The 57,671-nt window shown below is 45.7% G+C and carries 55 protein-coding genes and 1 other RNA gene (2 of these 56 running past the window's edge); 50 read left to right on the top strand and 6 right to left on the bottom strand.

All coding sequences use genetic code 11. From position 1 onward, the window contains the following. The 20 genes from floA to rnpB all read left to right on the top strand — a co-directional run. Nucleotides 1-119, top strand: partial view of a flotillin-like protein FloA gene (gene floA / locus J2X75_RS13145; RefSeq protein WP_150364953.1) — the 3' end only. The gene continues 892 nt to the left of window position 1, outside the view; only the last 119 of its 1,011 coding nucleotides appear in the window; its start codon lies off the left edge, out of view; its stop codon occupies nucleotides 117-119. Between the two features lie 13 nt (nucleotides 120-132). Continuing rightward, on the top strand, nucleotides 133-732 hold the full coding sequence (locus tag J2X75_RS13140; protein WP_150364954.1) for a hypothetical protein: 600 nt from the start codon (nucleotides 133-135) through the stop codon (nucleotides 730-732). A 181-nt stretch (nucleotides 733-913) separates the two neighbouring features. After that, on the top strand, nucleotides 914-1,207 hold the full coding sequence (gene yqfC / locus J2X75_RS13135; protein WP_017687241.1) for a sporulation protein YqfC: 294 nt from the start codon (nucleotides 914-916) through the stop codon (nucleotides 1,205-1,207). Then, nucleotides 1,204-2,397 (top strand): sporulation protein YqfD, encoded by a 1,194-nt coding sequence (yqfD, locus tag J2X75_RS13130; RefSeq protein ID WP_310337099.1) that lies wholly within the window; start codon nucleotides 1,204-1,206, stop codon nucleotides 2,395-2,397. Before yqfC ends, yqfD begins: the two co-directional genes overlap by 4 nt. A gap of 6 nt (nucleotides 2,398-2,403) precedes the next feature. After that, the gene (locus tag J2X75_RS13125) at nucleotides 2,404-3,375 is read left to right on the top strand and encodes a PhoH family protein (RefSeq protein ID WP_017687243.1); all 972 of its coding nucleotides are present in this window, start codon (nucleotides 2,404-2,406) and stop codon (nucleotides 3,373-3,375) included. A gap of 16 nt (nucleotides 3,376-3,391) precedes the next feature. Further along, on the top strand, nucleotides 3,392-5,641 hold the full coding sequence (locus J2X75_RS13120) for an HD family phosphohydrolase (protein ID WP_036674803.1): 2,250 nt from the start codon (nucleotides 3,392-3,394) through the stop codon (nucleotides 5,639-5,641). Between the two features lie 29 nt (nucleotides 5,642-5,670). Continuing rightward, nucleotides 5,671-6,168 carry an rRNA maturation RNase YbeY gene (gene ybeY, locus J2X75_RS13115; RefSeq protein ID WP_036674804.1) on the top strand — a complete coding sequence of 166 codons (498 nt, stop codon included), beginning with the start codon at nucleotides 5,671-5,673 and terminating at the stop codon, nucleotides 6,166-6,168. Continuing rightward, a complete protein-coding gene (locus J2X75_RS13110) occupies nucleotides 6,168-6,539 on the top strand; it encodes a diacylglycerol kinase family protein (RefSeq protein ID WP_017687246.1) in 372 nt (123 codons plus the stop codon). Before ybeY ends, J2X75_RS13110 begins: the two co-directional genes overlap by 1 nt. A gap of 302 nt (nucleotides 6,540-6,841) precedes the next feature. After that, nucleotides 6,842-7,255 carry a cytidine deaminase gene (locus J2X75_RS13105; protein ID WP_307543050.1) on the top strand — a complete coding sequence of 138 codons (414 nt, stop codon included), beginning with the start codon at nucleotides 6,842-6,844 and terminating at the stop codon, nucleotides 7,253-7,255. A 37-nt stretch (nucleotides 7,256-7,292) separates the two neighbouring features. Continuing rightward, on the top strand, nucleotides 7,293-8,192 hold the full coding sequence (era, locus tag J2X75_RS13100; RefSeq protein WP_062835494.1) for a GTPase Era: 900 nt from the start codon (nucleotides 7,293-7,295) through the stop codon (nucleotides 8,190-8,192). Nucleotides 8,193-8,296: 104 nt separating this feature from the next. Next, entirely contained in the window at nucleotides 8,297-8,437 is a 141-nt protein-coding gene (locus tag J2X75_RS13095; RefSeq protein ID WP_074095877.1) for a YqzL family protein, read from the top strand. A gap of 33 nt (nucleotides 8,438-8,470) precedes the next feature. Continuing rightward, nucleotides 8,471-9,223: a DNA repair protein RecO gene (recO, locus tag J2X75_RS13090; protein WP_047843778.1), complete on the top strand. Its 753-nt coding sequence runs from the start codon at nucleotides 8,471-8,473 to the stop codon at nucleotides 9,221-9,223. A gap of 410 nt (nucleotides 9,224-9,633) precedes the next feature. After that, a complete protein-coding gene (gene glyQ, locus J2X75_RS13085) occupies nucleotides 9,634-10,521 on the top strand; it encodes a glycine--tRNA ligase subunit alpha (protein ID WP_017687252.1) in 888 nt (295 codons plus the stop codon). Beyond that, nucleotides 10,514-12,589, top strand: coding sequence for a glycine--tRNA ligase subunit beta (gene glyS / locus J2X75_RS13080; RefSeq protein ID WP_310337095.1), 2,076 nt, complete (start codon nucleotides 10,514-10,516; stop codon nucleotides 12,587-12,589). The genes glyQ and glyS overlap by 8 nt, the downstream gene beginning before the upstream one ends. A gap of 228 nt (nucleotides 12,590-12,817) precedes the next feature. Next, nucleotides 12,818-13,285 carry a YaiI/YqxD family protein gene (locus J2X75_RS13075; RefSeq protein ID WP_017687254.1) on the top strand — a complete coding sequence of 156 codons (468 nt, stop codon included), beginning with the start codon at nucleotides 12,818-12,820 and terminating at the stop codon, nucleotides 13,283-13,285. Between the two features lie 47 nt (nucleotides 13,286-13,332). Then, nucleotides 13,333-15,153, top strand: a complete 1,821-nt coding sequence (gene dnaG, locus J2X75_RS13070) for a DNA primase (RefSeq protein ID WP_124115984.1) — start codon at nucleotides 13,333-13,335, stop codon at nucleotides 15,151-15,153. Nucleotides 15,154-15,196: 43 nt separating this feature from the next. Beyond that, nucleotides 15,197-16,336, top strand: coding sequence for an RNA polymerase sigma factor RpoD (gene rpoD, locus J2X75_RS13065; RefSeq protein WP_062835490.1), 1,140 nt, complete (start codon nucleotides 15,197-15,199; stop codon nucleotides 16,334-16,336). A gap of 184 nt (nucleotides 16,337-16,520) precedes the next feature. After that, on the top strand, nucleotides 16,521-17,279 hold the full coding sequence (locus J2X75_RS13060; RefSeq protein ID WP_310337090.1) for a tRNA (adenine(22)-N(1))-methyltransferase: 759 nt from the start codon (nucleotides 16,521-16,523) through the stop codon (nucleotides 17,277-17,279). Beyond that, nucleotides 17,255-18,370, top strand: a complete 1,116-nt coding sequence (locus tag J2X75_RS13055; protein WP_310337087.1) for a Nif3-like dinuclear metal center hexameric protein — start codon at nucleotides 17,255-17,257, stop codon at nucleotides 18,368-18,370. Before J2X75_RS13060 ends, J2X75_RS13055 begins: the two co-directional genes overlap by 25 nt. 82 nt (nucleotides 18,371-18,452) lie before the next feature. Next, an RNA gene (gene rnpB, locus J2X75_RS13050) (RNase P RNA component class A) lies at nucleotides 18,453-18,862 on the top strand. A 257-nt stretch (nucleotides 18,863-19,119) separates the two neighbouring features. On the opposite strand, the gene J2X75_RS13045 is transcribed toward rnpB, so the two are convergent. Next, a complete protein-coding gene (locus J2X75_RS13045) occupies nucleotides 19,120-20,349 on the bottom strand; it encodes an aminotransferase-like domain-containing protein (protein ID WP_310337085.1) in 1,230 nt (409 codons plus the stop codon). A 107-nt stretch (nucleotides 20,350-20,456) separates the two neighbouring features. Between J2X75_RS13045 and pdxR the strand changes: the two genes are divergently transcribed. Continuing rightward, entirely contained in the window at nucleotides 20,457-21,977 is a 1,521-nt protein-coding gene (gene pdxR, locus J2X75_RS13040) for a MocR-like pyridoxine biosynthesis transcription factor PdxR (protein ID WP_310337083.1), read from the top strand. 86 nt (nucleotides 21,978-22,063) lie between these two features. Next, complete coding sequence (locus J2X75_RS13035) at nucleotides 22,064-22,321, top strand: hypothetical protein (RefSeq protein WP_076211601.1); 258 nt, start codon at nucleotides 22,064-22,066, stop codon at nucleotides 22,319-22,321. 100 nt (nucleotides 22,322-22,421) lie between these two features. On the opposite strand, the gene J2X75_RS13030 is transcribed toward J2X75_RS13035, so the two are convergent. After that, the gene (locus J2X75_RS13030) at nucleotides 22,422-24,296 is read right to left on the bottom strand and encodes a S8 family peptidase (protein ID WP_310337080.1); all 1,875 of its coding nucleotides are present in this window, start codon (nucleotides 24,294-24,296) and stop codon (nucleotides 22,422-22,424) included. 283 nt (nucleotides 24,297-24,579) lie between these two features. Here J2X75_RS13030 and J2X75_RS13025 point away from each other — a divergent pair, with 283 nt between their 5' ends. From J2X75_RS13025 to thiI, 6 genes are all read left to right on the top strand, one after another. Further along, nucleotides 24,580-25,086, top strand: coding sequence for a YpuI family protein (locus J2X75_RS13025; RefSeq protein ID WP_062835484.1), 507 nt, complete (start codon nucleotides 24,580-24,582; stop codon nucleotides 25,084-25,086). A 166-nt stretch (nucleotides 25,087-25,252) separates the two neighbouring features. After that, nucleotides 25,253-25,471 carry a DUF1540 domain-containing protein gene (locus J2X75_RS13020; protein WP_074095869.1) on the top strand — a complete coding sequence of 73 codons (219 nt, stop codon included), beginning with the start codon at nucleotides 25,253-25,255 and terminating at the stop codon, nucleotides 25,469-25,471. A 35-nt stretch (nucleotides 25,472-25,506) separates the two neighbouring features. Further along, nucleotides 25,507-25,920 carry a hypothetical protein gene (locus J2X75_RS13015; protein ID WP_124115989.1) on the top strand — a complete coding sequence of 138 codons (414 nt, stop codon included), beginning with the start codon at nucleotides 25,507-25,509 and terminating at the stop codon, nucleotides 25,918-25,920. A 190-nt stretch (nucleotides 25,921-26,110) separates the two neighbouring features. Then, nucleotides 26,111-26,863, top strand: coding sequence for a lytic transglycosylase domain-containing protein (locus J2X75_RS13010; protein ID WP_310337072.1), 753 nt, complete (start codon nucleotides 26,111-26,113; stop codon nucleotides 26,861-26,863). A gap of 172 nt (nucleotides 26,864-27,035) precedes the next feature. Beyond that, the gene (locus J2X75_RS13005; protein WP_310337070.1) at nucleotides 27,036-28,184 is read left to right on the top strand and encodes a cysteine desulfurase family protein; all 1,149 of its coding nucleotides are present in this window, start codon (nucleotides 27,036-27,038) and stop codon (nucleotides 28,182-28,184) included. A gap of 5 nt (nucleotides 28,185-28,189) precedes the next feature. Next, nucleotides 28,190-29,431: a tRNA uracil 4-sulfurtransferase ThiI gene (thiI, locus tag J2X75_RS13000; protein WP_310337647.1), complete on the top strand. Its 1,242-nt coding sequence runs from the start codon at nucleotides 28,190-28,192 to the stop codon at nucleotides 29,429-29,431. Between the two features lie 122 nt (nucleotides 29,432-29,553). On the opposite strand, the gene J2X75_RS12995 is transcribed toward thiI, so the two are convergent. Continuing rightward, nucleotides 29,554-30,264, bottom strand: a complete 711-nt coding sequence (locus tag J2X75_RS12995) for a TerC family protein (protein WP_211080796.1) — start codon at nucleotides 30,262-30,264, stop codon at nucleotides 29,554-29,556. An 87-nt stretch (nucleotides 30,265-30,351) separates the two neighbouring features. On the opposite strand from J2X75_RS12995, the gene J2X75_RS12990 reads away from it, so the two are divergent. From J2X75_RS12990 to J2X75_RS12965, 6 genes are all read left to right on the top strand, one after another. After that, nucleotides 30,352-31,011, top strand: a complete 660-nt coding sequence (locus J2X75_RS12990) for a TerC family protein (protein ID WP_133385547.1) — start codon at nucleotides 30,352-30,354, stop codon at nucleotides 31,009-31,011. A 297-nt stretch (nucleotides 31,012-31,308) separates the two neighbouring features. Then, nucleotides 31,309-31,803 carry a hypothetical protein gene (locus J2X75_RS12985; RefSeq protein WP_310337066.1) on the top strand — a complete coding sequence of 165 codons (495 nt, stop codon included), beginning with the start codon at nucleotides 31,309-31,311 and terminating at the stop codon, nucleotides 31,801-31,803. Between the two features lie 176 nt (nucleotides 31,804-31,979). Further along, complete coding sequence (gene typA, locus J2X75_RS12980) at nucleotides 31,980-33,824, top strand: translational GTPase TypA (protein ID WP_091028450.1); 1,845 nt, start codon at nucleotides 31,980-31,982, stop codon at nucleotides 33,822-33,824. A 298-nt stretch (nucleotides 33,825-34,122) separates the two neighbouring features. Continuing rightward, on the top strand, nucleotides 34,123-34,419 hold the full coding sequence (locus J2X75_RS12975) for a YlaH-like family protein (protein ID WP_036614990.1): 297 nt from the start codon (nucleotides 34,123-34,125) through the stop codon (nucleotides 34,417-34,419). A gap of 90 nt (nucleotides 34,420-34,509) precedes the next feature. Continuing rightward, a complete protein-coding gene (locus J2X75_RS12970; protein WP_310337061.1) occupies nucleotides 34,510-35,571 on the top strand; it encodes an LCP family protein in 1,062 nt (353 codons plus the stop codon). A gap of 98 nt (nucleotides 35,572-35,669) precedes the next feature. Next, complete coding sequence (locus J2X75_RS12965; protein WP_076211583.1) at nucleotides 35,670-36,122, top strand: pyridoxamine 5'-phosphate oxidase family protein; 453 nt, start codon at nucleotides 35,670-35,672, stop codon at nucleotides 36,120-36,122. Between the two features lie 7 nt (nucleotides 36,123-36,129). On the opposite strand, the gene J2X75_RS12960 is transcribed toward J2X75_RS12965, so the two are convergent. Then, the gene (locus J2X75_RS12960; RefSeq protein ID WP_310337060.1) at nucleotides 36,130-36,828 is read right to left on the bottom strand and encodes a YhcN/YlaJ family sporulation lipoprotein; all 699 of its coding nucleotides are present in this window, start codon (nucleotides 36,826-36,828) and stop codon (nucleotides 36,130-36,132) included. 152 nt (nucleotides 36,829-36,980) lie between these two features. On the opposite strand from J2X75_RS12960, the gene J2X75_RS12955 reads away from it, so the two are divergent. Both J2X75_RS12955 and J2X75_RS12950 read left to right on the top strand, forming a co-directional pair. Then, nucleotides 36,981-38,315 (top strand): PhoH family protein, encoded by a 1,335-nt coding sequence (locus tag J2X75_RS12955; RefSeq protein ID WP_024628438.1) that lies wholly within the window; start codon nucleotides 36,981-36,983, stop codon nucleotides 38,313-38,315. Nucleotides 38,316-38,536: 221 nt separating this feature from the next. Continuing rightward, nucleotides 38,537-39,808 carry an ABC transporter substrate-binding protein gene (locus J2X75_RS12950; protein WP_310337058.1) on the top strand — a complete coding sequence of 424 codons (1,272 nt, stop codon included), beginning with the start codon at nucleotides 38,537-38,539 and terminating at the stop codon, nucleotides 39,806-39,808. A 90-nt stretch (nucleotides 39,809-39,898) separates the two neighbouring features. Here the strand turns inward: J2X75_RS12950 and J2X75_RS12945 are convergent, their stop codons facing one another. Both J2X75_RS12945 and J2X75_RS12940 read right to left on the bottom strand, forming a co-directional pair. Then, nucleotides 39,899-40,978: a coiled-coil domain-containing protein gene (locus tag J2X75_RS12945; RefSeq protein WP_310337056.1), complete on the bottom strand. Its 1,080-nt coding sequence runs from the start codon at nucleotides 40,976-40,978 to the stop codon at nucleotides 39,899-39,901. 184 nt (nucleotides 40,979-41,162) lie between these two features. After that, nucleotides 41,163-41,399, bottom strand: a complete 237-nt coding sequence (locus J2X75_RS12940) for a DUF2626 domain-containing protein (RefSeq protein ID WP_017687281.1) — start codon at nucleotides 41,397-41,399, stop codon at nucleotides 41,163-41,165. 315 nt (nucleotides 41,400-41,714) lie between these two features. On the opposite strand from J2X75_RS12940, the gene J2X75_RS12935 reads away from it, so the two are divergent. From J2X75_RS12935 to J2X75_RS12870, 14 genes are all read left to right on the top strand, one after another. Further along, the gene (locus J2X75_RS12935; protein WP_076211575.1) at nucleotides 41,715-42,365 is read left to right on the top strand and encodes an RsfA family transcriptional regulator; all 651 of its coding nucleotides are present in this window, start codon (nucleotides 41,715-41,717) and stop codon (nucleotides 42,363-42,365) included. A 150-nt stretch (nucleotides 42,366-42,515) separates the two neighbouring features. Beyond that, the gene (locus tag J2X75_RS12930) at nucleotides 42,516-43,475 is read left to right on the top strand and encodes a ketopantoate reductase family protein (protein ID WP_310337052.1); all 960 of its coding nucleotides are present in this window, start codon (nucleotides 42,516-42,518) and stop codon (nucleotides 43,473-43,475) included. Next, a complete protein-coding gene (locus J2X75_RS12925; RefSeq protein ID WP_310337050.1) occupies nucleotides 43,475-43,849 on the top strand; it encodes a DUF3397 domain-containing protein in 375 nt (124 codons plus the stop codon). Before J2X75_RS12930 ends, J2X75_RS12925 begins: the two co-directional genes overlap by 1 nt. Before the next feature lie 153 nt (nucleotides 43,850-44,002). Then, nucleotides 44,003-45,700, top strand: coding sequence for a peptide ABC transporter substrate-binding protein (locus J2X75_RS12920; protein ID WP_310337048.1), 1,698 nt, complete (start codon nucleotides 44,003-44,005; stop codon nucleotides 45,698-45,700). A 189-nt stretch (nucleotides 45,701-45,889) separates the two neighbouring features. After that, nucleotides 45,890-46,822 (top strand): ABC transporter permease, encoded by a 933-nt coding sequence (locus J2X75_RS12915; RefSeq protein ID WP_076211567.1) that lies wholly within the window; start codon nucleotides 45,890-45,892, stop codon nucleotides 46,820-46,822. A 47-nt stretch (nucleotides 46,823-46,869) separates the two neighbouring features. After that, complete coding sequence (locus J2X75_RS12910) at nucleotides 46,870-47,751, top strand: ABC transporter permease (RefSeq protein WP_371129057.1); 882 nt, start codon at nucleotides 46,870-46,872, stop codon at nucleotides 47,749-47,751. A 17-nt stretch (nucleotides 47,752-47,768) separates the two neighbouring features. After that, on the top strand, nucleotides 47,769-49,538 hold the full coding sequence (locus J2X75_RS12905; RefSeq protein WP_150364967.1) for an ABC transporter ATP-binding protein: 1,770 nt from the start codon (nucleotides 47,769-47,771) through the stop codon (nucleotides 49,536-49,538). Between the two features lie 158 nt (nucleotides 49,539-49,696). Further along, on the top strand, nucleotides 49,697-51,328 hold the full coding sequence (bshC, locus tag J2X75_RS12900) for a bacillithiol biosynthesis cysteine-adding enzyme BshC (protein WP_310337040.1): 1,632 nt from the start codon (nucleotides 49,697-49,699) through the stop codon (nucleotides 51,326-51,328). A 44-nt stretch (nucleotides 51,329-51,372) separates the two neighbouring features. Further along, on the top strand, nucleotides 51,373-52,638 hold the full coding sequence (locus J2X75_RS12895; protein WP_310337038.1) for an adenosylhomocysteinase: 1,266 nt from the start codon (nucleotides 51,373-51,375) through the stop codon (nucleotides 52,636-52,638). A 273-nt stretch (nucleotides 52,639-52,911) separates the two neighbouring features. Beyond that, nucleotides 52,912-53,349, top strand: a complete 438-nt coding sequence (gene mraZ / locus J2X75_RS12890; protein WP_017687291.1) for a division/cell wall cluster transcriptional repressor MraZ — start codon at nucleotides 52,912-52,914, stop codon at nucleotides 53,347-53,349. Between the two features lie 18 nt (nucleotides 53,350-53,367). Further along, nucleotides 53,368-54,318: a 16S rRNA (cytosine(1402)-N(4))-methyltransferase RsmH gene (gene rsmH / locus J2X75_RS12885; RefSeq protein WP_091014057.1), complete on the top strand. Its 951-nt coding sequence runs from the start codon at nucleotides 53,368-53,370 to the stop codon at nucleotides 54,316-54,318. Nucleotides 54,319-54,345: 27 nt separating this feature from the next. Next, on the top strand, nucleotides 54,346-54,774 hold the full coding sequence (locus tag J2X75_RS12880; RefSeq protein WP_036674831.1) for a hypothetical protein: 429 nt from the start codon (nucleotides 54,346-54,348) through the stop codon (nucleotides 54,772-54,774). Nucleotides 54,775-54,786: 12 nt separating this feature from the next. Further along, entirely contained in the window at nucleotides 54,787-57,129 is a 2,343-nt protein-coding gene (locus tag J2X75_RS12875) for a penicillin-binding transpeptidase domain-containing protein (protein WP_310337031.1), read from the top strand. Nucleotides 57,130-57,223: 94 nt separating this feature from the next. Further along, nucleotides 57,224-57,671, top strand: partial view of a stage V sporulation protein D gene (locus J2X75_RS12870; protein WP_036614879.1) — the 5' portion only. It continues 1,505 nt past the right edge of the window; the window shows 448 of its 1,953 coding nt (coding positions 1-448); the start codon lies at nucleotides 57,224-57,226; its stop codon lies off the right edge, out of view.

Raw genomic sequence — 57,671 nt, 5'->3', positions numbered from 1 at the left:
TGATGGACTACATGAATCTCAAAAATATTGAAGCAGATACTCAAATGCGCAATACATTGGGAAAACCTGGTGAAGGTTCGAATTCCAACGATCAGGGTGATTCCAAAAACGGAAGATAGGCGGTGAGTGCATATGGGCCTATTTGAATGGATTTTTGATAACTTGTACATTGTGGCTGTTGTCGGTTTTGCGCTCTTCTCATTCTTGGGGAAAGCTGCCAAATCGGCTGATCCGAACAAAAAGCGCCCTGCCAACGGGATGCCTACGTTTGGAGGCGGCGGTGATTCAGACCGGGAAGAACGCTCAAGAGACAATTCATCTCCGCAGCAGTCTTCCGGACATACTGATCCCCGTTATGATGAACAGTATGACGATCGGTACGAAGACGAACAATATGAGAATCAGTATGGTCAGCCATATTCTGAGAATGCTCCTTCTTCTCCGTCCGCAAGTGACTACAGAAGTGAGAACTCTTTGAGCCGCATGGAAAGCTCACTTGATCAACAAAAGAAAGATCTGGAACGACAGGAACGATTGATTCAAGAGCGATTAAATCGCTTCTCGAATGCAAATAAACCAGTTGTGTCTGATTCCAGTTGGGATGAGACCAACATCGATGAATCGGGAGCATCTCCGCTTCGCCCTGCCGATATTCGTACAGGTGTGTTGTGGGCAGAAGTACTGGGTCCTCCTCGTTCCAAACAGCCGTTTGGTACAAGAGGGAAACTGTAAACAAGTCTCCATAATGAACAGAAAATAGAGCCGTCTCTGGTGCGCAGAAAGCCGCCAGAGACGGCTTTTTCTGTGTTCCTTGCTTTTTTCTCAACATTCGTACCTAACACGACCCGGAATTTTCATAAATTCATGAATCTGCGCATAAGTTGAACTGTAGAGGAAGGGGGAAGACCTTCGAATGACCCGGATCAGCCGCAAGCTGCGCAGATGGACCAGTGAGGTGTTGGATCTGCCGCAGGATGTGCTTTATGATATGCCACGGTTAACCCTGATCGGCAGTAAGCAACTGTATATAGAGAATCATCGCGGTGTCATCCATTTCACACCGGATCGCATCGTGCTCGCTCTTTCCCAAGGCCAGTTGGAGATCAAAGGAACTGCCTTGGTGATACGTAACATTTTGCCGGATGAAGTAGCTGTTGAAGGAACGATTCTGGATATTCATATGAATGGAGTGGAGGGGAACGGATGAAGCAGCCCAGTCTGTATAAACTGCGGGGAGCAGTCCGAATCACGGTCACTGGGGGAGACATTGAAACATTGATCAACACGGTGGCAGAGCAGGGACTGGAAGTGTGGAACCTGCGTGCTCACGATGGACGCGTGGCAGAGATGAACATTCTGCTGCCGCATTTTTTCAGGTTGCGTCCTGTGTTGAAACGGACAGGCTGCAGGGTGAAAGTAACCCATCGCAGCGGTTTCCCTTTTTTTGCAGCTCGATTATTACGTAGGAAGTTCTTTCTTGGGGGGATGCTGTTTTTTGTCGCAGCTTTGTTTACATTGTCGTCCATGGTATGGGATGTGGAGGTCAAGGGTAACGTCACCATTCCTACGGACGAGGTGCTCGCAGCAGCGAAGAAAGAAGGGATATATCCTTTCCAATGGGGGTTCCGTTTGCAAAGCCAAGACAAGCTCTCTAGGCAGCTTGCACTCGCTCTGCCAGATGTAACCTGGATTGGCGTGAGCAAAGAGGGGACAACCATTACCATTCAGGTCGTAGAATCGGCGCAACCCAAGCGCGAACCATTACTGAACCCTAGACATCTGATTAGCAAGTCAGATGCTGTTGTCACTCAAATCTATGCGGAGCAGGGACGCCCTGTAGTTCAGAAGGACATGCGTGTCAAAAAGGGTCAGGTATTGATCTCGGGGATTCTCGGGGATGAGGAGAACACCAAAACCATCGTTGCCAAAGGTGAAGTTCGTGGTCTGGTGTGGCGTGAGTATCAGGTAGAGGTTCCACTGGTGCAAAAACATAATACAATGACAGGTGAAAGCAAAGAACGTTTTTACATGGTGCTGGGGAATTGGGCGATCCAGCTGTGGGGGTACGGAAGTACACCATTCAGTTCATTTGATACAGAAAGTAATCATAAACCATTGACGTGGCGATCCTTTACACTCCCTATGGGTTGGCTGACAGAGAAAGATCTGGAGACCCGAGAGCATGAGCAACAACAGACGATAGAATGGGCCAGAACAAAAGGATTGGAAGGAGCAAGGAACGATATTGTCGCCAAAAACGGCAAAGGCACAAAAATTATAAGTGAAAAAATTTTGCATGAGAAGAAAGAGAATGGTAAAGTTTATATGAAAGTCTTATTTGAAGTAGAAGAAAGCATTGCGGAAGAACTTCCGCTAGTCCATAGTCAAGGAGAATGAGGATATTTGTCAGAGCAAACACGCAGCATACAAATCTCGCTCCAGAGTGCGGGAGAGGGCCAATCTCTTTTTGGACCCCAAGATACTTTTCTTAAACTGATTGAATCCGAGATTCCCGCCCAGATTGCATCCCGTGAAGCGGAGATTGTGATTTTTGGCAACGCACAGCAGGTGGAATCGCTTGAACAATTATTTGATGTGTTACTGCAATTGATACGCAATGGATATGTGTTAACCGAAAGAGATGTGAAGTATGCGATTGAACTTGCCAAGGATATGCGGGCAGACCAGCTATTGGATCTGTTCAAGGGCGAGATTACAACGACATACCGAGGTAAACCAATCCGTGTTAAAACCATTGGACAGAAGCACTATGTAACCACAATTAAAAAACGTGATATTGTATTCGGCATTGGTCCTGCCGGTACGGGTAAAACCTACCTTGCAGTTGTACTGGCTGTTGCCGCAATTAAAGAGGGCAGCGTCAAACGCATTGTACTCACACGGCCTGCGGTTGAAGCGGGCGAGAGTCTTGGTTTTTTGCCAGGGGATCTTCAGGAGAAGGTAGACCCGTATCTGCGACCGCTGTACGATGCCCTGTATGATGTTATGGGACAGGAACAGACCGCTAAGGCACTGGAACGTGGGTTAATCGAAATTGCACCACTTGCCTACATGCGGGGGCGTACGCTGGATGACTCCTTCATCATTCTCGATGAAGCACAGAACACAACACCGGAACAGATGAAGATGTTTCTGACCCGTCTTGGTTTTGGCTCCAAAATGGTCATCACCGGAGACGTGACACAGATTGATTTACCGCGTGGTAAGAAATCCGGGCTTGTGGAAGCGAATACGATCTTAAACGAAGTTAACGAGATTGGATTTGTCTATTTTGCCGAGCAAGATGTTGTACGGCATTCCCTTGTCCAGAAAATTATCGTGGCTTACAACCACGCCGCAGAAAATCAAGCATAGAAAGGGATTGTCTAAAGTGACCTCGAAGGAACCGTCAAAAGGCAAATCTTTTCAGAATAAGGCTACAGGATGGAAGTATAGCGTGTGGGCACGCTATCTTCTGTTTTTGTTTCTGGTGATTCTTTTCTACGTGAGTCTGGCTTCCAAGCTGCTTCCCGAGCGATATGATATTCAGGAAGGTACACGGAGTGAAGTGGACATTGCTGCGCCCATGCAGATTCCGAATAACAAGGCCACACTCAAAGCACAGGAAGAAGCTGCTGAACGGGTACAGCCGATATTTCAGATTGTCCAGTTGCGAAACGAAAATTTGATGACTACCCTGCTTGATCGTGTAGATCGATTAAATCAGGATGATCAGATTTCAAGTCAGGACAAGATTGATATTTATCGGGATGAAATTCCGCAGCGTCAGAAGGATTTTGTGACCAACTATATCAATAATAATCGGAAAGCCGGTACATACTCCGAGACTCTTTTGGAAGAGATCAGAAATGTGGTACAGGAGCAAAGCTACCGTATTCCTGAAGAAACTTACATCAAAATCTCGCGTCTGACATCGGATGATATCCAGGAGATGAAACCGGTTGCGAGGGATATTGTTGCCCGGTTAATGACGGATCAGATCAGCGATGCAACCACTGCCCGTGCCAAAGTAGCTGAGATGGTGAGTGTCAGCTCTCTCGGTAAGCGTACGCAACGTGAGGTCGTGCAAGAGCTTGCTCGCCTCGTGGTGACCGCTAACCGCTTCTACGATGAAGAGGGAACCAAGGAAGCGAAAGTTCAGGCGCGTGAGAACACGCAAACCGTCTTTATCAAGCAAGGGGACACATTAGTTGCCAAGGGTGAGATGATCACACCGGAGATGTATACTTTGCTGGATGAAAATGATTTGCTGAAAAATGAAGTGAACTACTGGCCGCAGCTTGGACTTCTTATGTTTTCCTGCCTGTTGTCGGCAGCAATTCTGATGTACATTCAGCAAGGTAGCGGAACGCATTTCAAATATAATAATGCGCAGCTGTTGATGCTTGTTCTCATTTTTATTATTACGATTGTAGTTATGCATGTGACGGCGATTATCCAGACCAATGAGAGGTCGTATGTGGGCTTCCTCGCACCTGTTGCGGTAGGGGCAATGTTAATTGCGCTGCTGCTGGATACGTCGCTTGCCTTTGTATGTTCGATATTGATCGGTATGTTGTCCAGCATCATTTTGAATACCCATCAGGGTCAGCTTTTTGACTTCGAATTAGGTTTCTTTGCTGTATTGGTTTCATTTGTTGCGATCTTCGCAACTCATAAGGCTAGCCAGCGATCAACGATCCTGAAAGGAGCCATTATGGTCTGTCTGTTCGGGTCCATAGCCGTCTTCACCTTGGCTTTGATTGACTCGGGCGATTGGAATCGAACCACGACACTGTATGGCGTTGGGTTTGCATTTGCTGGTGGCGTACTGACTGCGATTTTGGTTATTGGGCTGATGCCATTTTTTGAAACTTCATTTGGCATTTTGTCAGCGCTCAAACTGGTAGAACTGTCTAATCCGAACCATCCGCTTCTACGCAAGTTGCTGACAGAGACACCAGGTACCTATCATCACAGCGTTATGGTAGGTAATCTGTCCGAAGCAGCAGCAGAAGCCATAGGAGCTAACGGATTGCTCTGCCGAGTGGGTTCGTATTATCATGATATTGGCAAGACGAAGCGCCCCATCTATTTTATTGAAAATCAGAACAATATGGAGAATCCGCATGATTCAATTGATCCGAAACTGAGCAAATCCATTATCGTTGCCCATGCGCGCGATGGGGTGGAAATGCAGAAGGATTACAAGCTACCCAGACCTATTCGGGATATTGCGGAACAGCATCACGGCACGACATTTCTCCACTATTTCTATCACAAAGCACTGCGTCAGGCGGAAGAAGCAGGCGTTGAGCCTGATTTCACGGAAGAAGATTTCCGTTACCCTGGGCCGAAGGCTCAGTCCAAGGAATCGGCTATTGTTGGCATTGCCGATAGTGTGGAGGCTGCTGTAAGATCTTTGCGCAAACCGACAGTGGAGCAAGTGGAGTCCATGATTGAGAAGATTATTAAAGGACGATTGGACGATCATCAATTCAATGATTGTGACCTTACGATGCGTGAACTGGATATCGTCGCCAGAACATTGAAGGAAACGGTGATGGGTATCTTCCACTCCAGGATAGAATATCCGGAGGAGATTAAAAAACCAAAGCCGACTTCACCCGAAGCAGGCTAATAATATGAGTAGACAGGAGTTATGAAGGAATGAGTCTTAATCTGGCATGGAATAATGAACAACAGGATAAAGAAATTACAGAACCGATGATTGCAATGCTGGAACAGTTGCTGAATCTCGCCGGAGAAGCGGAAGGTGTTGCAGACGGGGAAGTGGCTCTGACTTTTGTGAACGATGAGCAGATCCATGAGTTGAACCGTGATTATCGCGGCATTGACCGTCCTACGGATGTGCTGTCTTTTGCGATGAACGAAACGGTTGATGAAGAGCTCGATATTATCTATGAGCTGGACGAAGATGAAGAAATGGAAGAAATGCCGGATGTTCTTGGAGACATCATCATTTCCGTACCACGGACCATCCTGCAAAGTGAAGAGTATGGACACTCATTTGAACGTGAACTTGGTTTTCTGTTTGTCCATGGTTTCTTGCACCTGCTCGGATACGACCATCAGGATGAAGCAAGTGAGGCTGAAATGATGGGCAAACAAGAAGCGGTATTGGCCCAGGCCGGGTTGACACGATAATGAAAAGGCGCTCCTGGGGTCTGGTATTCCGCAATGCTGCGGAAGGAATCGCATATGGGTTGCGGACTCAGCGTAATGTGAGAGTTCACACGGGAGTGGCTATTTTGATGTGTGTAGCCGGCTTTTTTTTCAGAATCTCAAGAACGGATTGGATGTTTGTGCTGACCGCTGTCTTTTTGGTCCTGGTGACTGAATTGATGAACACGGCTGTAGAGGCAGCGGTTGACTTGGCACACCCCCATATCCATCCGCTGGCAAAAGCGGCAAAGGATACCGCGGCCGGGGCAGTTCTTCTGGCTGCGGTATTCGCTGTCATCATCGGTTGTATCGTTTTCATTAAGCCGGTGATGAGCTGGCTAGGTTTGTACTGATTTTGTTTTGATTTTGATTCGTTTTGTGATTTTAATACTACACAACTTTATAAAGTTAGACCTTGTTTAAGTTGAACTTGTAGACGTTACACGATAACGAAGAGGACAGAAATAAACCTGTAGAAGCGAAGCGTTCGCATTTATCACCGGATTTTCACTTTGAAAAAGTGGATCAAAAAATCTGGGGATAACAGCGATCGAAGGGTTATTCTGGACTCGGAGTGGCTAGTGTAAAATTGGCTTTGGTTGAACTTAATTCGTAGGTACTAACTTTATATTGCACCCTAAGGGAGAGAATAATGATGGATAACGGTTTGTTAATGCAAGAAGCAATTAAGGCACGTACGAAGGCGTATACGCCTTACTCCCATTTTGGTGTAGGCGCGGCTTTGCTTGACAGTGAAGGGCATGTGCATCATGGTTGTAATATTGAGAATGCTGCGTATACACCAGGTAACTGTGCTGAGCGTACGGCGATGTTCAGTGCCATTGCAGGTGGGAAGAAGCCTCGCAGCTTCAAAGCGATTGCCATTGTGGGCGACACGGATGGTCCGATTGCTCCATGCGGTGTATGTCGTCAGGTGATGTACGAACTGTGTGAACCGGATATGAAAGTTATCTTGGGGAACATGAAAGGTGATCTGCAAGAAACCACCGTTGCTGAACTGTTACCTTGGGCTTTTGGGCCTTCTGATCTGAATTCTGCCAAAAAATAAACCAATATTCCAGGCCTAGGCGCCTGAGGAGGAACATATGAAAAAACAAGCATTTAAATCCGGTTTTGTAGCCATTATTGGACGTCCAAACGTAGGTAAATCCACACTGATGAACCAGGTGATCGGACAGAAAATTGCGATTATGTCGGACAAGCCACAAACCACACGTAATAAAATTCATGGTGTGTATACATCCGAACATCAGCAAATCGTATTCCTGGACACGCCGGGAATTCACAAACGTCAATCCAAACTTGGCGATTACATGAACCAGACTGCTCTGAACACACTTGGAGAAGTAGAAGCAGCGCTGTTCCTGATTGATGCATCGGAAGGCATGGGTGGCGGTGACCGTTATATTGCGGAACAGTTGAAAAATATTCGTACGCCTGTCATTCTTGTCATGAATAAAATTGACAAAATTGAGCCGGAAGCGCTGCTGCCCCTTATTGAGGAGTATCGCAAACTGCATGATTTCGCTGAAATCGTGCCTGTATCTGCCATGCTCGGCAGCAATGTAAGCACACTATTGGAACAACTCGGCAAGTATTTGCCAGAAGGTCCGCAGTACTATCCTGATGACCAGGTTACTGACCATCCGGAGCAGTTTGTATGCGCAGAGTTGATCCGTGAGAAAATTTTGCAGATGACTCGTGAAGAAGTGCCACACTCCATTGCTGTAACGATTGAGGATATGAAAGTACAAGATAACGGTGTTGTTTATATCTCAGCTGTCATTTTTGTTGAACGGGATTCGCAAAAAGGGATCATTATCGGGAAGCAGGGTGCCCTACTGAAAGAAGTAGGTAAACGAGCTCGACACGATATTCAGAACTTGCTTGGCTCCAAAATTTTCATGGACCTGTGGGTTAAAGTGAAAAAAGACTGGAGAAATCAGGATAGAGTTCTGCGTGACCTCGGCTTTGGCCGCGACTGATCGTCGGAATTGTATCCAGTAATTGCAACACATAGTTTACCTTGCAAGACTCCATCCTATTTGGTAGATGCAGACGTCATTTCCGAAGAGAGGATGAAATTCCGATGCGAGATTTTTCGTGGAAGGTTTTTGCGATGACGGGGGATGTAGAGTCCTATTTGTTATATACCGAGGCGTGTAACTCGTTAGGACAGGAGTCGGATAATGCAAGGGAAGTGATTGAAGATGAAGAAGCCGAAGGATAACTGGCTGATTCGGGAATGGTTAGGTGACGAGGCATGCTATACAGGGTGGAAGGGATTGTCATCCGCAGCATGGACTACGGCGAAGGGAACAAAATCATTACGCTTTGCACCGAAAGCGGCGGGAAAGTAGGGGTACTCGTCCGCGGTGCCAAAAAGCCCAAGAGCCGACATGCTGCACTGGTGCAGCCGTTTACGTATGGTCAATATGTATATTTTCGCAATACAGGTCTAGGCACACTGAACGCTGGAGAAATTGTTGAATCTTATCATGAGTTGCGTGAAGATCTGGTCAAGGCCTCATATGCTTCTTATGCGTGTGAACTATTGGATCGGGTGCTTCAGGATGAAGAGACAGGTACATTTTGGTTCAAACAGTTAAAGGCGTGTTTGCAGGCGTTGAAGGAAGAGAAAGATCCGGTTGTTATTACAAGTCTGTACGAAATGAAAATATTACAGGCATCCGGATATGGTCCACAGTTCGATGAGTGCATCTCCTGCAACCAGGAGCGACCAGATGAGCAGTTGTTCATAAGTCCCAGACTTGGTGGCGTCTTGTGTCGAGCATGCAAACATTTCGATCCTCCAGCGATGTCCGTAAGTCCAAAGGCTCTGAAGTTGTTGCGTTTGTTCGCGCAGTTGGATCTGCAGCGCTTGGGGAATATATCAGTGAGTGAGTCTACCCGTGATGAGATCAAAAAGTTGATGCGTGCCTTTATGGATCATCAGCTTGGTCTGAATCTTAAATCCCGTTCTTTCCTCGATCAGATGGAGAAGTACGGGATTTGAGGCGTTTTGGTGGAAGTGAAACTATATCTTGACTTCATACTAGATTTTATATATTATGAAATATAATTTCTCTTTATGAGACATGCATTGAACGAGAAAGTAAAAGACTGGATTTATTGCATTTATGGAGACAAGTCTTTGTATAACACTTGGTAATCATGAATGAGCGAGCCGGGGATGGTGGGAGCCTGGCTGAATCGGTCTTTGAAACGGCACTCGGGAGCATGAATGGACACGGAAAAGTGGGCTGGAACGAACAGGATCATCCTGTTTGATCTAAGCCAAGTAGGGTGGAACCGCGGGAATAGCTCTCGTCCCTACGTCTGTACAACAGGCGTAGGACGGGGGCTATTTATTGTTGTCTTCACCGTCCTAAGCTTGCTAACAAACCATTGAAAAGGAGCATGATTATGAATTTTCAGCAGATGATTCTAACGCTGCAACAATTCTGGGCCGAGCATAACTGTATTATTGTCCAGCCATACGATACGGAAAAAGGGGCAGGTACGATGAACCCGATGACCTTTTTGCGCTCGCTTGGACCCGAACCTTGGAAAGTAGCCTATGTGGAGCCTTCCCGTCGTCCTTCGGACGGACGTTATGGTGAGAACCCTAACCGGCTGTACCAGCATCATCAGTTCCAGGTAATCATCAAGCCTTCACCGGACAATATTCAGGAAATTTACCTGGAAAGTCTAAAGCGTCTGGGCATTGATCCGCTCAAACATGATATTCGGTTTGTTGAAGATAACTGGGAGAATCCTTCCCTTGGTTGTGCAGGTCTTGGTTGGGAAGTATGGTTGGACGGAATGGAAATTACGCAATTTACGTATTTCCAACAGGTTGGTGGAATCGAGACAAATCCGGTAGCTGTTGAAATTACGTATGGTATGGAGCGTTTGGCTTCTTACATTCAGGATAAAGAGAATGTGTTTGATCTGGAATGGGTGGAAGGTATCACTTATGGTGATGTATTCCGTCAGCCAGAATTCGAACACTCTAAATATACGTTTGAAGTATCTGATGTCAAAATGCTGTTTACACTCTTCAACATGCATGAAGAAGAAGCAAACAAGGCCATGGCGCAGCATCTGGTATTCCCGGCATATGACTATGTGCTGAAATGTTCCCACACATTCAACTTGTTGGATGCACGTGGAGCTATCAGTGTAACGGAACGTACGGGTTACATCACACGTGTCCGTAATCTGGCTCGCCAAGTCGCTGCAACATATATGGAAGAGCGTGAGAAGCTAGGCTTCCCGCTGATCAAGAAAGGGGGAGCCGAGCATGTCTAAGGATCTGTTGTTTGAAATCGGGCTGGAAGAAGTACCTGCACGCTTTATGCGCGCAGCAATCGCACAACTGCAAGAGCGTGTCGTGAAATGGCTTGACGCATCCCGCATTGCTTATGGTGAAGTGAATGCATATGCTACACCGCGCCGTCTGGCTGTTTTGATTCAAAATGTGGCTGAAAAACAGGAAGATATCGAGGAAGAAGTGAAAGGTCCTTCACGCAAAATTGCCCTGGACGACAGTGGCAATTGGAGCAAGGCTGCACTCGGATTCGCCCGCAGTCAAGGTGTTGAAACCGACCAGTTCACGTTCAAGGAACTGAACGGTGTCGAATATATCTATGCAACGAAGAGCAGCAAAGGTGTGGAAACGGCTTCTGTGGTTGGCGAAGGATTACTTTCTGTATTACATGCCATGACGTTCCCGAAATTCATGCGTTGGGCTTCCTATGATTTCAAATTTGTACGTCCAATCCGCTGGATTGTGGCTATGCTCGGCAGTGATGTTATCGATCTGGAAGTGACAGGTGTTAAATCGGGTAATGTAACTCGCGGACATCGTTTCCTCGGTAAGGAGGCCGTGATCTCCACTCCGTCTTCATACGTGGAAGTGCTGCGTGCAGAACATGTCATTGCTGATATTCAGGAACGTGAACAGATGATTGTATCCCAGATTCAGGCACTGGCTGCTGAGAAAAAATGGGATATCGCGATTAAGGAAGACTTGCTGGAGGAAGTCCTGTTCCTGGTGGAAACACCTACCGTATTGTTCGGGACATTTGACTCCTCATTCTTGAATATTCCACAAGAAGTATTGATTACTTCCATGCGTGAGCATCAGCGTTATTTCCCTGTACTGGACAATGAAGGACAATTGTTGCCATTCTTCGTGACGGTACGTAACGGTGGAAGTGATTCACTGGACGTTATTGCCAAAGGGAATGAAAAAGTTCTGCGTGCACGTCTGTCTGATGCCAAGTTCTTCTATGAGGAAGATCAGAAGCTACAGATTAAGGATGCATTGTCGAAGCTGGAAAGTATCGTCTTCCAGGAAGAGCTGGGAACGGTTGGAGATAAAGTGCGCCGTATTCGCAAGATTGCTGATGGACTTGCTGCCAAACTGCAAGTATCCGGAGATGTTGCCGAATCCGTTAGCCGCTCAGCAGATATCTGCAAATTCGATCTGGTGACACTGATGGTGGGTGAATTCCCGGAACTGCAAGGTGTGATGGGTGAGGATTACGCTCGTAAAGCCGGCGAAAAAGAAGAAGTGGCCAAAGCGGTATTTGAACACTATCAGCCACGTTTCGCTGGAGATCAATCCCCTGCTTCTCTTGTTGGTGCCATTGTGAGTGCAGCGGACAAAATGGATACAATCGTGGGTTGTTTCTCCATCAACATTATTCCAACGGGTTCTCAGGATCCGTACGCGCTGCGCCGTCAGGCTGCAGGTATTGTACAGATTTTGCTGGATCACAAGCTTCCGCTGACATTGTCAGACGTGTTCGGAGTAGCACTTCAAGTACATGCCCAGATGAACCTGTTGAAACGTGCAGATGAAGAGGTTCGTAAAGATCTGCAAGACTTCTTTGGTCTTCGTGTGAAAAAATTGTTGTCCGAAACCGTTCGCTACGACGTAGTGGATGCCGTAATTTCTTCCGGATTCGATGATATCAGCGCTGTGGTACCAAAAGGTGAAGCGTTGATGGCGGCTGTTCTGACAGGAGACGCATTCAAAACAACGGTTGAATCGTTCAACCGTGTGGGTAATCTGGCTGCCAAAGCATCCAATGCTTCCGTACATCCAGAACTGTTCACAGAAGATGGAGAACGTCAGCTACATGAGGCATGGAGCAAAACGAATGCAGAATATCGTCAGGCGTTGACTCAGCATCATGCTGCTGAAGCACTGGCTATTGCATCTGCCTGGAAGGATGGTATTACCTCATTCTTCGATTCGGTTATGGTTATGGCTGAAGATGAAGCTGTTCGGGCGAATCGACTTGCCCTGCTCGCTTCTATTGATCGTGACTTGAAAGGATTTGCTGATTTTTCCAAGTTGGTTTGGTAATTGGACTTATTTCATGAGTCTTTTTCCACAGACTTTACGCAAAGCTAAAATTCAGTATTAAAGAAGGATATATGAGGGTATAAATATACGGAACGGGTTGTGAAATGATTTTTTACAACCGCTCCGTATTTTAGCCTTTGATTTCCCTTGTTGTGCCAGAAGGATTTTGCCTGGCCGGGGTCGTATATAACAATATGCAGCTATTTTATGAAACCGGGTGGTCTGGGTTTGAGTGAGTTAAATATACGTCACATTGTTGTGGATGGTGATGCTTGCCCGGTCAAAACCGAGATTGCGCAAACCGCTCGCCTTTTCAACATCCCCGTATTGTTAGTTTCTTCATTTGATCATTTGCTTCAAGGAGGAGAAGGGGTACGAACCGTGCAAGTGGATCGCAGTGATCAGAGCGCTGACCTGTATATTGCTAATCATATTAAGCCATATGATGTGGTTATCACTCAGGACTATGGACTTGCGGCACTTGCGCTCGGCAAACGTTGTTATGTTTTATCCTTTCGTGGTCGTGAGTTCAACGATCGTGACATTGATTTCATGTTGGATTCTCGTCATACTGCGGCCAAAGCACGAAAAAGAGGCCATTACGGGAAAGGCCCAAAGCCTTTCACAGAGCAGGATCGAGAAATGTTTCAACATAAACTGACAAAACTTTTAAAAGATTTGCAGGAGAATGTGTAAGTTTATCGAATTATATTTACGTGTTGAAGAGATGAAGGTGGCCAGAGATGAGTACCGGGCAAGGCGGTATACCCGAAAGTATTATTGAATCGGTGTTACAGCAGAATGATATTGTCGATACGGTGAGCCGATTTGTGCATCTGACCAAACAGGGGAAGTATATGAAAGGCCTCTGTCCTTTTCATTCCGAGAAGACGCCTTCGTTCACCGTTACACCTGAGAAACAAATTTTCTACTGCTACGGTTGCGGCACGGGTGGAAATGCCATCAAATTCAGGATGGAAATCGAAGGGTTATCCTTTCCCGAGGCTGTCAAAACGATGGCGGAAGAAAGTCACATCTCTATGGGGGACTGGCAAGGGCGTGAATCTGCTCATGTGAATCCGGAGACTGAACGTCTGTTGGAGGCTTATGAGCTTACCGCGAAGCTGTATCATTTTTTGTTGAAAAATACAGAGCACGGCAAGTCAGCCATGGAGTATTTACGCTCAAGAGGTTTTGGCGACAAGTTGATCGACCAGTTCCAGATTGGTTTCGCACCAAATCGTTGGGACACATTGGTACAATTTCTCGAGAAACGTAACTATCCGCTCGAAGAGATGGAAAAGGGTGGACTTCTGTCACCGCGAAATGAAGGTCAGGGATATGTGGATCGATTCCGAGACCGGATTATGTTCCCGATTAATGGCAGGAGCGGTAAGCCGATTGCATTTGCAGGACGCATATTGGGAGATGGGCAACCGAAGTATCTAAATTCACCGGAAACCCGGTTATTTAACAAAAGCCGTGTTCTCTATAATCTGCATCATGCCAAAAATGCAATTCGCAAACAAAGACAAGCCATTTTGTTCGAGGGATATGGTGATGTCATCTCCGCATGGGATCAGGATATCCAGAATGGTGTAGCGGCAATGGGTACTGCGCTAACCGAGAATCAGGCACTGATGCTCAAAGGAATGTGCGACGAAGTCATCATATGTTATGACGGCGACAGAGCAGGACAGGCTGCTGCACTCAAAAACTTCCCCATTCTTGAGGAAGCTGGATTGCAGGTCAAAGTGGCTCTCATACCCGAGGGACTTGACCCGGATGATTTTATCCGGAAGCATGGTGGTGAACGGTTCCGAAACCAGATTGTGGATGGTGCCGTGACAACTACAAAATTTAAACTTATAAACTTGAAAAAAAGCCATATACTGCTAGAGGGTGGCGGACAAATCGCCTATTCGAAAGAAGCAGTAAAATTGATTGCACCCTTACCTTCTCCAACAGAAAGGGAAGTGTATCTTCGTGAACTGGCTGCAGAAGTGGACGTATCCTTCGAAACATTGAAGCAGGAGTGTAATGAAGAACGGGAGGCAATGAAAAATAACCTCCAGTACGGGGATAATAACCCGAAAAGGTGGAATAATGGTAGGCAACAAAATAGGCAGGTGCCTACACCGAATCTGTTGCCGGCTTATCACGCTGCCGAACGCAAACTGATTGCCTGGATGTTGCAGGATGATGAGGCTGCCCAGTACGTGAATGAGCATCTTGGTGAAGCTTTTAACTTGGATGATCATGCAGCTATTGCTGCTTATCTATATGCCTACTATGCGCAAGGCAAACCGTCGGATACAAGCCGTTTTATGTCTTCACTGCATGACGATCGCTTGGAAAAAACGGTCAGTTCAATCTCGATGATGGATGGTCCAGGTGAATGGAGTATTCAAATGCTCGATGATTGCATCAGGGAAGTGCTGAAGTATCCGCGTAAAAAAGAGTACGATTTGAAAAAAGAAGAAATGATTGCTGCAGAGCGGGCAGGTGATTCTGTACGCGCGGCACAGATTGCAATTGAAATGATTGCCCTAGAGAGACAGTGAACGTCTGAGGATTAGATGTTTCTAGGGAGGAGGGAGTCGAGTTATGGCGAATGATCAGCATACTGAACTAGAAACAGAATTGACACTGGATCAGGTTAAAGATCAATTGATTGAATCAGGTAAGAAAAGAGCTTCGCTGAATTACAAGGAAATTATAGAGAAACTCTCTCCTTTTGAGCAGGATGCAGAGCAAATGGATGAGTTCTATGAGCAACTGAGCGATCTGGGTATCGATGTAGTGAATGAAAATGATGAAGAGGTTACACTTCGTCCTAGTGAAGATTCCGAGAACAACACCAGAGAGGGAGAGGACGAATTCCACTTTGATGATGATCTGAGCTTGCCGCCAGGTATCAAAATCAATGACCCTGTCCGTATGTACCTCAAGGAAATTGGTCGTGTGCCACTGTTGTCGGCAGATGATGAAGTACAACTGGCTAAACGTATTGAGAACGGGGATGAAGAAGCCAAGCGTCGTTTGGCTGAAGCGAACCTTCGACTTGTAGTCAGTATCGCCAAGCGTTACGTTGGACGTGGAATGTTGTTCCTTGATTTGATTCAGGAAGGTAATATGGGTCTGATCAAAGCGGTTGAGAAGTTCGACCACAAAAAAGGATACAAGTTCAGTACGTATGCTACATGGTGGATTCGCCAAGCGATCACTCGTGCTATTGCTGACCAGGCGCGTACAATTCGTATCCCTGTGCACATGGTGGAGACGATTAATAAGCTGATCCGGGTATCCCGTCAGCTGTTGCAGGAACTTGGGCGTGAACCGACACCAGAAGAAATCGCTGCTGAGATGGATCTGAGTGTAGAGAAAGTTCGTGAAATTACGAAGATTGCACAGGAACCGGTTTCTCTGGAAACACCGATTGGTGAGGAAGATGATTCCCATCTGGGTGACTTCATTGAGGATCAGGAAGCACTTGCTCCGGCGGATGCTGCTGCGTATGAGTTGCTGAAAGAACAGCTCGAAGATGTATTGGATACACTGACTGAACGTGAAGAGAACGTGCTTCGTCTACGTTTTGGTCTGGACGATGGACGGACGAGAACGCTGGAGGAAGTTGGCAAGGTATTTGGTGTTACGCGTGAGCGTATTCGTCAGATCGAAGCCAAGGCTCTTCGTAAATTGCGTCACCCGAGTCGTAGTAAACGACTCAAGGATTTCCTCGAATAATCGAACTATGGGAGACTTTCCGCAAGACGCTTTAGCGGCGGCGGGGTCTCCTTTATTTTTAATTTAAACGTCTTGATTTCTTGGTTTTGGAAATTCATCCTTGAAATGTTTTATTGGATTTTATTTTATCGCTTTTCCTTGTTCAATGCAAATCAATAAATTAAATGAATGGTGTAGGTGCTTCATGAAACTTTCGAATCGATTACAGCGAATACATGATCAAATCCCCGATGGCAGCCGCATGGCTGATATCGGGTCAGACCACGCGTTGCTGCCAGTAGCCGCAATCCGCAGTGGGAAAGCTGCAAGTGCAGTAGCCGGGGAAGTCAATCCTGGTCCTTATGATGCTGCATGCAAACAAGTCAGTGATGCTGGCCTGAAAGAAAAAATAACGGTACGCCGTGGAGACGGATTGGATGTAATCTCTGCAGGAGAAGTGGATGTCATCACCATTGCAGGCATGGGTGGTGCCCTGATTGCCTCTATTTTGGACCGAGGTATATCCAAACTGGAAGGAGTCCAGTTACTTATTTTGCAACCAAATGTGGGAGAGGATATCCTCAGACGCTGGTTGTTGGAGCATCACTGGGTGGTTGTAGCAGAACAGTTGCTCGAAGAAGATGGCAAGATCTATGAGATTATAACGGCGATGCCACAATCCGTAAGCCCGATTGCCAATGTAGAGGTGTATCGTGCACGTCCGCTTCAAGGCGGGGCGGAATTAACGGAAGATTTGCTGCTGCGGATGGGGCCATATTTGGTGGATCGTCCAACGGATGTATTCTTTGCCAAATGGGAAAGTGAGATCATCAAACTGCAAGGGGTTGTAAACTCGATCTCCAAATCCGATCAGGATTCTTCCCGGGAGAAGGCGGCTGAGGTAGAGCGTCTTATCGCAAACTTGAAGGAGGTTTTGGCATGTTTGCCAAAGGTCAAACTGTAATTCAACTGATGGAGCAGCTCGCTCCCAAACATCTGGCTGTACCGGATGACCGCATTGGTCTCCAGCTCGGCAGTTTGCAAAAAGAAATCAGTCACGTGTTAGTAGCTTTGGATGTGACGGATGAAGTGGTGGACGAAGCGATTCGTATTGGTGCCAACCTGATTATCGCTCATCACGCCATCATTTTCCGTCCGGTTAAGTCACTGAGTACAGATACACCTATGGGTAAATTGTACGAAAAGCTGATTAAGCATGATATTGCTGTCTATATCAGTCATACGAACCTGGATGTGGCCGAGGGTGGTATGAATGACTGGATGGCCGAGGCACTTGGCATCGAGAGTAAAGAATCGCTGGAAGATGTACACACAGATCATCTGTACAAGCTGGCGGTGTTTGTGCCTCGTACCCATCATGAACAGGTTCTTCAGGCCATTCTGGAAGCCGGAGCGGGGAGTATCGGTCAATACAACAAGTGCAGCTTTAACACGGAAGGTACAGGAACGTTTGTACCTGGTGAAGGGACTCAACCGTTTATCGGTACCCAAGGGCAGATGGAACGTGTGGAAGAAATGCGGATTGAGACCATCGTACCCCAAAGTCTGAGAAGTAAGGTCGTTCAGGCGATGCTTAAGGCTCATCCGTATGAGGAAGTGGCCTACGACCTCTATGCAATGGATTTAAAGGGCCGTACGCTCGGTCTGGGACGCTTGGGACCCCTTAAGGAACCTAAGACATTAGGTGAGCTAGTGGAGGTTGTGAAGACCCAATTCAATGTGCCTCATGTGCGTGTAGTAGGAGATCTGAACAAACAGATCAAAAAAGCAGCAGTTCTTGGCGGTTCTGGCAGCCGTTATGCGCTCACTGCCCGCTTCAAAGGTGCGGATGTTATTGTGACCGGAGATATTGATTATCACACGGCTCATGATGCGTTAATGGCAGGTATGTGTATCATTGACCCGGGACATAATTCCGAGAAGATTATGAAACCAAAAACAGCGGATTGGCTTCGTTCCCGTTTGGAAGAAAAACGATATGATACACAAGTTACGGCTTCTGAGGTAAATACGGAAGTATTCCAGTTTATCTAAAAAGACCGTTGATGTGCAGCTTCCAGTAATATTAAGCTTGTCTGTGAACCTAAATGCCTGTATACTATGTAATGTTGTTCGGAAAGCTTGACAGACAATCGCTGGTGGCCTTTGTTGCCACGAGAGGAAAGTCCGGGCTCCACAGGGCAGGATGCTGGATAACGTCCAGTCAGCGCGAGTTGAAGGATAGTGCCACAGAAATGGACCGCCGATGGCCGGATTTTCCGGCACAGGCAAGGATGGAACCGAGGTGTAAGAGACCCCGAGGAACGCTGGTGACTTCGTTCCTGGTAAACCCCATCTGGAGCAAGACCTAATGGGACACAGCCACCTCTTGGGAGGAGGCAACCTTAGCCCGAGGTGTGTCTAGGTTGGTCGCTTGAGCTGTGCAGCAATGTATGGCCTAGATAGATGATTGTCGCTTCTGGTGGGAGGGTAGTTCCCGTATGAACCACGAAGAGCACAGAACCCGGCTTACGGTAAGCTTTCCTAACTGCAACAACAACACCATAGCAATACAATGTAGTCCACCTATCAGTCGAGGACAATTCGTATGAATCATCCGATGGCCTGACTGATCAGAAGGACCCATGAACATCTAAAAAAATATAACTCCTGTTGATAACAGGTTCTATAAAAATAAGGCGGCAGTTCCGAGGTTCTCGGGCCTGCCGCCTTATTTTTATTTCTCATATCAAGTTAATAACCTTCATACGCTAATGGAATAGTCAAACGTTTATGACAGTTCATTACAGTGTAACAACACTGTCCGATGTTAAGGAAGCATGCCAGCGTTGGATGGCGCGATCCATTCTTTCCACGGCTTCCGGAAGAAGCTCAGGGTCCGTATGAGTAAAGTTGATTCGCATGCGGTTTAACTCTGGTGTACCTGCATAGAAGGAATCACCAGGGACAATGCACACTTTCTCCTGGATACCATAAGTGAACAGATTGCTTGCCAGCATGCCTTCAGGCAGTTGCAGCCACAAGAACATGCCACCTTGAGGTGAATTCCACGAGATATCTTTCCAAGCTTTGGCTGCCATAAGAGTCGTCAGTGTTTTCATGCGTTGTTCGTAATCCTCTGAAATATGGCGGATATGCGCATCCAGATCGAAAGATTCAAGCAGTGCATGAAGCGCTCTTTGGTCAATGCTGCTGGAGTGCAAGTCGGCACCTTGTTTGGCTCGTGCTGCCATTTTGACAATATCCGGAGCAGCCAGTATCCAGCCCGTACGAAGGCCAGGTGCTACCGTTTTGGAGAATGTACTGGTGTAAATAACATTGGAAGGGCCATCATAGGATACTGCATCCAGTTCTGCGAGAGCAGGGACATCCAATTGCTCCGGATTGAACCGAATTTCACCATAGGGATCATCTTCCAGAATGAGTACACCATACTTGCGGCACAGATCCACAGCCTGCTGTCTTCTTTCTCGTGACCACACTTTTCCCGTAGGATTGGAGAACGTGGGATTAATGTAGACAAGTTTTGGACGATGCAACTGGAGCTGTTCCTCCAGAGATTCAGGCAACATGCCGTGATCATCACAGGCTACGCCGTGAGATTCAGCCTGATAGGAATGAATGACTTGCAGAGCAGCGAGGTAGGTTGGTGATTCAACCAATACGCGGTCACCCGGGTCGAGAAGGATGCGGCAAACCAAATCAATGGATTGCTGTGAACCCGTAGTGAGAAGCATGTGATCGGGTGAAGCGGGAATGCCCTTGGATTCAAGACGTTCGGCGATTTTGGCGCGAAGAGGACGGTAACCCTCAGTCTCCGCATATTGAAGAGCGGCTGCTCCGCTCATAAATACTTTTTCATATGCAACGCGGATGGCTTCCAGCGGGAATGAAGTCTGGGCTGGTAATCCACCGGCTAGTGAGATCATTCCAGGTGCCTGAGCGGCCTGGAGCATGTCGCGAACGACAGAGGACGGGGTGTTTTGTGCCATTTTGGACCAAGGGATACTCATGTTATTCTCATCTCCTGTTATTCACTGTTATACTGATATTATAAACTATAATAGACGGACTACACTATAACAGTAAAATGAAGATCATAACAGTTGGGGGAGCACATATGCATATTGAATTAAAGCGGGGAAGCAGTACCAAATTGTACGTGCAGATTGCGCTAACGATTGCCGATCGCATCAGATCAGGACTCATTGAACCCGGAACCCGACTTCCTTCTGTTCGTAAAATGACCACGGATTTGGGTGTCAGCCTGGTCACTGTATCCAAAGCGTATGCTGAACTTGAAGCGATTCAATTGATCACCTGCTCCCAGGGGAAAGGTTGTTATGTGAGAGGTACATTGAACGTGGATCAGATGGAGGATGTGGACCGAACGCAGCGAAACAATGCCAACAGTGAATCCAGTACCTCATGGAATTGGCAGATGGCACTGGTGGATTATTTACCGCGAGCGCAGCTCTGGAGACATTTTGATACGTCACCTCAAGTGCGGTATGAACTTCATATGTCAGCGATTCAGCCTGAACTGTTGCCTACACGAGAGATTATCGACAGCGCCTACCGACTCTCCTCTGATCATACAGAGCGTATGGCAGCTTACGGATCTTTTCAGGGGGATCGGGAGCTTAGGCAGATCTTTGCCGAACATTTTGCCGAGCGTGGACTACAGGCTGCACCTGAACGCATGTTAATTACAAGTGGTGCACAGCAGGGGATCGATCTTGTGGCACGAACTTTTGTCGGACCTGGGGATGTTGTATACATGGAGGCACCAAGCTATACCGGAGCCATTGATGTATTTACGAGTAGAGGCGCGAAGATCATTACGGTCCCGATGGATGACGAAGGCATGCGTATTGATCTGTTGACCCGATTATGTGATACCTATCCGCCCAAGCTGATCTATACGATCCCGACCTATCACAATCCAACAGGTATCACGATGAGTGCAAGAAGACGAGCACAACTTCTGAATCTCGCGCAAAGCTACCACTGCCTCATTCTGGAGGATGATCCGTTTGCAGATCTTTATTTTCGGGACCCTCCCCCGGCTTCCATTAAATCGATGGATGGGACAGGTCATGTCGTATATATCAAAAGCTTCAGCAAGGTGCTGTCTCCCGGTTGCCGTATAGCCTGCGCCATCGCAGACGGAAGTGTATTGACCCGGCTTGTGGCTGCGAAATCTACGGCGGATTTGGGGAGTCCGCTGCTTACACAAAAGGCATTGCAATCTTTTATTCAGAATCAGTACGGTGCCTATGTATCCCGATTGAGGGATGAATTGTATTCTCGCTTGTGCGCAGCATCTGAAGTGCTGGAAGAGCATGCTACTATGGGCATGCAATGGAGATTGCCAGAGGGAGGACTCAATCTGTGGCTCCAACTTCCGAGTAACTTGGATATGCGTGAGTTGCATCATCAGTCACTTGCTGCAGGGGTCTCTTTCCTCCCGGGTTCTGCCTGTTATGTAGGAGAGATGGATACACCGAGTCTGCGTATCTGCTTCACTGTAACAAACGTTGAGCTTTTGTGTGAAGGACTTCGTGTACTGTGCCAAGTCATTGACAGAGTAACACCTGGGCAGGGGGGGACAGTGGCGGACAGGCTACCGCTCATATAATTTTTCGGACTATGGACATACATCCAATCCACTTTCGATCTGTTGCAATAGGTTATAGTATCACCAGAAAGGGAGTTGGTTTTGAAATGAACCATTACTGTCCACCGCTTTGCCCGATTGTCTGTGACCCGATCCAGGTTGTTGAGGATTATTACATCCCACAAATCGTGCCTGTAATCCACCCGATTGAAGTGATCAAAAAACATCACTGTGTTCCGATTCATCACCACATGTATCCTGTTGTTGTCAAAGAAGAAGACCCTTGTTATGTATCTAGCCATAATCCGAAGAAAAAATCCGTGAAAAAATCAAGTAAAGCCCGCACATCTTCTCGCAAACGCTAAGCGCAGCGGGTGCCCCGGGGAATTGGATATAAACCAAAAGAGCAGCGTACGCCCCGGGGCGCAGCTGCTTTTGTATTTTTATTGAGCAGAGTCATTACGGTTAATGAGTATACTTTTTCATCGTATTATCCATCTGTTGTCTGACATGTTGCGGCCAGAACTGCAAAGGAGCGCTGTTGCCTGATGCGGCTTGCAGTGCCTTATAGACATCGATTTGCCCATAGCCGAAATACTTGTCGTGACCCGGATCACCGAGGTCAATAACACTTTGGCGCATCAAATCCATCACTTCCGTGTTGGTCAAGTCCGGGTTCAACGAACGAATCAAACCTGCAAGTGCGGCTACATGAGGGCTAGCCATGGACGTTCCAGACAAGGCCGCATACTGATTGTTTGGATAGGTACTGGCGATACTGGACCCAGGAGCCATCACATCTACATAATCCCCATAGTTGGAGTAGGAAGCTTTGCTCATATCCGGGTCCGTAGCAGATACGGCAAATACTTCCGGATAAGCAGCAGGGTATCCTGGACGCTCTGTATTATCGTTCCCCGTGGCTGCAATCAGGACGATATCCCGGTCAAAAGCGTATTTAATGGCATCATGAAGAAATTGCGCATCAGCATAATTGCCCAGACTCATGTTGATAACTTTGGCTCCATGATCGGCTGCCCAGATGATGCCTTCGGCAACGGCATACGTGGTACCAGAACCCGAGTTGTCGAGTACTTTAACCGGTAGTACCTTGTTATACCAGCTCATTCCTGCCACGCCTTCATTATTGTTGACAGTAGCGCCGATAATGCCTGCGACGTGTGTCCCATGTCCCACATCATCCATCGGTTGGCTTCCCGGTTCGACCACATTATAACCCTCAAGGAGCTTGCCCTTCAGGTCAGGATGATTCATATCAACCCCCGTGTCGACCACCGCAACGATGACATCTTTGTTTCCCTTGGTAATATTCCAACCTCTGTTTGTCTCAATCGCAGGCAGGTTCCACTGATAATCGGAGAACAAAATGTCATTGGGTATCGTTACATCTGTTTGTTCAGTTACAGTATCATTGGTTAAATACATATAGTGGGGTTCCATATAGAGTGGATTCCATTTGCTTTCGAAATAACTATGCAATTGTTTGTAACTCATGTGTTCTGACCGAAAAACATACGTGTATCCCAGCTTGCGCGCAGATTGCGCTCTCAGATCGGATTTAATGATACGCATATCCCGTTCACCGGGATCTTGGCGAAAACGGATGACGATTTCATTTTCGTAAAAATGACTGGCATTTGCATTATCATGTCCGGTCTTCACTGTGATTTCGTTAAGCGTATCCGGGTGAACAGACTCAATTTTGAATTTACCCTCACGCGGATAAGGGATCATGCGAAGATTTTTGCGCTGATGTTGTTCAACAGCATTTAATACGTTCTGGCTGAACAAGGCAATCACAGCTCTTTTGCCATCTTTGGAGGGTTGCCCCATAACAAAATATTTTTCCTTACCCAAAGGAAAAGAAGAGGATTCAAAACTTTGACGTTTGTTTACCGCTTTTTTGGCAAGGTTGAGCGAATGTTGAAGCTTCTGTTGTTCCAACTTGCTTCCTTGTGAGGTGGCTTGATCAAAGGGCTTGTCAAAAGAGCCATTGGTATTCATGAGATGAATGGATCTGATATGTTCATGTGAACTTTGGAGATCATTCACATATCGGCTAACCTGCGCAGCATTCATTGTGGCGGTTTTCTCCAGCATGATACTGAGATGTTGCTTGGCATCCATACGGGTCAGAAGATCGGTTGCTTTGACATCCTGCACTTTCAGACGCTTCTTACTCGTGTGCTCTTCATGAGCAGAGTTGGACAGGGCACTTGGTTTAGGTTCGGGACGATTGGATGTTGGAAGCAAGAGTGTCAGGGCGAGTGCTCCTGCACCAGCTGCAAGGGCCCAGTTAATCCATTTCGGTCTGGACATGGTGGATGGAACCTCCTTCGTTCATTTTGGACAATCATTAACAGTGCTTCATCGTTGTCACTGGTTATATCTATCGTTAGAAAAAGCGGATATTTTTATGCAGGCGAGTTCGAGTCTGACTGCGTATAATAGGCATGTTTAACGGCAGAAGCGGAAAGCATGATTAAGGGATACCGCTCGTCATCTTTTTATGGTAGGATTATAGCTGAGAATTCAAAGGTCAGGGGAAAACCACCGTTGGCCGACCTATATGTAAGGACTTATTTAAGGGGGAGCTACCTTTATGTCAGCAGCCAATGTACAGAAAACATGTGAGTCAACTAGGGAAAAGTTAAAACCGGCTATCGATCGGATTGAAAAATTTTTGAATGAGAATGCTTTGCCTGAACTGGATCAGAATCAGACGGAAGAATCAACAGCCTTCTACAAAGGATTTCTTTCAGATCTCCGTCATTTGCTCGTTTTTTCTGAAGTTTCTTACGAAAAACTTGGCGTTGTGCTGCGTCGTGCCAACTTTGATGTCGATTTTGCCGAAAAGGCTCTTTATAATACGTATCATCAATGCGTAAACAGCTTTTTCTATCCCAAAAATGAATGTTATTCCGAAGACGGAAGATACGCTTACACAGGACAAGATGCCATTCGTTTCCGTGACAAGCCAATCCGTGCAGTACGGGATGTTATTCTGGAGGTTTCCAAAACGTACGAAGAATTGCGCGATGATCTGGCATATTATGAAAGTGATTACCTGACTCAGCGCCGTATGCAAAATCAACGGAATCACGCCTAATTAATTTTTAAACCTTAATATGAAATTGGACGAAACCGCCCTTGTGGCGGTTTTTTTGTGTTTTTAGTGAGAATCAAAACGAGGTGTGATCATGTCATCATCTGGCATTTTGACGGGGAATATCAGGTTTGTGGCGGGGAGACAATAGTAGTCGAGGTGATAAAAAATGAGCCAAGACAAACCAATTGTCAAATGCAGCGTCTCCAACTGCAACTTTTGGGGAGAGAACAATTTCTGCCACGCTGATGCCATCATGATTGACATTGACCAACATGCCACCCGTCGTCTGCATGAGGAATTTGCCGGTGAGACATTTGACTCCGATCACCATGATCACGCACGCACATCCTCTGCAACATGCTGTCACACGTTCAAACCCAAGTGAGCAGTCATCCCTATTCATAACGGAGGTGCTTCCAAATGAAAAATGACGATAATAAGTTTAATTTTCAAGATCGCCCTGAAACCAAGGGTGACGGTGAAAAACAGCGTATGCGTGTCGATTATCCAAGAAAAGTACATCGCGAAGAATACGGGGCAGAGGTCGCTCCTCCGACTGTCGTAAGAACTGGAGGTACCGAACGGGCAGAGCCTGTACCTGAGAAACATGAGGCAGACCGGGTCATGGAATCAACAGGCAAAGTCGCGGGTTACATGGGACTTGCCTTCGGGATCGCATCTTTGTTCATGTGGTCAATCGTACTTGGACCGGCCGCAGCCGTACTGGGTTACTATGCATATGTGAATGGTCGTAAGACAGCGGGAGCTTGGTCCATTGGACTGGGTATTGTAGCCACGCTGAGTTATTTTTTCATGATTCCGTTCGCTCGCTAACGTGTAAAATGATTCATTCAAAAGCCTTCTGTTCTCACCCAAATGTGGTGAATTACAGAAGGTTTTTTTCGTATATGCGCAGGTTAGGTGGGAAGATTCATATATTTTTTTGAAAACAATGGAACCTTGCTGTAAAACGATGTAGAATAAGGTCATAATACGCTTAATTATACGGGAGTGGGTATAACTCATGCAGATTGATCCAAGCGGATCGCGGCAGTTGTTGGAACTGCAATTGTCCAATGTGAAAAACCAAACCAGTGGATCACAATCGGATGCTGGTTCAACAGTGGATTTCGCCAATGTGATGGACGGGCTGTTAGGTACGGGTGCCAATTCGACGAGCAATACAGATTCCACCGCTACGGTCCCGAAAAGATCCAGTGATGGTTTGTTGTGGCTGCAACTCGGAAGCACGTACAATCCGGATATAAATACGGCAGGATCGTCCTCTGTCTCCAATAACATTGTTGAGTCTTTATTATCTTCATCCAATACAGGAATCGTGGATTCCGGTGCATCCGTACCTACGGATTTTGAATCATTGATTGCGGAAGCAAGTGCGAAATATGGTGTGCCTGAATCATTGATTAAAGCCGTCATTGACACAGAGTCCAATTTTAACCCAAATGTTGTGTCCTCTGCCGGAGCCAAGGGGCTCATGCAATTAATGGATGGCACGGCTGCAGGGCTGGGTGTGAGTAATTCATTTGATCCTGCCCAGAACATTGATGCGGGTACGAAGTATCTTTCTCTTCAGCTCCAGCGTTTCGGTGGAGAAGTGAAGATGGCGCTTGCTGCATATAATGCAGGACCAGGCCGTGTTTCACGTCTGGGTGTGTCGAGTGATAGCGAACTGATGAGTGTACTTAACCGTCTGCCTTCCGAAACTCAGAATTATATCTCCAAGGTGGAGAAGGCACAGTCGAAATATGTGATCTAAACTCACAGATAGACATTTCGCGATAACATTGATAGGCAGGACAAGATCAAATGTGGGAGCAGTAGCGCTTGAAACGCCTGTTCCCGGTTGGTCTTTTTGTGTTGTACGGGTATCGTGTTACAATGCTCACTGTAGGTTCATGAACGAAGAGATAAGGGAGGTCTAACCTCATTTGAAATATTTTGATTATGCTGCAACCACACCTCCCCATCCGGATGTAATTCGTACGATGGCCGAAATTATGGAGACACAATTCGGTAATCCGTCCTCCATCCATGGGTATGGAGAGCGTGCCGATCAGTTGCTGCGTCGTGCTCGATCCGGCTGTGCTGCGGCAATCGGCGTTAAGCCTGAGGAGATTGTATTTACTTCTGGTGCGACCGAGAGCAATAATCTTGCGATAAAAGGTGTGGCATTACGTTATCAGTCACGAGGCAGACACATCATCACTACGGCTACCGAGCATGCCTCGGTGTACGAAAGTTTTATGCAATTGCAGCAGTGGGGATGGGATGTGACGCTTATTCCTGTCAATTCCGCTGGTGTGGTGAATGCTCAGCAGGTTGTAGACGCGATCAGGCCCGACACGGTGCTTGTAAGTCTGATGCATGTAAACAATGAAACAGGAGCCATCCATCCGATTGCAGAGATCGGCAAACAGCTCAAAAAGAAAGCACCACGCGTGCTTTTCCATGTAGATGGTGTTCAGGGTTTTGGGAAAATGGAGGCGACACCTGCTGCTTGGGGTGCAGATCTGTACAGTCTGTCTGCTCACAAGATTCGTGGACCGAAGGGAGCAGGTCTCCTGTATGTGCGAAGTGGGGTGGAGCTTACGCCACTATTGTCAGGAGGATCACAGGAACAAGGCCTAAGAGCAGGCACCGAAAACGTGGCCTTGCTGGTAGGCATGGCAAAGGCCATGCGAATGGCAGCAGAAGATCAGGTTGACTTTGCCCGGCGTACAATTGTGCTCCGTGATCGACTGATGGCAACGATACGTGTTATTCCTGAATTTGAATTGAACAGTCGCACAGAGGGTGCACCTCATATTGTGCACTTCTCCTATCCCGGGATGAAGGCAGAAGCGGCGCTGCACACCTTGGAGCAACTTGGTGTAACCATATCGACCCAATCTGCCTGTTCTTCGCGTTCGGCTGAACCGAGTCGGGCTCTACTTGCGATGGGCAGAGATGCAGCTTGTGCTGGTGGCGGATTGCGTATTAGTCTTGGAGATGAACATACAGAAGAAGATGTAGCCTTGCTTGAACAGGCTTTACATCAGATGGTGGCGCAGTTGCGGCCCCTCGAAAGGCGGATGTAATGGATATGAAATATGATATGCTGCTTCTCCGTTTCGGAGAGTTTATGTTAAAAGGGAAAAATCGTGCCCGATTTGAAAAAACGATCATTACACAGGTGAAAGCTTTGCTTAAACCTTATCCAGGAGCGAGCCTTCGCAAAGAATATGGCCGTGTCTATGTGGATCTTGGCGGTGAATCACATACTGAACTGATTAAGGTGCTGAAGCGGGTATTCGGTGTGATGTCGATTAGTCCGGTTAAAGTTACTCCATCAGAGCTTGATGAGATTGTGAAAACAGCAGTCGCGTTTATGGACGAAAGGGAGGACGAATTCAAAGAAGACACCACATTCAAGGTGAATGTAAGGCGGGTATGGAAGGAGTTCCCGAACTCTTCCCATGAAATGAACCATTTGGTCGGTTCCCCGATCCTTCGGAAGTTCCAGCAATTGAGTGTTGATGTTCGTCAGCCTGATATTGAGCTGAGAGTGGAAATTCGGGATCAGGGCACCTATATTTTCAACGAAACCATTCCGGCAGTAGGTGGGTTTCCGCTGGGTACGAATGGGAAAGCGATGGTACTGCTATCAGGTGGGATAGACAGCCCGGTTGCGGCTTGGTCTTCCATGCGCCGTGGACTTGAAGTGGAATGTGTACATTTTTACAGTTACCCTTTCACAAGCCAGCGTGCCAAAGAGAAAGTCATTGATTTGGCGCGTGCCCTTGCTGATCATGCAGGAACAATCAAGCTGCATCTGGTTCCATTTACAGAGATCCAAACGGCATTTACCCAGCTGGGTCAGGACAACCTGATTATTACCCTGATGAGACGTTCAATGCTGCGAATTGCCTCCAAACTTGCCGAACGTGAGCGGGCATTAGCACTGATCACCGGGGATAGCCTGGGCCAAGTAGCGAGTCAGACTCTTCCGAGTATGAATGTCATTGGTCGTGCGACAGATCTGCCACTTTTGCGACCACTGGTTATGATGGATAAACAGGAGATCATTACCCTGTCCAAACAGATCGGAACGTATGACATATCTATTTTGCCATATGAGGATTGCTGTACTCTCTTTGTGCCAAAGTCACCTTCAACCAATCCAAATCTTCGAATTGTGGATAAAATTGAATCAACAATGAGCCATCTGTCAGAATGGGTGAATCAAGCGGTGGAACAAACTGAAACGATTACACTGCACGCGGGTGAAACTTCTGTGGTAACGAATCAGACAGCTGACAATGGCATGAAGGATGACTGGTTCTAAACTCGATAAAAATTAGCATGGCTGACATAATAAGGGCTATGTTAACTGCAAAAAAGGACTGACCGATGAAATATCGTTCAGTCCTTTGCTGTATATAGATGAAATTTTTAGTTTGAATTGGCCTACGAATAGGATCGTTGCTGTTCCCCGCCAGATCCCTTGTGGCTGGAACTGCTGGAACGTTTGCGATAACCTGCAAAGACTACGCCTGCAATAACGACAACGATGAAGAGAATGCGCAATGCCGGATGTTCAGTAAAGTAAGGCAAGAGTCGCTGCTCCTCAGTGATCATATTGGAAGCTGTATACCCCAGAACGATGGCTCCGACATAGATGATCCAAGGGAAATGATTGATCAGCTTGATAAACAAGGTGCTACCCCACACGATAATCGGTACGCTGATCAGGAGTCCGAGAATGACAAGCACAAGATGCTGCTGCGCAGCTCCGGCGACTGCAATCACGTTATCTAATCCCATGGCTGCATCCGCGATTACAATGGTTCGAATAGCGGTCCACAGGGAAGTACCTGCCTGGATATCATTGTGTTCATCTCCCTGATCCGCCAATAATTTATAGGCAATCCAGATCAGAAGTATGCCGCCAACAAGCAAGAGCCACGGAACTTTAAGCAACCATAAAACAACAACTGTTGCTAAAATTCGAATCAAAAGTGCGCCGCCAGTTCCATATAGAATCGCCTTTTTCTGCACGGAAGGGTGCAAATTTCGAGCTGCGAGACCAATGACGATGGCATTATCCCCAGCCAGAATTAGATCAATAAAGACAACGTTCAGCAAAGCCAGCCAGAATGTGGGACTAAATAGCTCCATGAGATATGTCACTCCTTATATACGGTTCAATCATTAAGAATAGCATGGACAACTCTGACATACAAGTTAATGTGGGGGGATGAGGACATGGATACACTATGGCTGTTAACTGAAATTTTAATGATCAATCTGGTATTGAGTGGAGATAATGCCGTTGTTATTGCGCTTGCCAGCAAGGATCTGCCACCAATACAACGTAAAAAGGCGGTATGGTGGGGGGCTTTTGGTGCGGTAGTGTTACGATGCGTATTAACCTTTGTAGCGGTATTATTGCTGGGAATTCCCTTTATCCAAGCAGCAGGTGGGCTGTTGCTACTCTGGATTGCAGTAAAGCTGCTGCTTCAAAATGATGATGAAGTACATATTCGAGAAGTTTCTACGACCTGGAAAGCCATTCAAACCATTCTGATTGCCGATTTTGTAATGAGCTTGGATAATGTTTTGGCCATAGCGGCTTTGGCAGATGGAGATTTGGCTTTGATTGTCATTGGTATTGCAATCAGTATCCCCATCGTCGTATGGGGGAGCGGGTTAATTGTTGGTTTGTTGAAGCGATTTCCGATTCTTGTATTCGCCGGAGCAGGCATCTTAGCCTTCACAGCAGGTGAGATGGTGATGAAAGACCCCAAGTTAGGAGAATGGCTGGGAGGTATGGCATCAGAGGTGCATACGCTGCTACCCGTAGCAATGGCTTGTCTTGTGGTTGCGATTGGAGGCGCACATAAATTTGTGCGGAAGAACGCATAGTTTAATTTTGGATAAAAGCTTGAACATATGACCGTCTGAACCGTCGGGTTTAGGCGGTTTTGTGTTGAGAGAATACGCTTGTAAATACATCAACCATTGGGCTGGTCATAAGTTGCACATTTTAGGGTAATACAGGTAAAGGACACACGCAAAGTGCGACATAAAGTATAGTTTTTTGCCGAAACATCGGATACACTAGAAGCAGGATTACAGGTTTGAAAATCAACAGTCAGCATGGAATGCGTATCGTTTATGAAGAAATAAAGTACATAGCCATGATATAAGAGGTGATTGCAGATGAGGATGAGAAATGAAAAAGCGATTGGACTATTTATTGCAGCTGCGGGAATTATTATTCTGCTTGGCAAGTTTGGCGTGTTTGGATTTATTGGTCGCAATTTCTGGCCTTTGCTGATCCTGCTGCCAGGCATCGCCCTTCATGCGTTATATTATGCGCGCATTTCACCATCGTGGTCACTCGTTCCTGCCGGCATACTAACGGTGTATGGTGTTTTATTCAGTATAACGAATACATGGGGCGCTGGACTTATGAGCAGGCTTTGGCCAGCATTCTTGCTTGGGATCGCCATAGGGTTACTCGAATATGGAATGGCCGAACGGCGAAGACCGGAATTTGTGTTACCTGCAGCTTTGATCCTTGGTGCGGTGTCCATCATATTATTCGGATTTACCTTGCTGCAAACGGGAATAATCTATGTACTTGCTGTCCTTTTGATCTTGGCCGGAGTCTGGTTATTGCTTGGGCGAGGACGTCAAGGGAGAGGCTGGTAACATTCCCAGTGGTCTTTTCGTGCGAAATATCTTGATTTTTACCTATAATAAACTATAATATAAGGGATATAGACATGCGTCGGGATATCACCGACGCTTATTTTGTGAGTAACCTGCGAAATTGCGGGAAGTTTAGTAGATAAGAATTGAAATTGGAAAGGATATGGATACAAACCATGCATTCAAGAGAACACATTCGCAATATTGCGATTATTGCCCACGTCGACCACGGGAAAACTACGCTCGTCGACAAGTTGCTCCAGCAATCCGGTACTTTCCGTGATCACGAAACGGTACAGGAGCGCGCAATGGACTCCAACGATTTGGAGCGTGAACGCGGTATTACGATTTTGGCCAAAAACACGGCTATAACTTATAAAGATTACCTGATTAACATTGTGGATACACCAGGACACGCCGACTTCGGTGGTGAAGTGGAACGTATCATGAAAATGGTTGACGGCGTATTGCTCGTTGTTGATGCATATGAAGGCTGTATGCCACAAACGAAGTTTGTACTTCGTAAAGCTCTGGAGCATAACCTGACACCAATCGTTGTTGTTAACAAAATTGACCGTCCAGCGGCTCGCCCGACTGAGGTTATTGATGAAGTATTGGACCTGTTCATTGAACTGGGTGCCAACGATCAACAACTTGAATTCCCTGTTGTATATGCTTCCGCATTGAACGGAACATCCAGCATGGATAATGATCCTGCAAAACAGGATGACAACATGATGGCGATTTACAATACCATCGTTAGTCATATCCCACACCCTACCGAAAATGTTGAAGAACCACTTCAATTCCTCGTTACTTTGATGGACTACAATGAATACCTTGGCCGTATTGCCATTGGTCGTGTTAACCGCGGTGTGATCCGTCAAGGACAATCGGTAACGGTTATTATGCGTGATGGTAAGAGCAAAACTGCACGTATCGAGAAACTGTTCGGTTTCCAGGGTCTCAAACGTATTGAGACGGAAGAGGCAGGAGCAGGCGACATCGTTGCCATTGCAGGAATCAAGGACATCAACATTGGTGAAACCATCGCTGATCCAAACAATCCAGAAGCACTTCCAGTTTTGAAAATTGATGAGCCTACACTGCAAATGACGTTCCTCGTGAACAACAGTCCATTCGCAGGTCGTGAAGGTAAATGGGTAACTTCCCGTAAACTTCGTGAGCGTTTGTTAAAAGAATTGGAAACAGACGTTTCCCTTCGTGTTGACGAAACGGATAGCCCGGATGCATTTGTTGTTTCCGGACGTGGTGAGCTTCACTTAGGTATCCTAATTGAGAATATGCGTCGTGAAGGATATGAATTGCAAGTATCCAAACCAGAAGTTATCGTTAAAGAAGTTGACGGGAAGAAAATGGAACCTCTTGAGCGCTTGTTGATTGATATCCCTGAAGAAAGCATGGGTTCCGTAATGGAGAGCCTGGGCGCACGTAAAGCAGAGATGGTTAACATGGTCAACACAGGTAGTGGTCAAGTTCGTCTGGAGTTCCTGATTCCAGCACGTGGTTTGATCGGATATAGCACAAACTTCCTGACATTGACTCGTGGTTACGGTGTAATGAACCATGCATTTGACAGCTACGCTCCAGTAGTATCCGGTCAAGTGGGTGGGCGTCACCAAGGCGTGCTGATCTCCACTGAAACGGGTACATCTACGTTTTATGGCATGATGGGCGTTGAGGATCGCGGTACGCTCTTCTTGGAGCCAGGTACTGAGATCTACGAAGGTATGATTGTTGGTGAACATACACGTGACAATGATATCGTTGTTAACATCTGCAAAGAAAAACAACTGACTAACGTTCGTTCTTCTGGTAAAGATGATACGGTTAAAATTAAAACTCCGATTATCTTCTCTTTGGAACAGGCGCTTGAATATCTGAATGAAGATGAATATTGTGAGATTACACCAAAATCTATTCGTCTTCGTAAGAAGATCCTGAATAAATCCGAGCGTGAGCGTGCAGAAAAACAACGCAAAATGGCTTCCAAAGCCTAATAACAACAAAATAAAATATATAAGTTAGCATTTGATGGAACACAGAAGTTAACGATGTTACGCACAGTGGAAGTAGTGAAGGGATCGGAATCGATTCTGCAGAAGCGAAGCGTTCGCCTTTATCCCCGGATTTTACCATTGAAAAATGGATCAAAAAAATCTGGGGATAACAGCGATCAAAAGAACGATCCGATACCGGAACGGTCACCTCCGATGTGTGTTTTATTCAGAGTTATCGAAAGGGTTTCACAATAGTTAACTTATATCCTAGCATGAACACGAAAGGAGCTGGCTGTGCATGCAAGCATGGTTCGCATCACACCCGATCGTAGCCTACATCGTCATCTTTGTATTGATTACTTACGTATATAACAAGGTGTTTCGGGTACGTCAGAAATTGCCACTTGGTAAGGAAATCGTTCTCTATATTTTGATGGCGATGGGCACATTCATGCTTCTTATTTTTCAGATCGACAAGCTGCCCATCATTCAATGTTTGTTGGTCGCGGTTGGTTTGATGTTGTTAGTGAGAGTGCGTTATTTTATTGAAGGTCGTCAAAAGAAAAAAGCGGAAGCTGCCGCTCGAAACTCATAAATCCTGTCTTGTACAGACCATCCGTTTTCCTTAGGGAAAGCGGTTGTCTTTTATTTAGACAAAAACAGATGTGATAAAGGTGTTGAAGATATGAACTCAAATTCGAACGGACTGCCTCCACGGAGACAGGCACCGACGCAATCCGGTGCTTCTGGATCGAAGAATGGCAAGGGCAAGCAGCCTAAGAAGAAAAAGAGAATGAATGCTTTTGGCAGAATCCTTTTAAGTCTATTGGTTATTGCCATTGTGGTAGGCGGTGGATATGCGTACTGGGTATACAATCAAGTCGTGGATACAGGCATCGATAAACCGGTACCTCCCGGGATGTCAGCCACAACCAAACCAATCACGATGCTGTTACTAGGCACAGATAACCGTCCTGAAACTGGCACATATCTCTCGGATGTTGTTATGGTGGCTTCGTTGAATCCGGAGACCAAGACGGCAACCATTGTATCTTTGCCTCGAGACACGCGTATTCAATTGGATGGGTACAAATCCAACAAGCTGAATTCCTATTATCCAAGATTCAAAGCACAGGAAAAAAACACTGGCAAAAATGCAGAGGATCAGATGAAAGAAATGATGGGCAAGTATTTGGATGTAGATATTAATTATACAACCGTCCTGAATTTCCAGGCATTCCGTGATGCTGTCAATGCCGTGGGTGGCGTGGATGTAACTGTGGATAAAAATATGTGTTATAGAGATACAGCCGATGGTACAGATATCAATCTGGTCGCAGGCGCACAACATCTCGATGGTAAAGCAGCACTAGATTTTGTTCGTTACCGCAAATCCAATTGTAATCCAAAGACTGATGAATCCAATGACTTTGATCGTAACAAACGTCAAAACCAAGTGCTGAACTCCATGCTGGATCAGATGAAATCTCTTGGGGGCATTACAAAGATCAGCAAAGTGATTGGTGCAGTTGACAAGAATATGACGACAGATGTGGAATCGGAACAAATGAAAAACTTTATCTCGACGTATTGGAACATTTCCACTTCGGATGTACATTATACTCCGGTTACCGGAGAGTGGAGAAGTCCATATGTGTATATTAATGAGACGGAACTCGCCAATGCCAAGCAGGCTTTACAAGATACACTTTCAGGTAAAGTAACGGCTTCACCTTCAGGCGAATAACCTTCATTCTTTTTGGATTGGAAGCACGTTAATCGGTATGCTATAATAACATAAACCAAGTACAAGAATTGCATAAAGAAGGTTAGGGGGCTGGTTGAATGTCCGAAGCCGTCACACAATTAACTGAATCTCTTTTACAGCAATTCAAGAATGAGACCTTTGTGCTTCTGAGCACAGTGGATGTAGAATCCGGAGGTCCGACTTCAACAGCCATCTCCTGGATTTATGCGGAGAATGCTTCTACTTTTCGTTTAGCGATTGATCATCGTTCACGTTTAGTGAATAACATGATTACTAATCCGCTTATTACGGTGACTGTCTTTGGTGAAGAGACGGTGTACGCAGTGAACGGACGTGCTGCGGTACGACAAGATCCGCTGCAAGACGTTCCATTTAATATGTGCTGTTTCGACATTACAATTGAAGCGGTGAGGAATGCTCTGTTTTACGGCGCTCAATTGTCCTCTGTGCCTCAATATGTCAAAATATATGATCAGCGTGCTGCTGAGAAATTAGATGAGCAGGTTTTTGCTGCCATGAAAAAAGCCTAGTGAGAGATCACTGGGCTTTTTGTTGTCTTTTGTCAGATGAATGCAGCTGCTGCATTTGTTGTTTTTGATTCACGTTTTCATCCGGATTTTGACGGACTTTGACGTCTTTCGGGAGTTGAGGGATAATTCGTCCCACCATGTCAGCAAGTTCTGAAGCAAAACCGGAGATGGGGTGCCCTTGACGAATATGTTCACCAATCTCTTTAATTCGTTCGGTGACATCTGCATCTGCAGTAACGATGGAATCTACACCTTCGGGGTCTTTACGAAGTGCTTCGGCAACAGCGTACTTAATGGTACCAACCCGAGCACGTTCCAGTTCACCCTCAACATCGATGCCAACTACGGCTGTATTACCGAGTATGACGCAGTTCGCATCTTCAACACCTTCCACTTGCTTGGCAAGGGCTTTAAGGTGATTGATTCGTTTTTCATTGGGCATCCGGCCACTCTTTGCATCATCCGCAATGTTGGTATCATGGACTTCACCTGTATTCTCATTGAAACGATCCAAACGTGAAGGATTCATCCGATCTTCCTGTGCATCGAGCATGTGAGATCCTTTCCCTTGATCTTGCTGAGTTGTTACATTTCCTCCGTAGCTTCTTGGATGTGACGTATGCGGTTCATGAGAAGCGCTGCGTGTGGAACTGTTGCAACCTGTAAGTATAAAGATCAGAAGCAGCGTGCAAACCCATATTTTCATAAATGTTCATCCTTTCTTGGAGTTTTTCAGAATGGTTGACAATTATTTTGCCCTAGTCGAATACATTTATGTATGGGATCATGATTGTCCATGCCGCTGCTGAAAGATCACACTATCCATGCCTTTAACGACGCCGCTTTGGAGGGGATTGAATGAAAAAGATTTTTGTATTGGATACCAACGTGCTTCTGCATGACCCCAATGCCATATTTGCCTTTGAGGAACATGAGGTAATCATTCCCGCGGTTGTACTGGAGGAGATTGACTCCAAAAAAAGAAATGCCGATGAAATTGGGCGTAATGCCCGTAATGTATCCAGACTGTTAGATGGATTACGAGAGCTGGGTCACTTGCACAGCGGGGTTCCTTTGGCTAATGGAGGTAACCTGAAAGTAGAGCTGAATCATCGGAGTTTCGTGAAAGTTCAGGAAATGTTTGGTGAAGTATCCAACGATAATCGCATTTTGGCTGTCGCACTGAATTATCAGATTGAGGAGAATGAAAAGGAAGTAGTTGAACGTCAGGTCGTGCTTGTCAGTAAAGATGTACTTGTGCGTATCAAAGCGGATGTACTTGGTCTGTTCACACAGGATTACTTATCAGATCGGACGGCAGGACTCAGTGAGTTATATCCAGGTTATACGGCCCTAAAAGTTCATCCGTCAGTGATTGATGAGTTTTACACATATCGTTTTTTACCAATCAAACCGTTACAGTTGTCTTATTCGTTGTATCCGAATGAATTTGTCATTCTCAAGGATGAGATGGGAACCAATAAATCGGCTTTGCTTAAAGTAAATACAGAGGGAACAAAGCTGGAGCCGCTTTTCCTCAGTAATGATAACGTCTGGGGTATTAGCGCACGTAATGCACAACAACGGATGGCATTGGAACTTCTTTTAAATGATGACATCCCGCTTGTTACCATCACCGGTAAAGCTGGAACGGGGAAAACCTTGCTGGCACTAGCAGCAGGTCTGCTGAAGGTAGAGGATGATCATAAATACAAAAAACTGTTGATTGCTCGTCCTGTCGTTCCGATGGGGAAAGATATCGGTTACTTGCCTGGTGAGAAAGAAGAAAAACTTCGTCCATGGATGCAGCCGATTTATGATAATCTGGAGTTTTTGTTTGACACCAAAAAAGCCGGAGATATCGATAAAATCCTAATGGGGCTTGGCAGTATCCAGGTGGAGGCCTTAACGTATATTCGTGGAAGATCGATACCTGGACAGTTTATTATTATTGATGAAGCTCAGAACCTCTCCCGCCATGAAGTGAAGACCATTGTATCAAGGGTCGGTGAAGGCAGTAAGATTATTTTGATGGGAGATCCCGAACAGATAGACCATCCGTATCTTGATTCTGCCAGTAACGGCCTGACGTATATCGTGGAACGGTTCAAACAAGAGGGAATTAGCGGACACATCATGCTCGAAAAAGGAGAACGGTCCAAGCTGGCACAGCTTGCAGCTGATTTATTGTAATATTTAGGGGATTTATTTCCCGGAAAATGTTGTTATTAAAGCCGGCTCCTGGAGCCGGCTTTTTGCTGAAAAAATAAGTAAGCGTTATTACACAGAACTCGATATGCTCGTATTATGCAAAAATCCGAAAAAGTGTTTTTCGGCAGGGTAGGACAAGAGTACTACTTATTTGTTACAATAATTGCTGCAGGAAAAAACTAGGTGAACAGGGAGGGAAGTTAATGAAGCGTAGACATCAGGTTGTTTTATTCGCGGTATTGCTGCTTTCGTTAACGATCTTGTCACCGAGTTTTGACTTTAGAGGTTCGCAGCTCAATCAGGAACGCGATCAGGAAAAGGATGCTTTTCCTGGGTCTTCGTCCCGTAATGAAGATGCTCAAGCTCCGCTGGAGATTGTAGTGGCCATGTCGGATGAAGAGTTTCAAGCCTATCAAAAAATAGCTGAAGAAGTTGCTGCTTCCCAGCTGGTAGAGATTAATCTTCGGAATGAGAAGCCGGATACATATAAGCACGTTTTGGATCTTGAATTTTCACTAGGGGAGAACGGTGATGTTGTTCTGCTTAATAGTGAGGAAGTGCAATACTATGCCCAAAAAGGGTACCTGTATCCGTTAAATGGAACAACATTATCGAAGTCGCTAGGAGATACGGTAGTTGGGTTACGGGGAATGACAGAGTGGAATGGTTATCAGTGGGGAATGCCTTTTGATTTTGATCCGTACATTCTGGCTGCACAATCTTCATTTCTGAAGAGAGCTGGTCTGGAGTCATTACCTCGAAATAAAGATCAGTGGGTCAAACTTACTCAACAAGCCATTGCGGAAGGCATCCCTTTAATTACAATGAACATCAATGATATGTACGGGACAAATGCGTGGCTGAATCATTTGGAACCGAGAATGGGACCAGATCAAGTTAAACAAACACAAATAGATTCGCAAACGGGGGATCTTCAGCAGGGGATTCAGTTGATGAATCAGATTCAGCCCCTTATTAGGCTTGAGTCTACCAATCCAGGGTTCTCTCCAACTGCTGACCAAAACGACACACCAATGGTTGTATCATTGTTATCTCAATTATTAAATGCGGATCAAGCGAGTACAGTTGATAAAGATTCTTTGGAGCGGATTTCTTTCGAAACCTTGGAAACTGTAAACTCCAGAAGTCTTGTCATTACTGCGGGTTCGGTTGAGGCTGAGGAGGCCAGTAAATGGATTGAAGGAATGACGTCTGCTACGACACAGCTGAAATGGTACCAACAGGTTAACCGGTTGCCCGCAAAGCAACAGGAGCTGGATTTGGAGTCTGAGAAACTCGTTGGACGTTATGACATGACAAAGGGACCATCCTGGTTCTCAACCACCCAAGATGTCCCTGCTGCAACGACCGAAAGTCATGCTCTAATAACTCGTTTTCATCAAAAAGTACAACAATTCTTAAAGGGAGAAATTACAGCCAATCAATACGTAGACAGTATTAGAACGACGAATTAATTTTAAGATCGTATTCTGAATTTCAACTTCGATGCTGGTGATGCCACTAGGCATCATTCGTAATCAAAAGCGGACTTTTTGAACAACTTTTTAAAATGATATAGCTAGTTTTACTTCCAGTATACCTTCACTTGTTGAAACATCGGTTGCTTTAACAAACGACAGGATTTTCTGTGGATAGAACCCAAGGTCAAATTCTCTTTCCAGCATTCGGCGAGTGGTATCTGGTAATTCAAGCTGGTTGAATACAAGTTTGTCCACATGAAAACGAATGGAGTTTTGAGGTTCATTTTCTACCGTATAATGTCCTTCAATGCTTAATTGCAACTGATCCCGCTGACCGGAAGCTATAATCTTATCCTGGTTAAACTGAAAGGCAAAGTCTTCAAAGATTGGATTTTGGGAACGTAGAAATGCATTAAGCTCATCCTGCCCAATTCGGATCGTATACGTTGTTCCAGTCGTGGATATACCTCCGTTTTGTTTTTGGATAAAATCGGGCAGGTTCTGCATGGCAGATGCCAATGCTTTGAAATATCGTTTCACCTCATAGATGCCGATATTCTCCCAATAAAGGGTCAGTTCATCCATCAGTTTCTGAATCGCTGCCGCATCTCCGCTGGTGGCTATTTGGGCATCCATTTCTTTTTGCAAGGTGACTACACGTTCCCGCTGGTTTTGAAGATTAGTCTTCATTTCGGTTAATTCTGTTGTAGTCTGACGAATCTGAGTGGAAGTCTGTTGCAGATTGCGATAACGGTCCTGATACTTGTCCAGCACAGCTTGATCCCGTCCGATAATAATCTGGTAATAATCATACAGTACAAACAGGTCTTTGAATGACCTGGCTCCCAGGACCGTCATGAGGAGGCTGTCGCGTTCTCCTGTGTAGTAGGACCTCACTACAGCTCCGGCCCGATCTTGCTGAATATGTATCTGTTCTTCCTGTTCCTGAAGCTGGACGGATAATGTCTCGTATTGTTGAGCCAGCTGCTTCTGCCTTTCGGCGATGCGTTCGATTTCGTGATCGATTTCAACAATAGACAGACTTTTTTGCAATATCTCACGTGTATCCTCAGGTGAAGACTCTCCATAGGCATGGGCTAAAGGTAGCTGGAGGAATAAAATGATGCATAATATAAAGGCTGAAATGCCGTATTGACGTTTCACCGATCCATTCTCCTTTCCACTTCTTAAATGACAATCGTACAGGCTTGTTGTCTTCCAGACAATATATGAAACAAATACGTGAAATATCCTTAGTGGTTACATAACACCACGAATAATCATTTAATCTGAACACAACAAAAAAGCAACCCGACAGATATCGGATCACTTTGATGCTGCAGGTGGATTAGAGCGGCAACCCCATTTCGAATACGGTCCAGTAGCTGAACCCCGTGAATGTTACGATCATATAACCCCAGAAGAGCAATATGTACGTTCGCTCGGTAAATTTCAAGTATCCCAAAATGACAAAAAACGCAGTCTGCAGGAAAAAAAGCAAAGCCATTTCGACCAGATCTCCCGCAAAAGCCATCAGGCCAATTGCAAGCGTGAAGAACCCGAGTACCCGAAACATGCGTGCCACGGTAAATCCTCCTCTCCTAAGTACGTTCATAGATTGTCTACACAACATTATACCGGGAAAGGAAAAACGTGTAAACAAATTTGGATATGAAAGCGAATTCTTTTTTTTGTTCAAAGTAAGTATAGAGGGATATGTTTTACGTATGTCACGTATGAGCAAGCCTGAATGTGGAAATACATTTTAGTATGAAATCAATTCTATGAACTCTATGAGAGGCATAAGAATGAATGAAGCAGCTTTTATACCTAATTCACATACCGGGCTTCCGGTAATGCGGACGGTTATTTTAGGATGTTGTTAGGAGGGTATTATAGCATGACTGCAGTGAGACAGGATGCTTGGAGTACAGAGGACGATTTGATATTGGCTGAGGTTACTTTGCGTCATATTCGGGAAGGCAGTACACAATTGGCCGCTTTTGAAGAGGTGGGCGAAAAAATAGGCAGAACATCTGCCGCATGCGGTTTTCGCTGGAACAGTTGTGTACGTAAAAAGTATGATTCTGCCATCAGTAACGCCAAGGCACAACGACAAAAACGAAGTTATCTCAGAAAGCAGCCAGCTATGCTCGGACCGCAGGTTGCAGCACTGTCTACACTGGACACTGAAGAACATCTGTACAAATCAGATGGGATCTCAGACGATTCATTATCGATGGATGCAGTAATCCGCTTCCTGCGGCAATGGAAGGGAACAGTGCAGGAGAGTAATCGTCAACTCAAGATGCTGGAGAAGGAGCTTCGCGAGAAAGAAGATGAATTGCTTGAACTACGTCTTGAGAATGACCGTCTTTCCAAGGAAGTGAATGAAGTGCAGACGGATTACCGTGTGGTGAATGACGACTATAAAGCTTTGATTCAGATTATGGATCGGGCTCGCAGACTCGCATTTTTGTCCGAAGAAGAAGAGGAACTTAAGACACGTTTCAAGATGGATGCCAACGGGAATCTGGAACGAATTGAATAACAAGTTCAGACGTTTGATTTGTGAAAGTCAGGTATGAACCCGCCACACCGCCGTTACACAACGGCAGGTATGACGGGTTTTTAGTTTGGTGTTTTTGTTCTATTATAGATAATAGAAGAGCAACTACTGGAGCGGAGAGGAGTGCATCATATGATTATTGACATCGTAGGAGCGGGGGCACTGGGTCTTTTGTATGGCGGGAAACTTCTGGCATCAGGTAACCAGGTCAGATTTTGGACCAGAACAACTGCTCAGGCAGACCTGCTCAGCCATGATGGAGTAACCATTGTGGAATGTGGCGAGGAGATACATATTCTACCGGATCAAATACAGGCGAAACCTATAAGTGAGCTGGCTGACACTTGGAAGAACTCACAAGGCGAATGGTTGCTGCTCATGGTTAAGCAGACAAGCATTGATGATTTCATTCATGAGATTAGTCCATTACAAGATCATATGCTGAATATCGCTTGTTTCCAAAATGGGATGGGCCATCTGGCAAAACTTCAAGCAGCTTTGCCAAAGTCGCTTCTGTGTAGTGCGGTTACATCAGAAGGTGCGAAGCGTACACAAAGTCAGGTAACTCGTGCAGGTACAGGTGAAACCAGGCTGGGGAGGTACAACATACATATACTAGCTTCTACCTCTATAGAGAATGAGAGAACATTTACTCTGTCGGGATCGTTGCAGCAGGCAGGATTTGACTGTACAGTGTCGAATGAAATCGATAAGCTGATATACAGGAAACTATTGATTAATTCAGTCATTAACCCGCTTACGGCACTATGGCGAATCCCTAATGGAGAATTGATCGTCAAGGAAGAACGAAAGAGGCTAATGCGCCAGTTATATGATGAAGTATTGTTAATCTACTCTGCAAGTGGAATATGTTTGGATCAGGATATGTGGGATCAACTGATATCGGTCTGTCGTTCTACTGCCACGAATACTTCCTCCATGCTTGCAGATGTTCTCGCTGGACGTGGTACAGAAGTGAGGTCAATTAACGGTCATATTGTAAGAATGGCACAAAAGTTGGACCTTGTTGCACCTACACATGAAATACTGCTTCATCTGATTGAAGGAATGCAACCGGAAGGAGTGAATTAATGGGACTTTTTATTGTGTTGAGCATATTGCCCTTTTTTCCGTTCTTTCTTGTTTATTGGGGAATGTACGTATGGAAAAAAGACAAACGGAACGCCATGCGGATGGCAATGGATGTAACCACTTTTTTTCTTGTTTTTTCAGTATCGGCGTTATTCAACTTAACATTTGATTCGAATTTTGGTTTTTATCTGACACTATTACTCATACTACTAGCACTTGGATTCATCGGAGGTGCGCAAAATCGACTAAAGGGGAAGGTCGATGGGGGGAGAATGTTCCGGGCCGTATGGCGCATGGCCTTCATCATTATGAGTTTCGGGTATGTTTTGTTTACTTTATTTGGATTATTTAGATACTTCATGCAACAGATGTGAGGTTACATAACGCAAAAGAGGCAAAAAATGTGTCGATTTTGTCGAAAACTGAAAAAAACATTACTTTCTGAAAAAGTAATGTAGATTTTTTTGACCGGTGGTTGTATAATCTATAAACATATAAACCATATCAATTTAGGGGGAACGTGTTAGATGAAAAGGAAAAGTCTATTAGTCCTTTTGACGCTGATTTTGGCGTTCGGTACCGTACTTGCAGCGTGCGGATCGAAAAACGAAGGCACAGGTAACACCGATACTGGTTCTGCAAGCGAAGGAAATGGTCTTGCTAAAGATCAAATTCTGAAAATCAACCTGTCAGCTGAACCTCCTACGTTGGACCCGGCTCAAGCAAAAGACAGCCAAACCAACACAGTTCTGAAATTCTTGTATGAAGGTCTTGTACGCATCGATGCTGATGGTAAAGAACAAGCGGGCGTAGCTAAAGACTGGACAATCTCCGAAGATGGTTTGAAATATGTTTTCAACCTGAACCCGGATGCTAAGTGGAGCAACGGTGATGCAATCACTGCCGAAGACTTTGTTCGTTCTTGGGAACGTGCTTTGAAACCGGAAACAGCTTCTCCATATGCATACCAATTGTACTATATTAAAGGCGCTGAAGGTTACAACCTCAGCAAAGATGAAACATACAAAGGTACTAAAGTCACAGATTTCTCACAAGTAGGCGTTAAAGCTACTGATGAGCACACATTGGAAGTAACGTTGGAAAACCCAACACCTTACTTCTTGGGTCTGACAGCATTCTACACGTACTACCCTGTACATGCATCTGCTGACACAAATGACAAATTCTTCACAGACTACAAAAACATGATCGTTAACGGACCATTTGTAATGGATCAATATTCTAAAGGTCAAAAAATTGTTGTGAAGAAAAACGATGGTTACCATGCAGCTGCCGATATTAAATTGGCTCAAATCGATATGTCTCTGACGAACAGCAGTGCTTCCGAACTGCAAGCTTACAAATCAGGACAATTGGACTACACTGGTGCACCTAACGGTGAAATTCCATCCGACCAAATTCCTTCTGTAAAAGCGGAATTGCCGGACGAGTTCAAAGCTACTGGTATTGCAAGTACGTACTACTATCAGTTCAACGTGAACGAAGCACCATTTAACAACGTTAAAATCCGTAAAGCATTTGCAATGGCAATTCAACGTCAGCTGATTGTTGACAAAGTTACACAAGGTGGACAAATTCCAGCATTCGGCTTTGTACCTCCAGGTATCCGTGGTGAAAACGGCGAATTCCGTGATGAGCACAAAGACGATTACTTCACAGAAAATGTTGAAGAAGCTAAAGCATTGCTTGCTGAAGGTATGAAAGAAGAAGGTTACACAACATTGCCAGCTGTTACGTTGATCTACAACACTAGTGATGGCCACGCTAAAATCGCTTTGGCGGTTGCGGACATGTGGAAACAAAATCTTGGTGTTGATGTGAAAACAGAAAACCAAGAGTGGGGCGTATTCCTTGAGAACCGTCAAAACCAAAACTTCCAAGTAGCTCGTGCAGGTTGGTCTGCTGACTACAACGATCCATACAACTTCTTGGAAATGTGGACTACTGGAAACACAAACAATGATTCCAAATTCAGCAACGAACAGTATGACAAAGATGTTAAAGAAACTGTAAAATCTGCTGATCCAGCTACACGTATGGCTGCATTTGCTGACGCTGAGAAAATCCTGATTCAAGATGAAATGGGCGTTATGCCAATCTATTATTACACTAACGTATCTTTGACTAAGCCTTACCTGAAAGGTGTACAACTTGATTTCAGTGGAGCTATTGACTACACTCGTGCATATCTGGAAGAGAAATAAGTTGTTCTGAAGTCTAATATGAATACTTCGGGATATATATGTGGAATTCCATATATATCCCGATTTTTTGTATGTGCACCGATTTTCCTTATAATTCTTGAAATTTCCGATAAATGGATTGGACTTTATTTCTGTCTAATTCTACAATCGATTTGTATACAAAATATTGTTTGTGGAGGTGTGCAAGGGTTGGTTAAGTATGTGTTGAAAAAACTATTATTTATGCTGCTATCGCTTTTCATACTCGCATCTGCAACCTTCTTCCTGATGAAGGCTATTCCGGGTGACCCTTTTACATCCGAGAAAAAAGTATCGCCTGAAATTCGGGTCTTGCTGGAACAGAAGTATGGATTGGACAAACCGATGTATGAACAATACCTGAAGTATATGGGTGGAATCCTTAAGGGAGATTTCGGAGTCTCAATGAAATATCTCAATCGAGATGTAGCCGGAATGATCGGCGAAACATTCACCGCTTCGCTGAAGCTTGGAGTGTTTGCAATTGTTATCTCCATTATCGTGGGTGTTTTGCTGGGCCTTATTGCGGCAGTTTACCATCGTAAACTCATTGATGATATCACGATGATCCTCGCTGTCATAGGTATAGCTGTTCCGAGCTTCTTGCTTGCTTCACTATTGCAGTATCTCTTTGCTACTAAATTAGGCTGGTTTAACGTTATGGGCTTTGATGGTCCATTGGATTACGTTCTTCCGGTTGCAGCGCTATCTGCATCTCCGATTGCTTTTATCGCTCGTTTGACGCGTTCGAGCATGCTTGAAGTCTTACATGCAGATTATATCAAAACAGCTAAAGCCAAAGGTCTGAAATGGCCTGCAATTATGTTTAAACACGTTGTAAGAAACGGTATTCTACCGGTAGTAACTTATGTTGGTCCAATGACAGCGAATATCATCACAGGTTCCGTTGTAATTGAACAGATCTTTAACATCGGGGGAATTGGTAAAGTATTCGTAGAGAGTATCACAAACCGTGATTACACTATGATCATGGGGATTACAATTTTCTATGGTATCCTCCTGATGTTGGCTCGTTTCTTTACGGATATCGCTTACGTGCTGATTGATCCTAGAATTAAGCTGGAAAGCCGGAAGGGGGCATAACGTTGTCTGGCACGAATAATAAAAAGAATGAAACGGCGAACACGAACCTGACTAGTCAGGCAGCGGTTAAACCGCAAGAAAGTGTATCCCTTTTTAAAGATGCCATGTACAGACTTGCAACCAATAAGGCTGCTATGATAAGTCTGGGTGTATTGGTTCTTGTCGTGATTTTCTCTTTGATTGGTCCAACTTCTTTGTTTACAAGTTATAATTATTATTCCAATGATTTGTTGAATGCCAATGCAGCGCCGAGTGCGGAGCACTGGTTCGGTACGGACGAGCTTGGTCGTGACGTGTGGGTAAGAACTTGGGTAGGAGCACGTGTATCCCTAACTGTAGGTTTGGCCGCAGCCTTGATTGACCTTGTTATCGGGGTTATTTATGGAGCGATCATGGGTTTCTACGGTGGACGTGTAGATGGAATTATGAACAAGTTTTCCGAAATCCTCTACTCCTTGCCGTACATGCTTGTTGTAATTTTGTTGCTGGTTGTACTGGAACCAAGTCTGACAACGATTATCATTGCCCTCACCATCACAGGCTGGATCAGCATGTCTTGGATTGTGCGTGGTGAGATTATGCAACTCAAAAACAGAGACTTTATTCTTGCTGCAAGGTCCATGGGAGCAAGCACAGGGCGTCAATTGTTCCGTCATTTGCTGCCCAATGCAATAGGACCGATTCTTGTAACATTGACATTGTCTATTCCAAATGCAATCTTTGCCGAAGCGTTCCTGAGCTTCCTTGGATTGGGTGTATCTGCACCAAGATCTTCACTTGGTTCTATGATCAATGATGCACTTACAGGCTGGACGCTATTCCCGTGGCGGATGTGGTTCCCAGCAGGTCTGATGGTTCTTACAATGCTTGCATTTAACTTGCTCGGAGACGGTCTGCGTGACGCACTCGATCCGAAATTACGTAAATAGAAATAGGAGGTGGGATTATGGAGCCGATTTTAACAGTCAAAGACCTGAGTGTGTCGTTCTCAACACGTTCTGGTGAATTTGATGCCGTTAAAAATGTGAGTTTTGAAATTGGCAAAGGAGAGACGCTGGGGATCGTAGGTGAATCGGGTAGTGGTAAGAGTGTTACCGCCCAAACCATCATGAAATTGATTCCCTCCCCGCCTTCGAAGGTCAAAAGCGGAGAAATTACTTTTCACGGGCAAGACCTGCTGAATAAGACAGACAAACAAATGGAAGCGATTCGTGGTAAAGATATCGGTATGATCTTCCAAGATCCAATGACTTCATTGAATCCTACCATTAAAATTGGCAAACAAATTACTGAAGTATTGCGCAAGCATCAGAACATGTCCAAACAAGCGGCGAATAAAGCGGCTTTGGAGATGCTGGAACTTGTAGGTATTAAAAATGCGGCTATTCGCATGAATCATTATCCTCACCAATTCTCTGGTGGTATGCGTCAGCGTGCCATGATTGCGATCGCACTTGCATGTCGTCCATCTCTTCTGATTGCGGATGAACCGACAACTGCACTTGACGTTACAATTCAGGCTCAAATTCTGGATGTCATGAAAGACATGCAGCAAAAGCTGGGAACATCGATTATGCTGATTACGCATGACCTTGGTGTCGTAGCGGGTATGTGTGACCGTGTTGTTGTTATGAAGGAAGGCGAAGTTGTTGAAACAGGAACAACTGCTGAAATCTTTAGTAACCCTCAACATCCATACACCATTAAATTGCTGAATGCTCTGCCTCGTCTGGACGAGCCCAAAAAGGAAAAACCAGCTCCGGCTGGTATTATCAAAGGCAGCAATAAGCCTCTGGTACAAGTGAAAAACTTGAAACAGTACTTTAATTTGGGTAAAGGTAACATTCTCAAAGCGGTCAATGACGTAAGCTTTGATATCTTTGAAGGTGAAACACTTGGCGTTGTAGGCGAGTCCGGCTGTGGTAAATCCACAACAGGTCGTACCATTCTGCGTCTTTACGAGCCAACTGGTGGAAATGTTAACTTTAACGGAACGGATATCTACAAGTTGTCTCCGCGCAAAATGAAAGAAATGCGTAAAGATATGCAGATGATCTTCCAAGATCCATATGCATCCCTTAACCCGCGTTTCAACGTAATGGATATTATCGGGGAGTCCCTCGATATTCATGGTCTGGCTTCCAGCTCTAAAGAGCGCAAGAGACGAGTGGAGGAGCTGCTTGATCTGGTAGGTTTGAACCCAAGTCATGCACTGCGTTATCCACATGAATTCTCCGGTGGTCAAAGACAACGGATCGGGATTGCGCGTGCACTTGCTGTAGACCCTAAATTCATCATCTGTGATGAGCCATTGTCTGCACTGGATGTATCCATTCAGGCGCAGGTCGTTAAATTGCTTGAAGAACTTCAGCAACGTCTCGGCTTGACGTACCTGTTTATTGCGCATGACTTGTCGATGGTTAAACATATCAGTGACCGTGTCGCTGTAATGTACATGGGTAAAGTGGTTGAGCTCGCAGAAAGTGAAGAACTGTATGCGAACCCTGTCCACCCTTATACCAAAACATTGCTTTCAGCAATCCCTGTACCTGATCCGGAAGTGGAAGCGAACAAACGTCGCATTTTGCTGCCGGAAGAGCATATGAGCCCGATTCAGAATGGATCCGGTGGTCCTGCAAATGACCCGTACAACCTGGAAAATGCTCAATTGATTGAGGTTTCCAAAGGTCACTGGGTTGCAGAACCTTACGTATAATAGGAATATTAAAGCGATATGCTATTATTGATGTATTAAATGCCGCCGACTCGTTCGGCGGTTTTTTTTTGTATTTTAATCACTTTCTTTTGACGAAGCGGCCTTGAATTCGGTACAATCAAGAAAGGCTCTTTGAAGCAGAATAGGAGGCAGACCTCATGAACGGTATTACCGAGGCACTCCGCAGCGGATCAAGACTTGCAGAAGATTATATCTGTTCAAGAGATGCTGCGCGTGGCCTTTACGAGTATGACATTCGCTGGGAATCAGGACTTCAGGCGCGTGCCGAGTGGCTGGACCAATCGGAAAACACACGTATTGATCGTCGTGATCTGGCAGAGTATTTACGTATATATAATAAGCGGGTGAACGACCATGGAGAGGTTCATGCGTCCATCACACGTCTTGCAGAACAAGATGCACTAGTGGTTACAGGAGGACAGCAGAGCGGTCTGCTCACCGGACCACTGTTCGTCATATACAAAGCCGCCAGCGTAGTGGCAGCTGCGCGTGAAGCGGAAGAAAGACTTCAACGCCCGGTAGTCCCAGTATTTTGGATTGCCGGTGAAGACCATGACTGGGATGAGGTTAACCACACATATCTACCTGATCATCAGGGAGACATGAAGAAGGTCAAGTTACAAGGACGATTCGCAGGAAGGGATTCTGTGAGTAATGTTCATGTGGATTCGCAGCAGTGGGTGAATGTACTCGAACAGGTGGAACATCTTTTACCTGATACGATACATAAACCAGGACTGATGAAATGCATCACAGAGATCCATCAATCCAGTTCAAATCTGAGTGATGCATTTGCCCGCATGATATCTGCCTTGTTTGCCAGTAGTGGACTTGTTCTAATGGATGCATCGGATCCAGATTTACGCAGGTTGGAACAGCCCGTGTTTGAGCGGTTGATACGAAAAAATGAAGTGCTGCGCAGCGCATACACACAAGGCGCTTCGCTGGTACAACAAGCTGGTTATGCTATGCCTGCCGAAGTAGCGGAGGATGGAGCCAATCTGTTCTACATTCATGAAGGTACGCGTCTGCTCTTGTTGTTGAAGGACGGTTTATATAGTGATCGCAAAGGTTTGGTTTCTTTCACAGAGGAGCGTTTGCTTCAGGAACTGGAAGAACATCCGGAGCGCTTCAGTAACAACGTATTGACGCGACCTTTAATGCAAGATTCCGTACTGCCTGTAGCCGCTGTTATTTTGGGGCAAGGTGAAATTGCATATTGGGGTTTGACTCGGGAAGCATTCCGTCAGTTCGGCCTGCAAATGCCCATTTTGTTGCCGCGGTTGTCCTTCACCATTATGGAAGATATTCATCATAAACATATGAAACAATATGGGCTTTCTTTCCAGGATGTACAATATCATATGGAAGAAAAGAAAGAACAGTGGCTCGCACAACAGGAGACGTTCCAGGTAGATGAACAGTTTGACAAGGTACAGGAAGCATTCCTTGAACTGTATGGACCGTTGCTAGATGAGATCGCGGAGATTCATCCGGGGCTGGAACGAATTGGCGATACCAATTTGAGTAAAATCAACGAGCAAATGCAGTATCTGAAACAGCAGACTCACAAAGCCATTGAAGATAAACATAATGTGAGTCTAAGGCACTGGAACGGCATTCAGAACTCCTTATTCCCAACGGGCAAACCACAGGAACGAGTACATAATGCACTCTTTTACCTGAATCGTTATGGCTCCGAGTGGATCGATGAACTGATTAAGGCCTCAAGCGAATTCCTTGGAGAGCACAAGGTTATTGCACTATAGAGCCCTTTATAATAGAAGAAACACATAAACAAGGAGGATATGGAATGACTACATCTGCGTTGCAAAACAGTATTGTGAAAGATATGGGACTCGCTTCAGAGGGTCATCTGAAAATTGACTGGGTAGAGGCACATATGCCTGTATTAAACCGCATTCGTTGCCAGTTCGAACAGGATCTGCCTTTCAAAGGTTTGAAGGTCGCGATTTGTCTTCATTTGGAGGCGAAAACAGCTTACTTGGCAAAAGTGATTCAAGCGGGTGGGGCGGAAGTAACGATTACGCACAGCAACCCATTGTCTACACAAGATGATGTCTGCGCAGCATTGGTGGAAGACGGCGTTACAGTGTATGCAAAATACAATCCGGAACCTGCGGAATTCAAATCATTGCAACTTCGTGCACTAGAGGTGAAGCCTGATCTCATTATTGATGATGGCGGAGACTTTGCTACCATTATTGCATCCGAGCGCCCTGACCTTGCAGCAACAATTCGCGGCGGAGCAGAAGAAACGACAACGGGTATTATTCGTTTGAAAGCATTGGCGAAAGAAGGCCAATTGAAGTTCCCAATGGTTGCGGTTAATGACGCATACTGCAAGTATCTGTTCGATAATCGCTACGGTACAGGACAATCTGCATTCGACGGAATTATTCGTACAACCAACTTGGTTATCGCTGGTAAAAACGTAGTGGTAGCAGGTTATGGCTGGTGTGGTAAAGGTGTAGCGATGCGGGCCAAAGGTCTTGGAGCGAATGTGATTGTAACCGAGATCGATCCAATTAAAGCGGTAGAAGCACACATGGACGGGTTCCGGGTCATGACGATGGTGGAAGCCGCCAAATTGGGCGATTTCTTTATTGCGGTTACAGGAAATAAGGATGTTATCACGGGTGAGCATTACGATGTGATGAAGGATGGAGCAATCCTGAGTAATGCGGGTCACTTTGATGTTGAAGTGAATAAACCTGAACTGGCCAAACGTTCGGAATCGATTCGCACAGTTCGCCGTAACATTGAGGAATATCGTTTCAAAGATGGTCGTAAAATGTATCTTCTTGCAGAAGGTCGTCTTGTAAACCTGGGTGCAGCAGATGGTCACCCTGCCGAAATCATGGATACGACGTTTGCCCTGCAGGCACTTGGTCTGCGTTATGTAAGTGAGAACTATGAAAACTTGGGTAAAAACGTTGTTAATGTACCTTATGATATTGACCAGCAGGTTGCCAGCTATAAACTTGAAAGCCTGAATATTGGCATCGACTCCTTGTCAGTTGAGCAAGAGAAATACCTGGATAGCTGGAAATTTTAAGCACTATCCAATAATTACAAGCTGATGAAATGATTCAATAGGTATAGAATGGTATATTGATGATATGGCTCATGTGCGGGTAGATATAAGATTGCCCGTTTAAGGGAAGCGTCTTTGATCCTGAGTGACAGGATCAAGGACGTTTTTTTATGCTGAAAAATTAAAAAATCAAGTAATGCAAGAAGGGTTTTGATTTTTTTGTGCGAATCTATTATGCTTAGGTGGTGGAAAGTGGGGCAAAGTGGGAGAAACGGGTGAGGAGTGAGTGGGCCAATGTTTATGGGGGAGTTCCAACATAGCATTGATGATAAGGGTCGGGTTATCATTCCGGCTAAATTCCGCGAATCTCTGGGACCGTCTTTCGTTGTCACACGGGGTTTGGACCAGTGTCTTTTCGTGTACCCCATGGAGGAGTGGGGGGTCATGGAACAGAAGCTCAAAGCACTGCCATTGATGAAATCTGATGCACGTGCGTTTACCCGGTTTTTTTTCTCGGGTGCAACCGAATGTGAACTGGACAAACAGGGCAGGGTAAATCTGCCGGGCAATTTAAGAGAGTATGCCAAGCTGGACAAGGATTGTGTTGTTCTTGGCGTGTCGAACCGGGTGGAGATTTGGAGCAAAGGCATATGGGAGAGTTATTTCAATCAATCCGAAGAAGCATTCAACGACATTGCCGAAAAGCTGGTCGATTTTAATTTTGATTTATAAAGTCAGGAGGGGTGCAGGTTGTTTCACCACATAACCGTACTCAAAGAAGAGGCAACAGAGGGATTAAACATCAAGCAGGACGGTATATACGTGGACTGCACTTTAGGTGGTGGCGGTCATAGCTCCGTGATTGCTTCCAAGCTCGGTCCAGGGGGACGTTTGATCGCACTTGATCAGGATGATTGGGCTTTGGATAATGCTCGCGAGAAGCTCGCTGCTTATGGAGAACGTGTAACATTGGTGAAAACCAATTTTCGAGATCTGGAACAGGTACTCAAGGATCTGGATGTACCAATGATGGATGGTGTGCCACAGGTCGACGGTATTTTGTACGACTTGGGTGTGTCATCTCCGCAATTTGATGAAGGAGAACGTGGATTCAGTTACAATCACGATGCTCCGCTCGATATGCGAATGGACCAGGATGCAATGCTGACGGCCAAAGAGATTGTGAATGAGTGGCCAGAAGAAGAGATTGCTCGAATTTTGTATCGCTATGGTGAAGAGAAGTTTTCGAGAAGAATTGCCCGTGTTATCGTCGGAAAACGAGCGCAGTCTACCATTGAGACGACAGGTGAACTCGTGGAACTGATCAAGGAAGGCATCCCGGCGGCAGCTCGACGTACTGGTGGACATCCTGCCAAACGCAGCTTCCAGGCACTACGCATTGCCGTCAACGATGAGTTGGGTGCGTTTGAGGAAGGCTTGCATCAGGCTGTTCGTTGTCTGGCACCAGGAGGACGTGTATCTGTTATTACCTTCCACTCCCTTGAGGATCGGATATGTAAACAGATTTTCAGCAGTTATCTGGAAAAATGTACATGTCCACCCGATTTTCCGTTGTGTGTATGCGGCGGCAAGGGGACCCTGCGATTAGTTAACAGAAAACCGTTGATTCCAACGGAAACGGAATTGACCGAAAATTCACGTGCTCGTTCAGCCAAGCTGCGCGTAGCCGAGAAATTGTAGATCAAGAGTGGAGGAGAGAATCGGAGTATGGCATATACACGTGGTAATCTCGCTGTAAAAGAAAAAGCGTCCCAGGAACGTGTGACCCAGCAACGATACAAAGAAACCACCAAAGTGGTGACCCGTCGTACGGGTCTTCCGGCACGCGAGAAGATTTTGTATCTGATTACCCTGGTTGCGGTCATCCTTGTTGGAGGAGCCTTGATGTCTCGTTATGCTCATATCTATGATCTGAACAAGCAGGCTCAGTCCACTATTTCGGATATCAAGGGGTATGAAAAGACGATTGCAGACCTGCAGGTAGAAAAAGAAACATTGAACAACCAGGTCATCGAAAATGCAAAACAACTTGGTTACGTTGAAGCTTCCGGTAAGGATGTCATTTATGTGCCTCGCTCAACAAGTACGAAATCAACTGGTACTGAGTCATCCTCGAATACAGCAAGCAGTAAGTAAAGAGGTGTTCCGATGATAAAAAGAATAAAGATGCGCACGTTGCTTATAGGGGGATGTATTACCCTCTTTTTTCTTGTACTCGTAACCCGAATCTTTTTCATTCAAGTTGTGAATGGCGGTGTATGGCAGGAACGGGCAGCCGGTTTGGTAGAGCGGGAACAGACGATTAAGGCAGCACGTGGGACGATTACGGATCGCAATGGTAACGTTCTGGCTACTGATTCGCCTGCATACACGGTTTCCGTGAATCCTCTATTAATTAATGAACTTGGGATTCAGGATGTAGTGACAGAAAAGCTCTCAGCCCTTCTTGGGAAAAATGAGAGTGAGATGCGTGCTCTGGTCACAGCGAAGAAAAAAGATGGTGAATTCTTTCAACAGCGTGAAGTACGCAGTGAAGGATATAAGATAAGTCCTGTGCTTGCGGAAAAAGTCAACGAACTGCGTGAGGAATTACAAGAAGAATACAAGGCTCGTAATGCCATTGTCATGGCTCAAGAGTCGAAGCGTTTTTACCCTGAAGAAACACTTGCTTCTCACCTCTTGGGATATATGAGCCGTGATGGGAAAGCTGTCAATGGACTTGAAGTCTCATATGATGAAACACTGACAGGTACAGACGGATATCTGAATTATCAGAAGGATGCCAAAGGCATTAAACTTCCGGATTCACAGGATAACTATCTGCCACCACAGAACGGTAAGAACCTTACGCTGACCATCGATGATACGATCCAGTTCTACATTGAGGATGCAATGAAAGAAGCCGTTGCCAAGTATAACCCATTGAGCATGACGGTCATTGCTGCGGACCCAAACACCATGGAGATTCTGGGGATGGCCAACTGGCCAACTTTTAATCCGAATACGTATGGGAGTACACCTGATCAAAAGAATTTTATAAACCATGCTACTCAATCCATCTATGAGCCAGGTAGTACATTCAAAATAGTTACGCTAGCAGGGGCTGTAGAAGAAAAACTCTTTGATCCCAATGCAAGTTTTGAATCCAAACGCATGTATATTGGTGGTTTCCCAATTAGTGATAATGGTCATGCCTATGGTTGGATCTCGTATCTCGAAGGTGTCAAACGGTCAAGTAACATTGCTTTTGTTAACTTGGGTTACAACATGCTTGGTGGTGAACGTCTGCGTCATTACATAGACGAATTCGGTTTCGGCAAAAAGACGGGTATTGATCTGCCAAATGAGGCAGCGTCCCCGATCAAGCCACTGGTTTACAAATCCGAGATTGCCACGGCAGCCTATGGGCATGGTCTTGTGCAGGTAACACCAATTCAACAGGTCGCAGCCATCTCTGCGATTGCCAACGGCGGAAAATTGCTGGAGCCACATCTGGTGAAGGAGATCAAGAACCCGAATGATGGGACAACGGAAGTGATCAAACCCAAAGTTGTTCGTCAGGTGATTTCCAAGGAATCTTCCAAGCTGGTGAGCGGTTATCTGGAACAAGTGGTTGCAGACCAAACGATTGGTACCGGTCGTAACGCCTATATTGAAGGTTACCGTGTAGCTGGTAAGACAGGTACGGCAAGAAAGGTTGTTAACGGAGCATACAGCAAGTCAAAAGACGTTGTATCGTTTATTGGATTCGCGCCCGTGAATAATCCGAAGATTGCTATACTTGTTGTCATTGACCAACCGGATGGAACCAACATTGGGGGAGGAACCGCAGCTGCGCCGGTGTTCAAAAAGATTGTCAGCCAGACTCTTCAATACATGGGAATACCCAAAGATACAGCCAAAACTCCTGACAAAAAGTCAAAAGAAGTCTCTGTCGTGCAAGCCAAGGCACCTGACTTGAGTGGCAAGACAGCCAAACAGGCCAGAAGCCAGCTTCTAAGCGCAGGTATTGCTTATGTGACTCTTGGTCAAGGTGATAATGTAATTCGGCAGTATCCGGTTGCTGGCGCTTCTATGAATCCAGGACAACGAATCTATCTGCTAACGGAAGAAAGCAGCAAGATGAAGATTCCCGATCTAACAGGTGAATCTCTCCGTGATGCCCTTGAAGTGCTTTCTCTCATGAAGGTGGGGGTTACGGTCAAGGGTGAGGGCTATGTCGTGAAGCAAACCGAGCAGGTCGCAGGTGAGCAGAGAACTGTGCAGTTGAACTTGCAAACTGCCAAAGCTGCAGTGACAGGTATAGCCGATGAGGCTCCGATCTCTTCTGATCCGTCGTCAGAAGCTGAAGTGGAGGAACAAGAGCCTTCGGGCGGAGAAGGTAAAACCGACGGAACAGACAAAACAGATAAAACAGATAACAACAAGGCTCCTGCCAATGAATCCGAATCCTCTAATGATCCAGCCACAAACGGAGCTTCGCTTCCATAGGGAGCTCTGACAGCTTGTTCTAACCCCCGGTTGTCCTGAATATTCATGAATGGAACGAATGTCATGATTTTGGGACGAGTGGGGGGATCTTTTCGTGAAAGGATCAAGCGTAAATCTGCGGCGCAGGTTGCTATGGAGTTTAATGATTTTAGTTTTGTTATTTTCGGCCCTGATGATCAGGCTTGCTTATGTACAGCTCGGGGAAGGCCCTGAATTGTCAGCAAAAGCAGAAGAATCCTGGCGGCGTAATATTCCTTACTCAGCCAAGCGGGGGGAGATCCTGGATCGAAATGGAACCTCTCTGGCCTATAATGTGACAACACCGACCATTATGGCCATTCCGGCTCAGGTTAAAGAAGCTGAAACGACAGCTAAAGCGCTGGCCCCATTGCTTGGGATGACGGAAGAAAAAGTGCTCGCAACCATCAAGAAACGAGAACTCATTGTACGACTACAACCCGGCGGCCGCAAAATTACGATGGAGAAAGCTCAACGCATCCGTGATTTGAAGCTTCCGGGTATCGTTGTTGCTGAGGACAATA

Origin of the sequence: Paenibacillus sp. 2003, assembly GCF_031455635.1 — a bacterium.
GTDB classification, from domain to species: Bacteria; Bacillota; Bacilli; order Paenibacillales; family Paenibacillaceae; genus Paenibacillus; species Paenibacillus amylolyticus_B.
This window is presented reverse-complemented; position numbering and strand designations above follow the sequence as displayed.

Excerpts from the sequence above, each read along its gene's own strand:
- J2X75_RS13140 (WP_150364954.1), top strand. The coding sequence starts at position 133 with ATGGGCCTATTTGAATGGATTTTTGATAACTTGTACATTGTGGCTGTT.
- yqfC (WP_017687241.1), top strand. The coding sequence starts at position 914 with ATGACCCGGATCAGCCGCAAGCTGCGCAGATGGACCAGTGAGGTGTTG.
- yqfD (WP_310337099.1), top strand. The coding sequence starts at position 1,204 with ATGAAGCAGCCCAGTCTGTATAAACTGCGGGGAGCAGTCCGAATCACG.
- ybeY (WP_036674804.1), top strand. The coding sequence starts at position 5,671 with ATGAGTCTTAATCTGGCATGGAATAATGAACAACAGGATAAAGAAATT.
- J2X75_RS13110 (WP_017687246.1), top strand. The coding sequence starts at position 6,168 with ATGAAAAGGCGCTCCTGGGGTCTGGTATTCCGCAATGCTGCGGAAGGA.
- J2X75_RS13105 (WP_307543050.1), top strand. The coding sequence starts at position 6,842 with ATGGATAACGGTTTGTTAATGCAAGAAGCAATTAAGGCACGTACGAAG.
- era (WP_062835494.1), top strand. The coding sequence starts at position 7,293 with ATGAAAAAACAAGCATTTAAATCCGGTTTTGTAGCCATTATTGGACGT.
- J2X75_RS13095 (WP_074095877.1), top strand. The coding sequence starts at position 8,297 with ATGCGAGATTTTTCGTGGAAGGTTTTTGCGATGACGGGGGATGTAGAG.
- recO (WP_047843778.1), top strand. The coding sequence starts at position 8,471 with ATGCTATACAGGGTGGAAGGGATTGTCATCCGCAGCATGGACTACGGC.
- glyQ (WP_017687252.1), top strand. The coding sequence starts at position 9,634 with ATGAATTTTCAGCAGATGATTCTAACGCTGCAACAATTCTGGGCCGAG.
- glyS (WP_310337095.1), top strand. The coding sequence starts at position 10,514 with ATGTCTAAGGATCTGTTGTTTGAAATCGGGCTGGAAGAAGTACCTGCA.
- dnaG (WP_124115984.1), top strand. The coding sequence starts at position 13,333 with ATGAGTACCGGGCAAGGCGGTATACCCGAAAGTATTATTGAATCGGTG.
- rpoD (WP_062835490.1), top strand. The coding sequence starts at position 15,197 with ATGGCGAATGATCAGCATACTGAACTAGAAACAGAATTGACACTGGAT.
- J2X75_RS13060 (WP_310337090.1), top strand. The coding sequence starts at position 16,521 with ATGAAACTTTCGAATCGATTACAGCGAATACATGATCAAATCCCCGAT.
- J2X75_RS13055 (WP_310337087.1), top strand. The coding sequence starts at position 17,255 with ATGTTTGCCAAAGGTCAAACTGTAATTCAACTGATGGAGCAGCTCGCT.
- J2X75_RS13045 (WP_310337085.1), bottom strand. The coding sequence starts at position 20,349 with ATGAGTATCCCTTGGTCCAAAATGGCACAAAACACCCCGTCCTCTGTC.
- pdxR (WP_310337083.1), top strand. The coding sequence starts at position 20,457 with ATGCATATTGAATTAAAGCGGGGAAGCAGTACCAAATTGTACGTGCAG.
- J2X75_RS13035 (WP_076211601.1), top strand. The coding sequence starts at position 22,064 with ATGAACCATTACTGTCCACCGCTTTGCCCGATTGTCTGTGACCCGATC.
- J2X75_RS13030 (WP_310337080.1), bottom strand. The coding sequence starts at position 24,296 with ATGTCCAGACCGAAATGGATTAACTGGGCCCTTGCAGCTGGTGCAGGA.
- J2X75_RS13025 (WP_062835484.1), top strand. The coding sequence starts at position 24,580 with ATGTCAGCAGCCAATGTACAGAAAACATGTGAGTCAACTAGGGAAAAG.
- J2X75_RS13020 (WP_074095869.1), top strand. The coding sequence starts at position 25,253 with ATGAGCCAAGACAAACCAATTGTCAAATGCAGCGTCTCCAACTGCAAC.
- J2X75_RS13015 (WP_124115989.1), top strand. The coding sequence starts at position 25,507 with ATGAAAAATGACGATAATAAGTTTAATTTTCAAGATCGCCCTGAAACC.
- J2X75_RS13010 (WP_310337072.1), top strand. The coding sequence starts at position 26,111 with ATGCAGATTGATCCAAGCGGATCGCGGCAGTTGTTGGAACTGCAATTG.
- thiI (WP_310337647.1), top strand. The coding sequence starts at position 28,190 with ATGAAATATGATATGCTGCTTCTCCGTTTCGGAGAGTTTATGTTAAAA.
- J2X75_RS12995 (WP_211080796.1), bottom strand. The coding sequence starts at position 30,264 with ATGGAGCTATTTAGTCCCACATTCTGGCTGGCTTTGCTGAACGTTGTC.
- J2X75_RS12990 (WP_133385547.1), top strand. The coding sequence starts at position 30,352 with ATGGATACACTATGGCTGTTAACTGAAATTTTAATGATCAATCTGGTA.
- J2X75_RS12985 (WP_310337066.1), top strand. The coding sequence starts at position 31,309 with ATGAGGATGAGAAATGAAAAAGCGATTGGACTATTTATTGCAGCTGCG.
- typA (WP_091028450.1), top strand. The coding sequence starts at position 31,980 with ATGCATTCAAGAGAACACATTCGCAATATTGCGATTATTGCCCACGTC.
- J2X75_RS12975 (WP_036614990.1), top strand. The coding sequence starts at position 34,123 with ATGCAAGCATGGTTCGCATCACACCCGATCGTAGCCTACATCGTCATC.
- J2X75_RS12970 (WP_310337061.1), top strand. The coding sequence starts at position 34,510 with ATGAACTCAAATTCGAACGGACTGCCTCCACGGAGACAGGCACCGACG.
- J2X75_RS12965 (WP_076211583.1), top strand. The coding sequence starts at position 35,670 with ATGTCCGAAGCCGTCACACAATTAACTGAATCTCTTTTACAGCAATTC.
- J2X75_RS12960 (WP_310337060.1), bottom strand. The coding sequence starts at position 36,828 with ATGAAAATATGGGTTTGCACGCTGCTTCTGATCTTTATACTTACAGGT.
- J2X75_RS12955 (WP_024628438.1), top strand. The coding sequence starts at position 36,981 with ATGAAAAAGATTTTTGTATTGGATACCAACGTGCTTCTGCATGACCCC.
- J2X75_RS12950 (WP_310337058.1), top strand. The coding sequence starts at position 38,537 with ATGAAGCGTAGACATCAGGTTGTTTTATTCGCGGTATTGCTGCTTTCG.
- J2X75_RS12935 (WP_076211575.1), top strand. The coding sequence starts at position 41,715 with ATGACTGCAGTGAGACAGGATGCTTGGAGTACAGAGGACGATTTGATA.
- J2X75_RS12930 (WP_310337052.1), top strand. The coding sequence starts at position 42,516 with ATGATTATTGACATCGTAGGAGCGGGGGCACTGGGTCTTTTGTATGGC.
- J2X75_RS12925 (WP_310337050.1), top strand. The coding sequence starts at position 43,475 with ATGGGACTTTTTATTGTGTTGAGCATATTGCCCTTTTTTCCGTTCTTT.
- J2X75_RS12920 (WP_310337048.1), top strand. The coding sequence starts at position 44,003 with ATGAAAAGGAAAAGTCTATTAGTCCTTTTGACGCTGATTTTGGCGTTC.
- J2X75_RS12905 (WP_150364967.1), top strand. The coding sequence starts at position 47,769 with ATGGAGCCGATTTTAACAGTCAAAGACCTGAGTGTGTCGTTCTCAACA.
- bshC (WP_310337040.1), top strand. The coding sequence starts at position 49,697 with ATGAACGGTATTACCGAGGCACTCCGCAGCGGATCAAGACTTGCAGAA.
- J2X75_RS12895 (WP_310337038.1), top strand. The coding sequence starts at position 51,373 with ATGACTACATCTGCGTTGCAAAACAGTATTGTGAAAGATATGGGACTC.
- mraZ (WP_017687291.1), top strand. The coding sequence starts at position 52,912 with ATGTTTATGGGGGAGTTCCAACATAGCATTGATGATAAGGGTCGGGTT.
- J2X75_RS12880 (WP_036674831.1), top strand. The coding sequence starts at position 54,346 with ATGGCATATACACGTGGTAATCTCGCTGTAAAAGAAAAAGCGTCCCAG.
- J2X75_RS12875 (WP_310337031.1), top strand. The coding sequence starts at position 54,787 with ATGATAAAAAGAATAAAGATGCGCACGTTGCTTATAGGGGGATGTATT.